This is a genomic window from Enterococcus sp. DIV0546, from assembly GCF_051712785.1.
Lineage (GTDB): Bacteria > Bacillota > Bacilli > Lactobacillales > Enterococcaceae > Enterococcus > Enterococcus faecalis.
Genome location: NZ_JBIOPO010000001.1, coordinates 2,048,601 through 2,106,271, shown reverse-complemented (window position 1 = coordinate 2,106,271; position 57,671 = coordinate 2,048,601). Strand labels below are relative to the sequence as shown.

Genomic DNA, 57,671 nt, shown 5'->3' with positions numbered 1-57,671 from the left:
GCTCTTGATGATTGATGAATATGAACGACGTTATGATGAGCACCAAGGACTAATTTTGGGTTCAGTGACAACAGCCATTCCTTTATCAAAAGAACAACATCAAGCAATGGAAGAAAAAGCTGCCCAATTATTAGGGTATGAACAAGCGCATTTAGTCAATTTAATTGACCCGTCAATTGTCGGCGGAGTGGTTATTGAAGCAAACCATCAAGTAATCGATGGCAGCATCCGCAAACAATTAGAACATATGCAGCAGAAGTTATTAAAATAATCTTTAGGACTACAAAGAGGTGAATTGAATGGCTATCAAAGCAGAAGAAATCAGTGCCTTGATTAAAGAACAAATCGAAAACTATCAACAACAGCTTGCTGTTGAAGAAGTTGGAACAGTCACTTACGTCGGTGACGGAATTGCCCGCGCCCACGGTTTAGAAAATGCCATGAGTGGAGAACTTGTTGAGTTTTCAAACGGTTCATACGGAATGGCGCAAAACTTAGAAACAAATGATGTAGGGATTATTATCCTTGGCGATTTTGAAACCATTCGTGAAGGAGATAAAGTACAACGCACAGGCAAAATCATGGAAGTACCCGTTGGAGAAGCTTTGATTGGCCGTGTTGTTAATCCATTAGGTCAACCATTAGATGGTTTAGGCGAAATTAAAACAGACAAAACACGTCCTGTGGAAGCAACAGCTCCCGGTGTTATGCAACGTCAATCTGTTGCTGAACCAATGCAAACTGGCTTAAAAGCCATTGATGCCCTAGTACCAATTGGTCGTGGACAACGGGAATTAGTTATTGGAGACCGTAAAACAGGGAAAACATCGATTGCAATTGATACAATTATTAACCAAAAAGGACAAGATGTAATTTGTATTTATGTAGCGATTGGTCAAAAAGAATCTACTGTTCGTAACCAAGTAGAAACACTTCGTAAATTTGGTGCCTTAGATTATACAATCGTTGTGACTGCAGGGGCTTCACAACCAGCACCATTACTTTACATTGCACCATATGCAGGAACTGCAATGGGTGAAGAATTCATGTATAACGGCAAACATGTCTTAATTATTTTTGATGACTTATCAAAACAAGCCGTGGCTTATCGTGAACTTTCTCTACTATTACGCCGTCCACCAGGTCGTGAAGCTTATCCAGGGGATGTCTTCTATTTACACTCACGTTTATTAGAACGTGCAGCTAAATTAAGTGATGAATTAGGTGGCGGTTCAATGACAGCCTTACCATTCGTTGAAACACAAGCAGGCGATATTTCTGCTTATATTCCAACAAACGTTATTTCAATCACTGATGGACAAATTTTCTTAGAAAGCGACTTGTTCTATGCAGGCACTCGTCCAGCCGTTGATGCTGGGTTATCTGTTTCTCGTGTCGGAGGATCAGCGCAAATCAAAGCAATGAAAAAAGTTGCCGGAACGCTTCGTTTAGACTTAGCTAGTTACCGTGAGTTAGAAGCCTTTACACAATTTGGCTCTGATTTAGATGCGGCAACACAAGCTAAATTAAACCGTGGTCGTCGTACGGTAGAAATTTTAAAACAAAAACTACATGCGCCACTGCCTGTAGAAAAACAAGTCTTAATTTTATATGCGTTAACACACGGCTTTTTAGATAGCGTGAGCGTGGATAAAATTTTACACTTTGAACAAGATTTATTCGATTATTTTGATGGCAAACATGCAGACTTATTGGAAACCATTCGTACTACGAAAGACTTACCAGATACTGATGCATTAGATGCAGCGATTACAGAGTTTTCTGAAATGTTTGCAGCGGCAAACAATAGCGGAGATTCAGCCAAAGAAGCTTTAGAAAAAATCGATAACGCATAAGAGAGGTGAGCGACATTGGGTGCTTCATTAAACGAAATCAAACAACGCATTGCATCAACAAAAAAGACAAGCCAAATTACCAAAGCGATGCAAATGGTTTCTGCAGCCAAATTGACCAAGTCAGAAGGCGCCTCTAAAAGCTTTCAAGAATATTCTTCAAAAATTCGTAGTGTCGTTACGCATTTAGTAGCTGCTCAGTTAAGTGAATTACGTGAAACAGAACAATCTTCTCTTAGTGAAGGGAACTATCATGTGATGTTAGCACAACGACCTGTCAAAAAAACAGGCTATATCGTTATCACTTCTGACAAAGGGTTAGTTGGTGGCTACAATAGCTCAATCTTAAAACAAACCATGAGTATGATTCAAGAAGACCATGATTCTAATAAAGAATATGCCTTAATCGCCATTGGTGGTACAGGGGCGGATTTCTTTAAAGCACGCGGAATCGATGTTTCCTATGAGCTCAGAGGCTTAACGGATCAACCAACGTTTGAAGAAGTCCGTAAGATTGTGACAACGGCAACGACTATGTACCAAAACGAAGTGTTTGATGAATTGTATGTTTGTTATAATCACCACGTTAACTCACTAACGAGTCAGTTTCGTGTGGAAAAAATGTTGCCAATTACTGATTTAGATCCATCAGAGGCGACCTCTTACGAACAAGAATATCTTTTAGAGCCTTCACCTGAAGCAATCTTGGATCAATTATTACCACAATATGCAGAAAGCTTAATTTATGGGGCGATCATTGATGCGAAAACAGCAGAACATGCTGCTGGGATGACCGCCATGAAAACAGCCACTGACAATGCGCAAAATATTATTAGCGATTTAACAATTTCTTATAACCGTGCTCGTCAAGGGGCGATTACCCAAGAAATTACAGAAATTGTTGCTGGTGCAGCTGCACTAGAATAATCTAGTCTTACGTTTGAACGTTTATAAAAACGTTCAAAGCGTGTGACTTTATGAAGACTGGAGGAAAGAAATTATGAGTTCAGGAAAGATTGTTCAAGTAATCGGTCCCGTTGTTGACGTGGAATTTTCATTAGATCAATCCTTACCCGATATTAACAACGCTTTAGTCGTTTATAAAAATGGCGAAGCAAAACAAAAAGTAGTACTTGAAGTCGCTTTAGAACTAGGTGATGGAGTGATTCGTTCTATCGCCATGGAATCGACAGATGGTTTACAACGTGGAATGGAAGTTATCGATACAGGAAAATCAATTTCAGTTCCTGTTGGTAAAGATACATTGGGTCGTGTGTTTAACGTTTTAGGAGACACAATTGACTTAGAAGCGCCATTCCCTGCAGATGCTGAACGTAGTGGGATTCATAAAAAAGCGCCAGCATTTGATGAATTAAGTACCAGTAATGAAATTTTAGAAACAGGGATTAAAGTTATTGACTTATTAGCACCTTATCTAAAAGGTGGTAAAGTCGGACTTTTCGGTGGTGCCGGTGTTGGTAAAACCGTCTTAATTCAAGAATTAATTCATAATATTGCCCAAGAACATGGAGGGATTTCCGTCTTTACTGGTGTTGGTGAACGGACACGTGAAGGGAACGACCTGTACTATGAAATGAAAGATTCAGGCGTTATTGAAAAAACAGCCATGGTTTTTGGTCAAATGAACGAACCACCAGGTGCACGGATGCGTGTGGCCTTAACTGGGTTAACGATTGCTGAATATTTCCGTGATGTGGAAGGACAAGACGTGCTATTATTTATTGATAACATTTTCCGTTTCACCCAAGCCGGTTCAGAAGTTTCTGCCCTTTTAGGTCGGATGCCGTCAGCCGTTGGTTACCAACCAACCTTAGCGACTGAAATGGGACAATTACAAGAACGGATTACTTCAACGAAAAAAGGATCAATTACCTCTATTCAAGCAATCTATGTTCCAGCCGATGACTATACCGATCCAGCGCCAGCAACAGCGTTTGCCCATTTGGATGCAACAACTAACTTGGAACGTAAATTAACCGAACAAGGGATTTATCCAGCGGTAGATCCGTTAGCTTCATCTTCTAGTGCCTTGGCTCCTGAAATTGTTGGAGAAGAACACTACGAAGTGGCTACCGAAGTGCAACATATTTTACAACGTTACCGTGAATTACAAGATATCATCGCTATTTTAGGGATGGACGAATTATCAGATGACGAAAAAGTACTTGTTGGTCGCGCACGCCGTGTTCAATTCTTCTTATCTCAAAACTTTAACGTTGCTGAACAATTTACAGGTCAACCTGGTTCTTATGTACCAGTTGCGGAAACAGTTCGTGGCTTTAAAGAAATTCTTGAAGGTAAACATGATAATCTGCCAGAAGAAGCCTTCCGTAGTGTCGGTAAAATTGAAGATGCCATCGAAAAAGCGAAACAATTAAACTACTAGAAAGGCGGCAAACACAATGGATAGTCTTACTGTGAATGTAGTAACGCCTAATGGTCTAGTTTATGACCACCATGCAAAAATCGTTGTGGCGAAAACAACAGATGGTGAAATTGGTATTTTACCAAAACATGCGCCAATCATCGTTCCGCTAGCGATTGATGAAGTCCGCATCAAACGGACCGATTCAGATACACATGTTGACTGGGTAGCTGTAAATGGTGGTATCATGGAAGTCCGTGATAATGTCGTTTCTATTATTGCCGATAGTGCCGAACGTGAACGAGATATCGATGTACCTCGTGCTGAACGAGCAAAACAACGAGCAGAACGTTTAATTGAAGAAGCCAAAGCAAAAGATGACCGCGATCAACTACGTCGTGCGACTGTTGCTTTGCATCGTGCAATCAACCGGATCAACGTATCGAAACATGGGTAAAAAAGGCTGAAGGATTCAGTCACTTTTGTAGAGTTTAAGGCGCTTGCTATTGAGTCAGTTGCCTTAAACTCTATTTCTTCGTATTTTTTAATAAATAGTGTCAAATTTTGGCATTTCAAGTGGATTAATTATCGGTTTTTATTATTTTGTGATAAAATGTTCCTACGTTAGAAAAAAGGAGGCTCCTTATGCAATACTATGGAGTAGATGCTATTGTTCGAATCGTTAGTCATCTTATGTTCATTTACATAAGTTTTTGGGCGTTGCAATCATTGCGTATTGAGCAATTTTTCAAAACCCAATTTACACCGCAAATTAGAATGCTGATGGTATTTTTAGCCATCGCTATCGGATACACAGTTAGCTCGTTTGCTTTAGAATTGATTGCGCTTTGTCGAAATCTTTTCATTGTGTATTTTCCTTAAAAATTGAAAAATAAAAAAAGGTACAATTTTTAGTTGAATAATGGTATAATAGTAAAGATTTTGAATAGGAATACCTATTCTCATTTTTTTGGGGGGAACAAAATGGAACAAATTATTGTTCATGGTGGTAATACAAAATTAGAAGGAACTGTAAAAATTGAAGGCGCCAAAAACGCTGTCTTACCAATTTTAGCAGCTACTCTTTTAGCTGAAGAAGGCGTTACTACTTTAAAAAATGTACCAATTTTATCTGATGTATTTACAATGAATCAAGTAATTAAGCATTTGAATGTAGCCATTGATTTTGATGAAGACGCGAATGAAGTAACAATAGACGCAACACAACCTTTAGGGATTGAAGCAAACTATGAGTACGTTAGTAAAATGCGTGCTTCTATCGTTGTAATGGGACCTTTATTGGCTCGTAATGGCCATGCCAAAGTGGCAATGCCAGGTGGCTGTGCCATTGGCAAACGACCAATTGATTTACACTTAAAAGGCTTCCAAGCATTAGGTGCAAAAATCATCCAAAAAAATGGTTATATTGAAGCAATTGCGGATGAACTAATCGGTAACACTATTTACTTAGACTTCCCAAGTGTCGGCGCTACGCAAAACATTATGATGGCTGCTGTTCGTGCGAAAGGAACAACCATCATTGAAAACGTTGCTCGTGAACCTGAAATCGTTGACTTAGCAAACATTTTAAACAAAATGGGTGCCAATGTTATCGGTGCTGGGACAGAAACGATGCGTATCGAAGGCGTCGATAAATTACATGCCGTAGAGCATTCAATCGTTCAAGATCGAATTGAAGCAGGTACGTTCATGGTAGCTGCAGCAATGACTGAGGGCAATGTTTTAATTGAAGAAGCAATTTCTGAACATAATCGTCCGCTGATTTCTAAATTAACTGAAATGGGTGCAATCATTGAAGAAGAAGAAAATGGCATCCGTGTAATTGGACCAAAACATCTAAAACCAACAGATGTTAAGACAATGCCGCATCCTGGTTTCCCAACAGACATGCAAGCGCAAATGACAGCAATCCAAATGTTTGCTGAAGGAACAAGCATCGTGACAGAAACAGTCTTTGAAAATCGTTACCAACACTTAGAGGAAATGCGTCGAATGAACGCTGACTTAAAAATTGACGGCAACATTGCCGTTATTAATGGTGGCAACGAGTTACAAGGAGCAGCAGTGGAAGCCACTGATTTACGGGCAGCTGCCGCATTGATTTTAGTAGGGTTACGTGCAAATGGCATTACACGTGTCTCTAATTTGAAATATTTAGATCGTGGCTATTATGAGTTCCATAAAAAACTTCAAAAATTAGGCGCGAACGTTGAACGTGTCAATGATGAAAAAATTGAAGAAAAACAAGCAACGACAGTAATCTAAAGGAGTCAAACGTATGAGTTCATTTCGCTATATTTTAGTAACATTATTGAAAATTCTAGTGGTCATTTCGTTAGTCATTATCTTATTTGTTGTGGGAACAATGATTGGTTATGGATTGATTGGAAATGGGAATCCAATGGATGTCTTTGATGAAAAAATTTGGACTCATATTATGAACTTCTTTAAATAAAAACTTATTTTAAGGCGGTGAACAAAAGTCAATTGACGATTGTTCACCGCCTTTTCTTTTTCCTGAATATCTATTTTATTCTATGCTATAATAATAGAAGTAAGATAATGAAGGAGTGGGATGGAAGATGCAAGCAACCGTAACAGAAATAGGCAAACATGCAATCGATGATTCAGAAAAAATGATTATTCTTTTTGGAGAAACTGCGACCGATACCTTGAAGCAACATGCAGTTATTCAATCATTCCCAGAAAAAGACCAAGTTACCTTGGCAGAAGGAGATCATCTGAAAATTGGCGATACAAATTATACAATCACAAAAGTGGGTTCTTTTGCCAATAGTAACTTGCAAAGTATCGCTCATAGCACTTTAATCTTTGCTGATGCACCAACCGATGAGGATGATGTTATCCGAAATGGTGTTTATTTAACGCCCCATCAGTTACCAAAGATAACTATTGGAACAACAATTGATTATTTAGTAAATGGAGCGTGAATCAATGGATAAAAAACAAACGACTGATAAACGCCTGTCTTGGTTTTGGCGTTGGTTTTTAAATAATCAAGTAGTAACAGCCTTACTGATTGTCTTATTGGTGCTGTTAATTATTCTAACTTTTACGAAAGTTTCTTATTTATTTAAGCCCGTCTGGCAGTTTTTTGGCGTTGTCGGCTTACCAGTAATTATGGCGGGGATTTTATATTATTTATTAAATCCGATTGTCGATTATTTAGAGAAAAAACAAATCTCACGTGTATGGAGTATTATCGGCCTATTTATTTTAATTGTGGCACTACTCATTTGGGGTGGTATTGTAATCGTTCCTAAAATTCGTGAGCAATCTGTCAGCTTTGTAAATCATTTTCCTCAATATATTGATACAATTGATCAAAAATCGCAGGAAATATTAAGTGATCCACTTTTCGCGCAATTTAGAGAACAACTTGAAGCGGCAGGCGATAAAGTTGTCAGTTCGTTAGGTACCATCATTAAAAACGTCTCAACGTTCACAGTACAAGGAATTGGTAATTTCTTTGGGGCGGTGGCTACGATCTTTGTCGCCATCATTACGATGCCGTTTATTCTATTTTATTTACTGAAAGATGGCAAAAACTTAGCGCCATATTTAATGAAGTTTTTACCAGTGAAGATGCGTAAACCAACCTTAAAAGTTCTTGCAGAAGTCAATGATCAAGTCTCTTCTTATATTAGAGGACAGTTAACTGTCGCTTTCGCAGTGGCAATTATGTTTATGATTGGTTTTTCTGTCATTGGCTTAGATTATGCAGTCACTTTAGGTATTGCAGCAGGCTTTTTAAATTTAATCCCTTATTTAGGGTCATTTTTAGCCATGATTCCAGCAGTCTTTTTAGGAATTGTCAGTGGGCCAGCTTTGTTAATTAAAGTCTTGATTGTTTTTGCCATTGAGCAAACGGTCGAAGGTCGGTTTATTTCACCACTTGTCCTAGGCAGTCAGTTATCCATTCATCCAGTCACCATTTTGGTTGTTTTATTAACGTCTGGTAAACTATTTGGGATTTTCGGGGTGATTTTAGGAATTCCTGTTTATGCCGCAGCTAAGGTGATAATTACACACATTTTTGAGTGGTACCAAATTGTTTCCGGTTTGTATGATGAAGATAAGCCGGATCAACAAGAATCTACGTAACAAAAGAGACAAGCAGTGAACGAACTGCTTGTCTCTTTTTGCTGTAAATCACTCGGAAAATTTAGAATGTTTTACCGTATTCAGTTGCTTTGGTCATGGCAGTATTTAAAAGTTCTTCCGCGCGATCAGGGAAATGATCGATTCCTTCGATGAATAATCCGTCGACTTGATCAACACCAATAAAGTTTAGAATCGCTTTAATGTATTGAGAAGCAAAATCTTTTCCTTCGTAGAAGCCGCCATTTGATTGGATGTGTAAGGCTTTTTTACCACTTGTTAGAGGTTTTGGTCCTTCTGCAGTATATTGGAATGTTTTTCCAGCAACGTTGATTGTATCTACCCAAGCTTTTAAGCGTGTTGGTACGTTTAAGTTCCACATTGGATTAGCAATTACTACTTTGTCTGCAGATAAAAATTGATCAGTTAATTCATTAAAACGAGCCACTTTTTGTTGTTGGTTTTCGCTTAATGTTTCAAATGCTGCGCCAGCGCGAAGTGCACCCCAAGCAGATAATAATTCTTCATCGATTTCCGGCATGTTTGTTTCTGGTGCATAAACATCTAAAATTTCGATTTCGTCTGATGGATTTGTTTCACGGTATGAAGCTAAAAATGTTTCTAACGCACGAACTGAGCGTGATTCTTCTTTTGTTAATGGATGTGCTTTAACAACTAATAATTTTGACATTGTGTAATCTCCTTAAAATAAATAGTTTAAAAATTCAACATCTCTATTTTACTAATAAAAAGTAAGAGAAAGCAAGTCTTTTTTTTACTTTTAGTAAACTTTTTTTTAAAATGGATCAACAGAGTAAAAAATAAATAAAAATATTTTTTTGGAAAGGCTTGCATATTAAAAAAAAGCATGCTATTATTACTTTGTAAATAAGGATTGTTACTGCTTTGCAGGCAAAACCAGAGTCTTCCATTAACACAATCAGTGGAGGGATTCTGGGCTTTTTTTATAAAAAAGTGAGGTTGCATTCATCATGAGGATTGAAAAAGTTTTAAATAATAATGTCGTGCTTTCAAGAAATGAGCAAGGCGAAGAAATTGTTTATATGGGACGCGGCTTAGCCTTTCAAAAGAAGATTGGAGACACGATCAATCCAGATTATGTTGAAAAGGAATTCGTGTTAAAGGACTCCGCTATGGCAGGGCAATTCCAGCAGCTGTTTGAAGACGTCCCCACCAAAGAAGTAGAAGTCGTCAAACAAATCGTTGATTTAGCAGAAACAACGCTAGCGATTGAGCTTTCATCAAATATTTATTTAACTTTAACGGATCATATTCACTATGCGTTACTTCGAGCCAAAGAAGGAATTGATATTCCGAATCCTCTTGTATTCGAAACACGCAAATTTTATCCTAAAGAATTTGAAATCGCAAAGCAAGCATTAGCGATTATTGCTGAAAAGCTAGGAGTTCAATTTTCAGAAAATGAAGCGGGCTTCATTGCTTTTCATATTGTGAATGCTGAACAAGGAAATGGCAATATGGAAGTTACCATGGAAGCAACCAAGATGGTTCGTGATATTTTAACGATTATTAGTCGCTACTTTGGACAGGTGTTTGATGAAGATTCATTGAACTATCAACGAATTGTTACACATCTTCAATATTTTGCGCAACGTTATTTAAAACAAGAAGCGCATGATGAGGAGGACGAATTTCTTTTTGCATTGGTCCAAGGAAAGTATCCTAAGGCGTTTCAAGCGGTCCAACGTATTAATGAGTATTTATTAAAAAGCTATGATCGACCAATTGATCAAGCGGAAATGATTTATTTAACCATTCATATCCAAAGAGTGGTCAATGATAAAAAAGCATAACAACCAATAATCGCGGATTGTTACTGATAATGCAGGCAAAACCTAGATTGAAAAAACCGATAACGATTTTCGCAGACTGCGCAGCTGTGAAGAGAAGGATCTGGCTCTTTTTCAATGTAGGTTTTTTTGATATTAAAAATTAATGGAAATGAGGATCTAGAGATGAGTAAAAATCAAGAAATTGCAGCACGTGTGTTAAAAGCTGTTGGGGGCGAAGGCAACGTTAATAGTGTTGTTCACTGTGCTACACGCTTACGTTTTAAATTAAAAGATGAAAATAAAGCAGATACAGCTGCATTGAATGCTGACCCAGATGTTATTCAGGTAGTTCAAAGTGCAGGACAATATCAAGTGGTTATTGGCAGTCACGTTAGTGATGTGTATAAGGATTTGATGGCCAACAGTGGACTAGGTAATGATTCTGATAATAGAGAAAAAGAAAGTGGCGGAAATATCTTTAACCGTTTAATTGATATTATTTCTTCTATTTTTACACCGTTTTTAGGTGCAATGGCCGGCGCTGGGGTTCTAAAAGGCTTCTTAACATTGGCTGTAACTATGGGCTGGTTAGCTGACACTTCAGGCGTATATCTTGTTCTCTTTTCGATTGCAGATGGTTTATTTACTTTCTTACCAATTATGTTAGCGTTTACGGCTGCTAAAAAATTCAATACTAATCCCTTTTTAGCGGTTGCTTTGGCGATGGCCTTAGTTCATCCCAGCATTACTGCTTTAGCAGGCAAAACAATTAGCTTTGCTGGTCTTCCAGTGATTATTGGGCCAAGTGGCTATACTTCTTCGGTTTTACCAATTATTTTGGCTGTTTTTGCACAAAGTTATGTGGAACGTTTCTTCAAAAAAGTAATTCCGAGTTTTCTACAAATTATCTGCGTTCCGTTAGCTGTGTTCCTTATTATGGCACCTGTTACCTTCTTAGCTATTGGTCCTATTGGGACGGTCATCGGCGATTGGTTGGGACAAGGATACAACGCAATTTACGCTTTTAGTCCAATTATCGCAGGGTTATTAATGGGTTCGTTGTGGCAAGTCTTGGTAATGTTTGGTATGCATTGGGGCTTTGTACCAATTATGATGTTAAACTTAACACAAGGTGGCGATACGATGGTACCAATGTTATTACCAGCCGTTATTGCACAAGGCGGGGCTGCTTTAGCTGTCTTTTTCCTAACAAAAAATGTGAAACTAAAAGGTTTGGCTTTGTCTTCAAGCATTACAACTATTTTTGGAATTACTGAACCAACTGTATATGGCGTGACTTTACCATTGAAAAAACCATTTATTGCAGCTTGTATTGGTGGCGGTATCGGTGGTGCATTTGTGGCTATGAATCACGTGAAAAACTTTACGTTTGGCTTGGTTAGTATGTTGAGCTTACCTGGGTTTATTCCTGCAGAGACAAAAGATACTGCACCGATGATTACTGGTGCAATTGGTGCCGGAATTGCCTTTATCATTGCGTTTGTCTTAACGTTTGTCTTACGTTTTGAAGATCAACCTAATTCAGAAACAGTAACTGAAAAAACAGAAACTGATAAGATGGTGGCACCTGTAAAAACGAATCAAGAAGACAAAATTATTTTAGCAAGTCCACTTCAAGGTGAAATTTTACCGCTAGAAAAAGTACAAGACCCTGTTTTTGCGTCAGGTGCTTTAGGAAAAGGTGTTGCAATTGAGCCGACTGAAGGCAAACTGTATGCACCCGCAGATGGTGAAATCACCACATTATTTCCGACAGGACATGCTGTTGGCTTGACGACAACAGAGGGCGTTGAATTATTAATGCATATTGGCATGGATACAGTCGAATTAGATGGTAAAGGATTTGAATTATCAGTGAAACAAGGTGATTCTGTTAAAAAAGGAGATTTGCTGGTTACTTTTGATATTGCTGCCATTAAAGAAGCTGGTTATCCAGTAGTTACACCGATTGTGGTAACGAATACGAATGATTATTTAGATGTTTTGGATATGAACCAAACAGACGTGTTACATGGTGAAGACTTTTTAGCCATTATTAAATAAAAGACAATTGGAGGAGGAACAAGTATGACAACAACGACAAAATTTCCAAAAGGATTTTTATGGGGCGGTGCGACCGCAGCCAATCAATTAGAAGGGGCTTACTTAGCCGATGGTAAAGGGTTATCTGTGGCAGATGCGATGCCGGGAGGAAAACAACGTTTCGCTATTTTAGGAGATGAAGCGTTTGATTGGACGATTGACGAAACGAAATATCGCTACCCTAATCATACAGGAATTGATCACTATGATCGCTTTAAAGAGGACATTGCGTTGTTTGCTAAAATGGGCTTCAAATGTTATCGATTTTCAATTGCGTGGTCGCGTATTTTTCCACAAGGAGATGAAACACAGCCGAATGAAGCCGGCTTGAAATTTTATGATGCGGTTATCGATGAATGCTTAAGCTATAACATTGAACCAGTAATTACGATTTCTCATTATGAAATGCCACTGCATTTAGCGAAAGAATACGGCGGGTGGAAAAATCGTCAATTAGTTGACTTTTATGAACGTTTTGCGGAAACTGTTTTAACACGTTACCACCAAAAAGTTAACTATTGGATGACATTCAATGAAATTAATTCAGCTTTTCATTTCCCAGCACTTAGTCAAGGATTGGTAAAAAGCAATGGAGCCAATGATTATCAAAACATTTTCCAAGCATGGCATAATCAATTTGTTGCAAGTAGTAAAGCTGTAAAAATTGGCCATGAATTAAATCCAGAATTACAAATTGGATGTATGATTATTTATGCCACAACGTATGGCATTGATTCGAATCCAGTCAATCAAGTTGCTACAATGATTGAAAACCAAGAGTTTAATTATTATTGTACAGATGTTCAAGTTCGTGGTGAATATCCAGCATACGCAGAACGCATGTATCAAAAATATGCTGTGAAAGACTTAGTTATTGAAGAAGGAGATTTAGAATTATTAAAAGAATACCCAGTGGATTACATTGGCTTTAGTTATTATATGTCGACTGCTGTCGATGTTACTGGTACTACCAACGATACAGCAAATGGGAATCTTTTAGGCGGCGTTAAAAATCCCTTCTTAGAAGCAAGTGAATGGGGTTGGCAAATTGATCCCGAAGGCTTACGAATCGCCCTAAATGAATTATATAATCGTTATCAAAAACCTTTATTTATTGTGGAAAACGGCTTAGGTGCAATTGATAAAGTAGACGAAAATTTCTATGTGGCAGACGACTATCGGATTGATTATTTACGTCGTCATATTGAAGCAATGGCAGAAGCAGTTGCAGATGGCGTCGATTTAATGGGCTATACGCCGTGGGGCTGTATTGATTTAGTCAGTGCTTCCACAGGTGAAATGAGTAAACGGTATGGGTTTATTTACGTTGATTTAGACGATGAAGGAAATGGTACTAAAAACCGTTATGAAAAAAAATCGTTTAATTGGTACAAACAAGTTATTGAAACTAATGGACAAAACTTAGACTAGTTATTGTAATTAAACAAAACAAGATAAGCGTAGTAGGTTGTTGCTTCTGTTCCCGCCGTTTATTAATTTTTAAGCTTGGGCCAAAAATCCAAAGTGATTTTTGGCCCAAGCTCTTTTTTGTCAATTTTTCAAAATAGTGCACAATACGTTATAATAGAAACAACTGAGAGGAGCGTTTCTAATGATTAAGCAATTACAACATCCATTTTTTGTTATTATGGGTCCTAGTGGTTCTGGCAAGACCGCAATTACAAGTAAGGTTTTTCCGAAAAACTATAAAGTTATCTCGCATACTACGAGGAAAAAACGATTGGATGAAGTGGATGGTGTGGATTACTATTTTGAAACAAAAGCAAGTTTTCAAACCTTGATTGAAACCAATCAGTTAGTGGAGTATGATTTTTACCATGGAAACTATTACGGTGTCGGTGTAGCTGCCATCGTTGAAACAACGAAAGAGCATCCAGCCTATAATGCGTTAACTTTTCCAGGCTTTCAAGCGGTCTTTGAGCGTTTCGGCGAGTCCGTCATTCCAGTTTTTTTTGACGTTTCAAAAGAAAATATTTATCAACGTTTAAAGCAACGAGAATCTGATCCTAAAATTATTGAAGAACGTTTAAACCTTTATGATCAAGAAATTCTTATCAAAAACCAATTGAAACAATATCCTAATTATCAACGAATAGATGCCAATGGACCTATAAAAGAGGTCGCTGACTTGTTACAAGAATGCATCAAACACTATTATTAATCAAGCAACTGGTGAGACAGAATCTAACATCAATTTTGTCTTGCTAGGTGCTTGATTTTTTTTTGTAAAAAACTTGCATTCTGAATAGAGAGTGCTATAATGACATGGTGTCATATGACAATGTGTCATAAAAGGGAGGAACACAAATATGCCTACGAATACGTTTTTTCATTTGCCAGAAGAAAAGCAACAACGCTTATTAGATGCTGCGCAAATTGAATTTTCGCGCCATTCTTTACAAGAAGCGTCAATTGCAAATATTGTTAAATTAGCGGAAATTCCGCGCGGTAGCTTTTATCAATATTTTGAGAACAAAGAAGATTTGTATTTTTATTACTTTGCGACATTAAGAAAAAATAGTGAACGAGATTTAGAGAAACAAATTATTGCGGAAAATGGTGATTTAATCGAAGCCATGGATGTCTATTTCTCCAAAATGATTGTCGAAGTACTAACTGGAGAGAATGCTTCTTTCTATCGGAATTTATTTGTCAACATGGACTATCGTGCTTCACGTCGGGTGACGGATAATTTAGCGACTGGAGAAGAGGAAAAAAATAGGAAACAGCACTGTCATAAGCATAGAGGAAGAAAAGGCCATGCTGCCTATGCAGAACATCTTTATCAAATAATCGATCGTTCGAAATTAACCATTGAAACGCCAAAAGAATTCACATGGTTCATGCAGACGGCGATGCATGCCGTTTTCTCAACAATTGTTGACGGGTATCGTCAACAAAGAGAAAATACCGCCTATGATTCAACTGAAGCAGTCAAACAATTAAAAATGAAATTAAATTGGTTGAAAAATGGCGCTTATAAGTAGCAAAAAGGAGGAGAAGTTAGTTGATTAAACTAGTCAAACGGATGTCATTATGGTCGGTCTTTGCAGCGGTTTTATTTATGATCGTACAAATTATCGCAGATTTATATCTGCCCACATTAACATCTAATATCATTAATGACGGTGTCGCTAAAGGAGATATTAACTATATTTGGAGTACAGGAGTTGTCATGTTAGGCTTTTCTTTGATTAGCATTGTCGCTTCTATTGGAAATACCTTTTTTGCCACCAAAGAATCACAAAGTTTAGGTAAAAAATTACGGACTGATATTTATCGAAAAGTTGAAAATTTTTCTAATAATGAATTTGACAAATTTGGGACAGCTTCGCTAATTACACGAACAACCAATGATGTCAATCAGATTCAAATGGTTATACAAATGTTTTTACGTTTAATGATTAATGCACCTTTAACGTTAATTGGTGCAAGTTTTATGGCGTATAACAAGGACCCACAATTAACGAAAATTTTTCTATATGTTTTACCAATTATGGCTGTTTTAGTGGGAGGTATCATGTTTTTAGCGGTTCCGTTATTTAAAAGCATGCAAAAGAAAACCGACCGTTTAAATTTAGTTTTTCGTGAAGGACTAACAGGGGTTCGTGTGATTCGGGCCTTTGGCAAAGCAAACTATGAAGAACAACGTTTTGATGAAGCCAATAAGGATTATACACAAACGGCGATTAAAGTGAATACGATTGTCGCTTTGATGATTCCTTTAATGACACTCATTATGAGTGGTACCAATATTGCAATCACTTGGTTTGGCGGTCATTATATTGCGGAAATGCAACTAGAGGTAGGGAACTTAATTGCCTTTATGACTTATGCCATGCAAATTCTGATGAGTTTCATGATGTTATCCATGATTTTTGTCATGGTACCGCGGGCGCAAGCCTCTGCTGATCGGATTAATGAGGTGCTAAATACTGATTCAGAAATCAAAGATGTACCCAATCCAGAACTACTCTCTCTAAAAGGTGACAAAGCAACATTGGCGTTTGAACATGTTAATTATCGTTACCAGCATGCTGAAAACTTAGCACTGGAAGATATAGATTTTTCAGCAAAATCTGGGGAGACGGTCGCGATTATTGGTGGGACAGGTTCTGGGAAAACAACGCTGGTTAATCTTTTGCCACGTTTTTATGATGTTGAATCTGGCAAAATTTTGCTAAATGGTAAAAACATTAAAGATACGTCACAGCATAATTTACGAGAAATGATTGGCTTTGTACCGCAAAAGGCTGTTTTATTTACAGGAACGATTCGTGAAAATATGCAATACGGCGCCCCAAATGCGACCGATGAAGAAATTTGGCAAGCCTTAGAAATTGCGCAGGCGAAGGCGTTTGTTTCAGAATTGGCAGAAGGTTTGGATAGTCATGTCGAACAAGGCGGCGGTAATTTCTCTGGCGGACAACGCCAGCGGTTGGCTATTGCTCGTGCTTTAGTAAAACCAGCAGATGTCTATGTTTTTGATGATTCCTTTTCTGCATTGGATTTCAAAACAGATGCTAATTTAAGAAAAGCCTTAAAAGAGCAGATGACGGATGCAATTGTCGTTTTAGTAGCCCAACGTGTAAGTACGGTTATGGAAGCATCGACAATTTTAGTATTAGACGAAGGGAAATTAGTTGGTAAAGGAACGCATGAAGAGTTATTAGCGAATAACCAAACGTATCAAGAAATTGTACATTCTCAATTGAGAGAGGAGGACCTTGCATGAGTAGTCGACCAAAAGGCGGACCAATGGGCGGGGGACCAGGACGCAACATTGGCGCAAAAGGGCCAAAACCAAAAAATTTCTGGAAAACAGTGAAACGTTTATTTCGGTACATGTCTAAACGAATGCTGTCAATTATTGCTGTCTTAGTGTTAGCAATCGCAGCCGTCGTTTTCCAAATTCAAACACCAAAAGTATTAGGACAGGCAACAACTGAAATTTTTAAAGGCGTCATGAAAGGCGCTGCTGAAATGAAACAAGGCTTAAAAATAACATCTTTTCCAATTGATTTTGACAAAATCGGTCAAATTTTATTAATTGTTATTGCCATGTACCTTATTTCTGCTGTCTTTAATTTCTTGCAGCAAGTAATTATGACACGTGTTTCACAGCGAACAGTTTATGAATTACGTCAAGAATTAGAAGCGAAAATGAACAAAGTTCCAATTTCCTATTATGATACTCATAGTAATGGGGACATCATGTCGCGGGCAATTAACGACATGGATAATATTGCGAGTACTTTACAACAAAACTTAACCCAATTAATTACCAGTATCGTGACATTTGTGGGCGTACTTTGGATGATGCTGACCATTAGCTGGCAGTTAACACTAATTGCCTTAGCAACAGTGCCATTAAGTTTAATTGTTGTGATGGTTGTGGCGCCTCGCTCGCAAAAACATTTTGCGGCTCAACAAAAAAGCTTAGGATTATTGAATAACCAAGTCGAAGAAACCTACGGTGGTCACGTAGTAGTAAAAAGTTTCAACCACGAAGAAAGTGATCAAGAAGTATTTGAAAAAGAAAATGAAAAATTATATCATGCTGGTCGCAAAGCACAATTTATTTCAGCGATCATTATGCCTTTAATGAACTTTATCAAAAATCTAGGCTACGTGTTTGTTGCAGTCCTTGGTGGCGTAAAAGTAGCGAATGGTATGATGGATTTAGGGGATGTCCAAGCATTTCTTCAATATACCAATCAATTTTCACAACCGATTACTCAAATCGCTAATTTAATGAATACAATCCAAGCTACGGTTGCTTCGGCAGAACGTGTCTTTGAAGTATTAGATGAAGAAGAAATGGTGGATGAACCTTCTGGCATACCAGTGGAAACAGATAGTCCTTATCGTGTTTCTTTTGAACATGTTGCTTTTGGCTATTCACCAGAGAAATTATTAATGAAAGATTTCAATTTAAATGTTAAACCTGGGGAAATGGTCGCAATCGTGGGCCCAACAGGTGCTGGGAAAACAACCCTAATTAACTTATTGGAACGCTTCTATGATATTAGTAGTGGCAGCATCAAATATGATGGCGTTGATACGCGCGATTTATCTCGCGAAGAGTTGCGAGCACACTTTTCAATGGTTCTTCAAGATACTTGGTTGTTCACTGGAAGTATCTATGACAATATTCATTATGGTAATGAGCAAGCGAGCGAAGAAGAAGTGATCCGTGCGGCGAAAGCAGCCCATGTGGATGATTTTGTCAGAAAATTACCAGAAGGCTATCAAACGATTTTAAATGAAGAAGCCAGCAATATTTCTCAAGGTCAACGACAATTAATTACAATTGCTCGAGCATTCTTAGCAAATCCAGACGTTTTAATTTTGGATGAAGCCACCTCAAGTGTGGACACTCGAACAGAAATACTGATTCAAGCAGCAATGAATCGTTTATTGGAAAATCGGACCAGCTTTGTAGTTGCTCATCGCTTGTCGACTATCCGTGATGCTGATACGATTATCGTTATGGCAGAAGGTTCAATTGTGGAAACAGGAACCCACGATGAATTAATGGCAAAAAATGGTTTTTATGCTGATTTATATAACAGTCAGTTTTCAGAAGAAGTAGCCTAAAAGGCGAAGCAAAAAAATAGTAATTCATGATAAGGCTTCAGGAACCATAGTCGTAAAGACTGGTTCCTGAAGCCTTATTTTTTTGACAAAAAGTTAGCGAAATTGAAAAATTTCTATTTTCTTTTGAGAAAAACAGGATATTACTTGATGAAATAGCAAGAGATGTATAAAATGGGAGAGAAGAAAATGGAGGTAACAAAAAAAATGACTGAATTTCAATTAGAAAAAGCTGCGACATTAAAAACAATTGCCATTCGTGCGAAAAAAGTTGGCGAAATGGTCGACTTTTATAAAAAAGTAATGGGTTTTGTTTTAAAGTCAGAAGAAAATAACCTGTCTATCTGGGGTACACGTGAAGCAGGAACGCAATTATTAATTTTAGAAGAAACTAGAAAAGCCGAAGATTTTCATAATGAAGAAAAGCAAATGGCTTATTTTTCAATTAAAGTTCCTACGGAAAAAGAATTTTTACAAATTGCTCAACGAGTGCTTGAGCAAGACTACCCAATTGATGAAAGTTTCCAAATTGGCACACGACAAAGCATGTTCATTACTGATCTTGAAGGCAATCAATTTGAGATTTTTCACGATGAGGCAACAGCAAATTCGACTTCTGAAAAGCAACCAATTGTGCTTAAAGATCTTATCAGTGAGGACTTAGAGCCACATCAAGGGTTAGCCGCTGGCTCATATTTAGCGCATGTGCAATTAAAAACAAACAATCAAAAAGAAATAAAAGCATACTATGAGGAAGTTCTGGGTTTAAAACGCAATGAAAAAGATCAATTTGTTTTAGAAGATGGCAAAGCAACTATTGGATTCCAAAAACCTGAAACAAGTGAAGTGGATCAATTACCTGATCCACACTTAGGTTTAGATTTCTTTACCATTAAGCTCTCTGATCAAGACCATATTTTAGCAATGGAGCAACAATTAACGGCAAAAAATCAAGAGTTCTTTATTGACCAGAAAAAAGCGATTGTCACTGTGTTTGATCCAATTGGCTTGGAATGGTGGTTTGTCTTAAAATAAACGCTTAGACAGACAAAATAAGCTTGTTTTAGCAAGTCTGGAATAAAGTCGGAATAAAAGTTTAACGCTGCTTTTGTTCGGGACTTATTCTAGACTTTTCCTTTAATATTAAAAATAGAAGGTGAAAAAATGTACGAAAAAACAAAGTGGAAAATTCAAAAAATGATGAAAAAAGGTGTTTTTTCGGGCGCTAGTTTTTGTTTCATTGAAGGTGAAAAAGAGGAGAGCAATTGTTGGGGACTCGCACAAGTAAAACCCACCAAAGAACAATTAACCTCGGCCATGCTGTTTGATGTGGCTTCTTTAACCAAAGTAGTCGGCACTACCACCGTTATTTTGCAATTAGTGGAAGAAGGAAAAATTATTCTAGATCAATCATTACAAACTTATTATCCCTCTTTTCAAGATTCTAATATTACAATCCGGCATTTGTTGACACATACGGCAGATTTACAAGGCTATATTCCTAATCGTGATCAGCTGAATGCCCAAGAATTAAAAGACGCCTACAATCATTCCTTTCACGCAGGCAAAGCAATAGGTGAAAAAGTCGTCTATACAGATGCAGGGACTATTTTATTAGGCTTTATGTTAGAAGAAATGTTCCAACAATCAATGATAGAAATTTTATCTGAGCGAGTATTGCTTCCTTTAGGGATGAACGAAAGTACGTTTCTACCAAAGAATCCTTTAAACTGTGTGCCAACAGAATTACATGAACAAAGAGGGTTGATTCGAGGTGCAACCCATGATCCTAAGGCATTCGTTTTACGGGAACATGCAGGGAATGCTGGTTTGTTTAGCAATGTCTATGATTTAACAAAATTTGTTCGAATGTATTTAAATCGAGGCAGTTATCACAATCACCAATTCTTGAAAAAAGAGACAATTGATTTGTTACTAGTTAACCAAGTGCCAGCTGCAGATAAACCACGTTCTCTAGGCTGGGATTTTAAATATGATGTAGCTACGCAACGGCCATTATTATTCCATACAGGCTATACAGGCACTTTTTTGCTAATTGATGTGCGACAACAATCAGCGTTTATCTTTTTATCTAATCGAGTCCATCCAGAGGACCACCGGAACACTTATATCGAAGAAAGAGATCAGTTGTTGGCAACCTATTTAAAAGAGAAATCATCAGTTTCAGATGAAATGACTAGTTTTTAGTGATATAATGAGAGCGAATTCAATTTGGGAGGTCACAGTCAATGCAAGAACCATTATTTTTACAACCTGTTTTTCAAGAAAAAATTTGGGGTGGCAATCGTCTACACACGCTATTTGGTTTCGATTTACCGAACGATAAAATTGGTGAAGATTGGGCAATCAGTGCACATCCACATGGCGTTAGTACTGTTTTAAATGGCGAATTTAAAGGAAAAAAATTAGATGAATTGTGGGCAGACCATCAAGAGTTATTCGGCCATGCAGGTGGCGCTGTCTTTCCATTATTAACGAAAATTTTAGATGCTGAAGATGATTTATCCGTGCAAGTTCATCCTGATGATGCATATGGTCAAAAACATGAAGGCGAGCTAGGCAAAACTGAATGTTGGTACATTATTGATGCAGAACCTGGCGCTGAAATCATTTATGGACATCACGCGAAAACAAAAGAAGAACTTGCAGAAATGATTGAAGAAGGTCGCTGGGACGATCTTTTAAGAAAAGTACCAGTGAAAAAAGGCGATTTTTATTATGTACCAAGCGGCACTATTCATGCCATCGGCTCGGGTATTTTAATTTTAGAAACGCAACAAAGCAGTGATACTACGTATCGGGTTTATGATTATGATCGAACAGATGATCAAGGAAAGACCCGGGAATTGCATATTCAACAATCCATTGATGTGACAACCGTTCCGGCAAAGGATCCTGACCTCTCTATTCAACAAGAAAATCAAGGACAATCAAGCATTGTTACTTATGTAAAAACAGATTTCTTTAATGTTTATGAGTGGCGTGTCAGTGGGATTCTAAAAGTTAAAAAACAAGCACCTTATACATTAGCAACAGTTATTGAAGGTGTGGGTCGATTGATTACAGAAGATGCTGCAAAAGCAGATGTGGCTACTTTTGATTTGAAAAAAGGCGATAGCTTTATCTTTCCAACAGATATTCCGAGCTGGCGTTTTGAAGGTGATCTAACGATTATAGCTTCAGAACCTGGCAGTCGCTAAAAAAATGAGGAGATCATCAACAGATGATTTCCTCATTTTTTGGCATTAAAACAGTTTATTTTGTTATAAAGGAACGTTTAGGTAAGGCAGCGATAACAGCTGTGACGATGATGACTGATAGCAGACGATCCCCGTAATCTGTTATCAATTGAACCAACAGGACGCTTGCTAACTGATTTAAGCCTAAACCATATAAAAATTGGACAATTATGCTGGAGCCAGCAGAAGTAATTCCACCAAATAAACAAACTGTGATTAAGGAAGAAATCACTGTTCCTGGCATCGTTAACCACAACGTTTTAAATGGTAATTTGGTTACTTTTAACTGCTGATGAAGGAGCAAACCTGCTAAAATTCCTGTGCAGAGTTGGACAGGTGAATAATACAGAGAAAAGATATCCGTTGTCAATCCAGTTAGTAGACTTGTTAAAATACCTGTCAGTGCGCCAAAGAGTGGGCCTAATAACGCACCTGTAAAAATAGTTCCCGCACTATCAAGATAGATTGGTAAGCGAAGGAGCAATGCAATGGTACTGCCAAGGTAATTTAAAGCAACACTAAAAGCGATAATTGTAATGATTCGTGGTGTTATTTTTTTCATGGTTATCCCATCCTTAAATTTTTGAAATCTCTTTCGATCTCATCTATTTGTACATTTAAAAGAATGGATAGAAACTTCACGAAAAACTGTTGACTATCAACCGTAGTCAAGACATGACAATTGGCTGGTTGCTGCTGGAAATGATACTGATCGATCATTGATTGCCCCATAGCAATGCCGTCAGGAACAATTTGTCCGTAACTGGAAAAGCCTTGGCAGAGCGTAGGATCAATAAAATAAGCAACCGCTAAGGGATCGTTGATAACACACCCTAAAATACGTTCATATTTCCAATGAAAATCAAAATAAAATTGAGTAATCTCAGCGAGGTAATTCCCCATTTTGGGGTTGAGTCGTTGACAATAATTGAGAATTGTTGGTGTAAAAACAATTTCTCGTGTGACATCTAAGCCGACCATTTCGATTTTTGCACCTAATTTCTCAAAAACCCAAGCTGCTGCATCAGGATCACACCAATAATTAAATTCTGCAACAGGAGAGCAATTGCCGTGGCTTTTAAAGGTACCACCCATTGAGACAAAACGTTGAAGATTTCGCCCCAGAAGAGGTTCTTTTTTTAAAGCCAACGCAATGTTTGTTAAAGGACCAAGGGCAATGATTGAACAATCGGTGGCTTGTTGAAAGGTTTGTGCTAAATAGTCGGCAGCGGAAAGCGCTTGTGCTTGGATTTTGCTAGTTCTGGGGAAATATGTTTCACCTAAACCATCCATGCCATGTGTATCTTGTGCACTAACAAATGGCCGTTTTAAAGGGCTAGCAGCCCCTTGGTAGACAGGAATATCTAAGCGATTAACTTTTTCTAAACATTTAAAAACATTTCCCACGCCAATCTCCACAGGGACATTTCCACAAACAACTGTAATCGCTTGGACATCTAGCTCTGGTGAAGCAAGTGCATACAAGAGAGCAAGCGTGTCATCAATTCCAGGATCACAATCAATAATTACTTTTTGCATTTTTTCCAATCCTCCTTTTTCGTTAACTGCAAATGATAACTCTTGTTAAAAAAGCTATGACTTGAGTTAGTATTGAGAGATACTTAGTTTTTTATTCTGGGAAGTTTCCGAACCAGTCCGAGAAATTCTCGATTTTAAATGCACCTCTTTATCTTACTATATTTTGTAAAGATGTAAATAGTTGTCGGAGAAATGAAAAAGAATCTAGTCCTATATGTAGGAACTAGATTCTTCTTTTATTTATAAAGCGTTTCAGGAATAGCGATCGGTTCACCATATTTTTTCTCTAAAGCGGTCCGAATTAACCGAATCCCTAGATTTTTGTTGCGTGCTAAGATTGGACCGTGAAAGTAGGAGCCAAACACATTTTTATAGACAACGCCTTCGCCATTATCTTGACCGTTATTGCCTTTGCCTTGTTTGACTGTTCCTAAAGGTCGTTCACCTTCGCCTAAAAAAGTCATGCCGTTATGATTCTCAAAACCATAATACGTTTCATCAAATTCTTCATTATAAATTTCAATATCACCAATGAAACGATTGTTGTCTTGGCTCAAAGTGTAATGATCTAACGCACCGATTCCTTTAATTTTTTCGCCTTGTGCGCCGACATAGTAATGTCCTAGAAGTTGATAACCACCACAGATAGCTAACAAGACGCCGTCATTTTCAATATAAGAAGTCAAAGCTTCTTTTTTATTCTGAATGTCTTCTGAGATGATCAGTTGCTCGAAGTCTTGACCGCCACCAACAAAGACTAAATCATATTTTTCGGGATCAAACGGTTCGTAGATACTGATAATTTCTGATCGGAAGGTAACGCCCATTTTTTCGGTTAAATATTTAAGCATCAATAAATTTCCGTTATCTCCGTAAGTATTTAATAAGTTGCCATATAAATGACAAACGACTAATTCTTTAGACACCATTCATTCCCCCTTGAATATACCCTTGGGCTGTTAATGATTTTCTTAATTGCAAAACAGCAGTATAGGTTGCCAAAATATAGACATGATCTGTCGGCAACGTTTTAATTTCTGAAATTACTTGCTCCAAATCAGGAATTTCTAGTAATTTTTCTTCAGGAATACCCGCAACTTTTAAACGCAAGGCCATATCTTCATGGCGATCACCGCCAGCAATTACTTTTGGAATGTCCATATCAGCAAAGGCTTCATGATTACCATCCCAAATCCAACTGACATCAATTCCATCTGCATAATTGGCATTTAATAATGAAACCAGCGAGAAAGAGTAAGGGGCTAAGCCCATCATATCAATGACCTGATTTAAACCAACGGGATTTTTTACTAAAACTAACGTACATTCTTTATCGCCAACTTTAATAGTTTCTTGACGCCCAAAAACTTTTTCATCATAAGCTAAACCTGCTCGGATTTTATCTGGTGCCACCTGATAATATTCTGCTACCGCTGTGGCTGCTAGCGCATTATAAACATTATACATCCCACCAACAGCAATGCCGTATTCTTCGCCATCAATCACAAAATCAGCAGATGTGTTATCCATCCGGACCATTTCCGTTAACTGCACATCCAATTCAGGGCGTTTGAAGCCACAATTTGGGCAATAGTAATCACCTAAATTAGCATACGTAATCATTTTATAATGAAGAATATGATTACATTTTGGACATAAAACCCCATCTGTATTGTAATGAGCCAATTGCTCTTTCGGTGGTAAATGATTAAATCCATAGTATTTGCGAGGATTTACAGTTTCTTTTGAATTAAAAATTGGCGAATCACCGTTGCACAAAATAGTTGCTTCAGGAGCAGCGGCGGCGCCTTCCATAATTAAGCGATACGTCGTATAAATTTCACCATAGCGATCCATTTGGTCGCGGAAAATATTCGTAAAAACAAATAATTTTGGTTGAATATATTTAGTGACGCGGCTTAAACTTGCTTCATCAATTTCTAACACCGCAAATTTCTTTTGTCCTTTTTTCGCCTTGGCATTTAAAAAAGTAGAGACAATTCCTTGCTCCATGTTAGCACCCGTTGGATTTGTTAATACCTCATCAAATTCTTGGCGTAAAATGTTAACAGTTAAAGCAGTTGTCAATGTTTTGCCGTTCGTTCCAGTGACTACGACAATTTCATAGTCTTTTGCCAATGTATCTAAAATTTTAGGATCGATTTTTAGGGCTAATTTCCCTGGGTAGCTACTGCCGCCTTTAAAAAATGTTTGTAAAACCCATTGCGAAGTTTTTCCTGCAGCAATTGCTAAATGACTTCGAATCCCCATTTGTTGTCCCCCAATTTCTATATCTTTAATTTTTCGTTATTTTAAATTAAACTCAATCTATCATACCATAACTAAAATAAAAAATTAATTCCTTTTACTTTTTCTTACTATTATTTAAAAAGTCTTTTAGAAAAAGTAGAATAGTGAAGGAAAAAAGAGAATAGACGACTTGTCTTAACAACAAATCGTCCATTGATTTCCATTTTTATTTCGCATCAATATAACTGTATAGCGTATATTTAGAAATATTGAAGAAGTTAGAAACTTTGTCCCCAGATTTAGTGACTAAGAAGGCGCCTTTATTATTTAAAAATTGAATACACTTGATTTTATCGTCCTTCGTCATTAATGGGACCGGCTTACCAACTAATTTGACTGATTCGTGAATTAAATCGTCTAACAACTCATTAACATCCTGAGGAATGTAATCAGGGTCTTTATCTTCTTCAGGTTCTGCAGTGGAAATCAAAGATTTTAAGTTCGACTCTGCAGCAATCAATGTAGTGATGTCGTAGTTAATAGCAAAAATACCATCGAGTTGACCATTCTCATCTTTAAAATACATTGTACTAGATTTTAAAATACGACCATCATGGGTGCGGGTCAGATAGTTAATATGATCATTCAACTCACTAGGGTCTTTTTTTAAGGCTTCTAAGACTACTTGAGAAGGTCCATCGCCCAGATGACGAGAAGAGACATGACCATTTTCAATGGAAACAATAGAGTTGTTAATATTGTCTTCATTGATTTGGTGGATAACGACTTCGCAGTTTTCCCCAAATTGACCAGCTAAACCTTTAGCAATTTGTGTTAAAAAAGTAAGTTTTTCGTCGGATAACATAAATAAGCTCCTTTCTAATGTGCCTGGCACAAACAGTTTTTATAAGATTGTGTCAAATTTAACATAATATTTTTAAATGGAATAGGCAGGGCTAAATCCTTTAATGTCGCGTACTACCTGTTCTGAAAAATAATGATAGCATGATAAAAATAATAATACAAGATAACGGCTGTCAAAATTCTAAAAAATATTTTTTAGGCAGCATTGTTTTTTTTAAGGCAAGGTGATATACTTTAATCAAGTTAATGAGTTCGTTAGTAAAAAAATGCAAGCGCTTCAAATACTTTTCGTAGAAATATAGATTAGAAAAGCTAGACAAGCTATATTCGTGAATGATTGAGCGATTGATTTGTAAACGTTTGCTACATGTGGGGAATAGGTTGGAAAATAGGAGGAGAATACATGTTATTAATTGGAAATGGGCGTTTAATCACTCGGGATGCGCAGAATCATTTTTTTGAAAATGGGTGTGTGGCGATTGATGGTCAAGTTGTGAAACAAGTCGGAACGACAGAAGAATTAAAACAAGCTTATCCAGAAGCGACATTTATTGATGCTAAAGGTGGAGTGATTATGCCAGGCTTTATTAACATGCACAATCATATTTATAGTACCTTTGCACGTGGGTTAAGTTTAACGAATTATCATCCTAAAAATTTCATGGATATTTTGGTAGATCAATGGTGGCGAATTGATCGTGCCTTGACATTAGAAGACACTTATCAAAGTGGTAAGGTTGCTTATTTAGATAGTATTCGCAACGGCGTTACAACTGTCTTTGATCATCATGCTAGTTACGGAGAAATTACAGGGAGTTTAACCCAATTATCTAATGCAGCGGACGAGTTAGGGATTCGAACCTGCCTTTGTTATGAAGTTTCTGATCGCGATGGTGAGCAGAAAATGCGGGAAGCAGTTCAAGAAAATGCCGCCTTTATTAAAGCCAGTTCCTTAAGAAATGATGATATGCAAAAAGCGATGATGGGTATGCATGCAGCATTTACTTTATCAGATGCTTCTTTAGAATTATGTGCAGCCAATACGCCAGATGGGATTGGTTATCATATTCATATTGCAGAGGATTTAGCCGATGTTCATGATTCTTTGAAAAAATATGGGAAGCCGATTGTGAACCGATTATTTGATTTAGGAATTTTAGGAAAACAGACAATGGCAGGCCATTGCATCCATATTGGACCTCATGAGATGGAATTACTAAGAGATACAGACACAATGGTGGTCACGAATCCAGAGTCGAATATGGGGAATGCGGTCGGTTGCCCACCTGCGATGCGCATGTTTAATGAGTATGGTATTTTGATGGGTCTTGGCACAGATGGTTATACGAATGATGTGACGGAATCTTATAAGGTAGGAAATGTTATCCACAAACATCATTTAGCTGATCCAAATGCGGCTTGGGCAGAAATTCCCACAATGCTGTTTGATAATAATCCGCAAATGGCTAATCGCTATTTTAAAACAAAGCTAGGCGTTTTAGAACCTGATGCAGCAGCAGACGTCATTATTGTTGATTATCATGGCCCGACACCAATGACAAAAGAGAATTATAACATGCACATTTTATTCGGCATGAATGGTGGGATGGTTACTGACACGGTGATTAATGGAGAAATTCGGATGCGTAATCGTGAAGTTCAAGGAATTGATGAAGAGAAAATTTGGCATGATGCGCAAACGCAAGCACAATCTTTCTGGAAACGAGTAAATCAATAGCTTTCATTATAAATAAAAGGAGTGACGTTAATGAGTGATATTATGCATCCCATCTCAATTGAGGCTTTATTAAATTGGATTTTTAGTGAGTATCAACAAGATGGCACAATTTTTGGCATTCGTAAATTTTATCATGCGGATCCTACAAAAACGATTTCCTTATTTGGAGAAAAAATGGAAACCCCTTGTGGTCCAGCAGCAGGTCCTCATACACAATTAGCACAAAATATTATTGCGGCCTATTTAACAGGTTCTCGTTTTTTTGAAGTTAAGACAGTCCAGATACTGGATGGAGAAGATTTACCGGTGAGTAAACCATGTATCGCAGCAGCGGATGAATGTTACAACGTTGAGTGGTCCACAGAATTGCGCGTTCCCCAAGCTTATGATGAATACGTCAAAGCATGGTTCGTTTTGAAGTTACTGAGTAAAGAGTTCGAGCTAGGTGACCCGAATGGTTTCATTTTTAACATGAGTGTTGGCTATGATTTGGCAGGGATTCAATCACCAAAAATTGATCGTTATATTAACGAAATGCAGAACGCAGAAGGAACGCCGATTTGGGCGGAATGCCAAGCAGCTGCCAAAAAATATCTATCTTATTTTAAAAAAGTAGATGACTTATATATCGAAGCAATTAGTCCTAAAGTCTGTCATTCTATTACGCTGTCGACTTTACACGGCTGTCCATCAGATGAAATTGAACGAATTGCGGCCTATTTATTAAGTGAAAAAGGGCTCCATTCCTTTATTAAATGTAATCCAACCATGTTAGGTTATGAATATGCGCGTCAAACGATGGATGAGCTAGGGTTTGATTATATGGTTTTTGACGATCACCATTTTAAAGAAGATTTACAATTTGAAGAAGCAGTACCGATGTTACAACGTCTGCAATTATTAGCTAATAGTAAAAATCTAAGCTTCGGAGTTAAAATTACGAACACTTTCCCAGTAACGATTGCAGCAAATGAATTACCTGGTGATGAAATGTACATGTCAGGACGTTCGCTATTTCCTCTTAGTATTTCATTGGCACAAAAATTATCAGAAGCATTTGATGGGAAACTACAAATTTCTTATTCTGGCGGTGCAGATATTTTCAATAGTAAAGAAATATTTGATGCTGGGATTTGGCCAATCACTATGGCAACGACTCTGTTGAAACCCGGTGGCTATCAACGAATGAATCAAGTTGCTAATGTATTGGGCGCAGCAAAATATCCTCAGATGGTTCATGTCAACTTGGATAAATTAGCCCAAGTTGTTGAGAAAGCTAAAACACAAGCGCGTTACCAAAAATCAATTAAATTACCAGAAAGTACCAAACTAAGAAAAACAGTTCCGTTAACAGATTGTTATATTGCTCCTTGTCGAAGTGACGGTGGTTGTCCAATCAATCAGGATATTCCTGCTTACCTTCGTTATGTAAGTGAAGGTAATTATTTAAAGGCCTTGCAAGTAATTGTCGATAAAAATCCATTGCCTTTTATTACTGGAACCATTTGTGCACATCCTTGTATGACTAAATGTACACGTCAATTTTATGAAGAATCTATTCATATTCGGGAAGTGAAGTTAGAAGCAGCTGAACATGCCTATGATGAATTATTGACGACACTAGAAAAGCCACAGCCAAAAGAAAATGCACCTAAAACAGCTGTTGTGGGTGGAGGCCCTGCAGGGATCTCTGCTGGGTATTTATTAGCACGTGAAGGCATGCCTGTTACTGTGTTTGAAAAATCCGAGACAATTGGGGGCGTTTGTAGCCAGATTGTACCAGAATTTCGAATTTCTATGGAATCTGTTCAAAAAGACGTTCAGTTAGCGGAACTTATGGGAGCTGAATTCCGTACAGGACAAGAGGCGCCATCATTGGCAGAATTGAAAAACCAAGGCTATACGAATGTTATTTATGCCATTGGTGCATGGAAACATGGGGTCCTTCGTTTAGAATCTGGGCGAGCATTGAACTCGTTAGAATTTTTAAAAGCAAACCGAGAAAATCCAACAATTAATCCTTATGGAGAACAGATTGTCGTCGTTGGTGGCGGAAATACAGCTATGGACTGTGCTCGTGCAGCCACAACATTACCTGGTGTTAAAAAAGTCTCAGTGGTTTATCGTCGGAATAAACGCAATATGCCAGCAGATGAAGAAGAACTTTATTTAGCCTTAGAAGATGGCGTTGACTTTTTAGAATTACTTTCGCCAATTAAACATGAAAATCAACAATTAACTTGTGAAAAAATGGTCCTAGGTGAACGAGATGCCTCTGGACGCCGTCGACCAATTGGTACAGGAGAAATGATTGATATTCCTGCTGATACAGTGATTGCCGCTGTTGGTGAAAAAGTAGATACAGAATTTTACCAAGCATTAGGCATTCACACAGACAACTATGGGAAAGTCGTTTCAAATCAAGAAACATTGGAAACAAATATACCAGGCGTCTATGTCATTGGTGACGCTAATTTAGGACCAGCCACAATAGTTGAAGCAATCGCTGATGCAACCAAAGCGGCCAATAATATTTGTCTTGTCCACAATCATCACTATGAAAAAGATAATTTAAATAGTGATGTTGCATTTGTTAGAAACAAACGGGGTATCCTTGTGACAGACGAGATGTCTTGTAGTCAAGCTAGTCGTTGCTTAGAATGCTCCACAATTTGTGAATCTTGTATGGATGTCTGTCCAAACCGAGCAAATATTGTTGTGTACGTCGAAGGAAAACCACAAATTGTCCATGTTGATCGGATGTGTAACGAATGTGGTAACTGTGAAACATTTTGCCCTTATGCAAGTGCCCCTTACAAAGACAAATTTACCTTATTTAACAGTGAATCTGATTTTTATGACAGTACTAATTCAGGTTTCTATGTTCAAAATCCTGTGGATAAAATTTGTTTACTGCGTTTATGGGGAACGGTGTCAACAATTCAATTAACGGATCAAGGATTAGATGTACCAGAAGATTTAATCGCATTAATGGTAACTATGATTGAAGAATATGCTTATTGTATGCAAGCATAAAAGGAAATTTACGACTGGGGGATAAATAGATGTCTATTCTGCTCAAAGGTGGAACCGTCGTATCTGCATATAATCGTCGTCAATTGGATATTCGAATTGACGGCGAGCAAATTGTAGAGATGGGGGCAAATTTACCAGTAGAAAATTCTCAGATTGAGGATGTTACGGGGTGTTATGTATTACCAGGCTTTATTGATGCGCACACGCATCTGGAATTAAATAATGGCAAAGGTTCGTTAAGTACGGCGGATAACTTTACTACTGGCAGCCAAGCGGCGGTGGCCAAAGGTACGACTACGGTTATTGATATGGCTACACCTAATAAAGGCGGCTCATTGAAAGACTGTTTAGCTACTTGGAATCAATTGGCTGAAGGCAAGAGTTCATGTGATTATACTTACCATATGTCCATGATTGAATGGAAACCAACGATAGCTGCTGAAATTCAGGAAATGATTGCTGCAGGTATTACTTCCTTCAAAATGTATATGGCTTATGATAATTTGCGAACCACAGATGCGGAAATTTTTGAAGCGATGAAGGAAATAAAAAAAGTTAATGGAATGTTAGGCGTTCATTGTGAAAATGGTGATTTAGTAGATGAATTAATCCAATCATATGTTTCTCAAGGAAAGCTAACCCCGCACTATCATCCGTTATCAAGACCGGCGGCTGTTGAAGCAGAAGCGGTAGCAAGATATTTGATGATAGCGGAAATGGCTGATTTGCCGGTTAATATTGTGCATTTAAGCACAAAACGATCATTAGAAGCAGTGGAACGGGCTCGTCAAAGAGGACAATCAGTCTATGTAGAAACTTGCCCTCAATATCTTTTACTAGATGATCACTTGTACGATGCGCCTAATTTTGAAGCAGCAAAATATGTCTGCTCACCGCCACTACGCAAACGAGAGGATCAACAGGCTTTGTGGCAAGGGATTAAAGAGGGGGCAATCAATACAATATCGACAGATCACTGCAGCTTTAATTTTCACGGACAAAAAACAGTTGGCAAAGATGATTTTAGTAAAATTCCCAATGGGATGCCAGGTGTTGAAACGAGACCAGAATTAATTTACACGGAAGGTGTGGCAAAGGGCCAAATCACCTTGGAAAAAATGGTTGCTCTGCTTTCTGAAAATATTGCTAAACAATTCTCGATGTATCCACAAAAAGGTGTGGTGCAAGAAGGCAGTGATGCCGATTTAGTTGTTTGGGATCCTAGAACAACCGGCGTGATTGCTGCGAGAACGCAGTTACAAAATGTCGACTATACGCCGTATGAAGGATTTGAAACACAAGGACAGGCTCGAATGGTTTATTTAAGAGGTCAAAAAGTTGCTGAAGCTGGGCAAGTCATCTTGGCAAATCAAGGAAAATTTGTTTTTCGTAAAGCAACTTAAAAATAGAAGGAGGAGAAGTATTTTTGGAAAAAATTAAATGGACAGCAAATGAAATGCCGAAGACGGAGGATAAGTACTTACCTCTGATGTCTAAAGAAAAAATTGAGAAAGCTTTGGCTTTTCACAAAAGTTTTCCACAGTATTCAGAAACACCATTAGCAGAATTGAATCATATGGCCGCGTATCTGGGGTTAAATGATTTCTTTGTTAAAGATGAATCTTATCGCTTTGGTTTAAATGCTTTTAAAGTATTAGGTGGTTCATTTGCCATGGCTAACTATATTGCCGAAAAATTAAAGAAAGATGTTTCGGAACTAACATATGATGAATTAACTTCTGATCAATTACGATCAGCTTTTGGACAAGCTACGTTTTTTACAGCAACTGATGGCAACCATGGACGAGGAGTCGCTTGGGCTGCGAATAAATTAGGCCAAAAATCAGTTGTACTCATGCCGAAGGGTTCAACACAGACGAGAAAAGAAAATATTGAAAAAGAAGGCGCAACCGTCACAATCGAAGAAGTTAATTACGATGAATGTGTGCGAATGGCTAATAAAATGGCCGAAGAAACTGAAAACGGTGTCATGGTTCAAGACACCGCTTGGGACGGATATGAAAAAATTCCGACTTGGATTATGCAAGGATACGGAACGATGGCGTTAGAAGCCTCTCAACAATTAAGAAAATTTGGCTCTGAACGACCTAGTCATGTTTTTGTTCAAGCTGGTGTCGGCAGTTTAGCTGGTGCAGTGATTGGTTATTTTGCTAATGCTTTTCCAGAAAACCCACCGATTATGGTCGTTGTTGAGGCACAGGCGGCTGATTGTTTATATCAATCAGCAATTAAAAAAGACGGAGAAATTCGCTTTGTCGATGGTGATTTACAGACAATTATGGCTGGCCTAGCATGTGGAGAACCTAATACGATTTCTTTTGATATTCTAAAAAATCATACATCCTTCTTTGTTTCAGCGCCAGATTGGGTTTCTGAAAAAGGAATGCGTATGTTGGGCGCGCCATTAAAAGGGGATCCGCAAGTTGTATCAGGCGAATCTGGGGCAGTAGCAATGGGCTTAGTAGCTACAGTGATGCAAGATCCCGACTATCAAGAATTACGTGAGGCATTGCAACTGGATGAGACGTCAAACGTTTTAATGTTTTCTACCGAAGGGGACACTGATCCAGACAATTATAAAAAAATTTTATGGAGGTAAAAGGAATGGATTTTAATGCAGTAAATGCAGCAGCAGAAGGTTACAGAGAAGATATGGTCAAATTTTTAAGAGACCTTGTCAAAATTCCAGGAGAAAGTGCAGAAGAAGGCAACAAAATTGCGCGAGCAAAAGCCGAAATGGAAAAATTAGGTTTCGATAAAATTGACATTGATCCTCAAGGAAATTTACTTGGTTATATGGGGTCTGGTGAAAAATTAATTGCTTTTGATGGGCACATGGATACTGTCGGAATTGGTGAAATGAGTAACTGGAAATTTGATCCTTACGATGGCTATGAAACAGAAACTGAGATCGGTGGTCGCGGTACGTCTGACCAAGAAGGCGGGATTGTTTCGGCTATTTATGGCGCTAAAATCATGAAAGATTTAGGTCTATTATCAGAAAAATACACTGCTTTAGTAACAGTTACTGTCCAAGAAGAAGACTGTGATGGTTTATGCTGGCAATACATTATCAAAGAAGACGGTATCCGTCCAGAATTTGTTGTTTCAACAGAGCCAACAGATGGTGGGATTTATCGTGGTCAACGAGGCCGAATGGAAATTAAAGTTGATGTCAAAGGCGTTTCGTGTCATGGCTCAGCACCAGAACGTGGAGATAATGCCATTTACAAAATGGCGGATATCTTACAAGATGTTCGTGCCTTAAACAACAATGGAGATACAGAAAGTACAGCGATTCGTGGTTTAGTTCGTATGTTAGATCCTAAGTACAATCCAGAGTGGCAAGAAGCCCGTTTCTTAGGACGTGGTACGGTGACTGTTTCGCAAATTTTCCATTCTTCACCAAGTCGGTGTGCTGTTGCGGATGGCTGTACCGTTTCACTAGACCGTCGAATGACTGCTGGAGAAACTTGGGAAAGTTGTTTAGAAGAAATTCGCAATTTACCAGCTGTTAAAAAAATATGGAGATGATGTGACGGTTTCAATGTACAACTATAATCGTCCTTCTTATACTGATTTAACTTATGAAATTGAATGTTATTTCCCAACGTGGGTAATTCCAGAAAATCATGATGTAACAAAAGCCTTGATGGAAACGCATAAAAATCTCTATGGAGAAACACGGAAAGGCTCTGTAGAAACAGTGGAAATGCGTGAAGAACGCCCATTGCTAGATAAGTGGACCTTCTCAACAAATGGCGTTTCAATTATGGGACGTAATGGCATTCCTTGTATTGGTTTCAGGCCAGGGGCGGAAGCACAAGCACATGCACCAAATGAAAAAACTTGGAAAGATGATTTGGTTCGTTGTGCAGCCGTTTATGCGGCATTACCAACGGTTTATTGTGGTTAAGTAAAGGATTATTAGACAAGAAAAAAGGAGCAGATGGAATGGAAACGTTTAAAGAATATATTGAGAAATTAGATAAATTAGAATTTGAAAAAATGTACGAAAATGACTTTTTCCTAACTTGGGAAAAAACAAGAGATGAATTAGAAGCTGTTTTCACAGTTGCCGATACATTACGCTATTTAAGAGAAAATAATATTTCAACTAAAATTTTTGATAGTGGCTTGGGGATTTCTTTATTCCGCGACAACTCTACAAGAACACGTTTTAGTTTCGCTTCAGCGTGTAATCTTTTGGGCTTAGAAGTTCAAGATTTAGACGAAGGAAAAAGTCAAATTTCTCACGGAGAAACTGTTCGTGAGACAGCAAACATGATTTCTTTTATGGCTGATATCATTGGTATTCGTGATGACATGTACATTGGTAAAGGCAATGCTTACATGCACGAAGTATCAGAATCTGTCCAAGAAGGATATAAAGATGGGGTATTAGAACAACGCCCAACGTTAGTGAATTTACAATGTGATATTGACCATCCGACGCAAGCAATGGCGGATGCGTTGCATTTAATTCATGAATTTGGTGGTATTGAAAACCTGAAAGGGAAAAAAGTTGCCATGACTTGGGCGTATTCACCATCTTATGGAAAACCATTATCTGTTCCTCAAGGAATTGTTGGTCTAATGACCCGTTTAGGAATGGATGTCGTCTTAGCACATCCAGAAGGTTATGAAATTATGCCAGAAGTAGAAGAAGTTGCGAAGAAAAATGCGGCAGAATTTGGTGGAAACTTTACTAAAACGAATAGTATGGCAGAAGCATTCAAAGATGCGGATGTTGTTTATCCGAAAAGCTGGGCACCTTTTGCGGCAATGGAAAAGCGAACTGAATTATATGGCAATGGTGACCAAGCAGGAATTGATCAATTAGAACAAGAATTACTTTCTCAAAATAAAAGGCACAAAGATTGGGAATGTACAGAAGAATTGATGAAAACAACAAAAGACGGCAAAGCTTTGTATATGCTTAATATTCTTCAGTCGACTCAATTATCTAGTAATACATTTGATTTTTGGCTGGAAGCGCCAAGAATAGCGACACATGCCCAGGCTGGCTAGTTTGTTATTTTAAGAATTGACGAAAAAGGAGAGCGGATCCCTTTAACGATTGCGGAGACAAATCCACAAGCAGGCAGTATTCGAATTATTTTCCAAGTAATCGGTAAGACAACAGCTGCACTTTCCCAACTTAAAACTTCAGACTCTTTGTTGGATATCACTGGACCTTTAGGTATGCCCACAAAAGTGAAGCAATATGGAACGGTGATGGTTGTCGGTGGCGGGGTTGGTATCGCGGCTATTTATCCAATTATCAAGGCTTTAAAAGAAGCAGGCAACCGAGTGATTACGATTTTGGGAGCACGAACAGCTGAGTTAGTTCTGTTACAAGAAGAATGCCGTCGTTATTCAGATGAGCTAATCATTACAACGGATGATGGTTCATTAGGTAAAAAGGGCTTAGTAACAGAAGCGATGGAAGAAGTTATTGCACGTGAATCTGTAGCGTGCAGTTGGGCGATTGGGCCCAGCATCATGATGAAATTTTGTACCTTGACAGCTGAAAAACATCAATTACCAATTTATGTTTCCTTGAATCCTATTATGATTGACGGAACAGGCATGTGTGGCGGTTGTCGGGTCACTGTTGATGGCACCATGAAATTTGCCTGTGTTGATGGACCTGAGTTTAAAGGCAATGAAGTAAATTGGGATGAATTCATTAATCGAATGAAGCAATATCAGGAAGAAGAAGCAGTTTGCTTTACAGATCGTTTGAAAGAGCAGGTGGAGAAAAATGGCTAGAAAAAGTCGTATAAAAACACCGATTGCGGAACAAGCACCTACTATCAGAAAGAATAATTTTGAAGAGGTTTGCTTAGGCTATACATTAGCAGAAGGGCAAGAAGAAGCGATTCGCTGTTTACAATGTAAAAATGCACCTTGTATTGCTAAATGCCCCGTGATGATTGATATTCCTGGATTTATTTTAGCTATTCGTGAAGGAAACATGGAACAAGCAGCCAATATTTTAAGTAAATATACGAATTTACCTGCTATTTGTGGACGCGTTTGTCCGCAAGAGAAACAATGTGAACAAGTTTGTAAATTAGGGAAAGCCAAAAACTTTGAACCAGTGGCAATTGGCAAATTAGAACGTTTAGTTGCCGATTGGGCATTAGAAAATCACATGTTTCCAAAAAAAACAGCGGAACCAACAAAAGGGAAAATCGCAGTGGTCGGTTCTGGTCCTTCTGGGTTAACAGTTGCGGGGGATTTGGCAAAGCTCGGCTACGAAGTAATTATTTTTGAAGCGCTTCATGAAGCTGGTGGCGTATTAACCTATGGCATACCTGAATTTCGATTACCGAAAAAAATTGTTAAACAAGAAATTGCGAGTATTGAAGCCTTAGGTGTAACAATAGAAACCAATGTGGTAGTAGGTAAAACGATTACGATGGAAGAAATAATGTCAGAGTTTGATGCCTGTTATCTATCGGTTGGTGCAGGGGCACCAAATTTTATGGGAATCCCAGGAACTAGTTTAAATGGGGTTTATTCTTCTAGTGAATTTTTAACACGAATCAATTTAATGCATAGCTATGAGTTTCCAGAATATGATACACCGATTAAACGTGCTAAAAATGTTGTTGTGATTGGCGGCGGGAATGTTGCAATGGATGCCGCTCGTTCAGCCAAACGATTAGGCGCTGAAAATGTGAACATTGTGTATCGTCGTTCGTTAGAAGAATTACCAGCAAGAATTGAAGAATACCACCATTCCCTTGAAGAAGGAATTAACTATTATTGGTTAACGAATCCAATTGCTTATTTAGATGACCAACAAGGAAATCTAGCCGGTGTTGAATGTATCAAAATGGTTTTAGGTGAACCAGATGTGTCTGGAAGACGACGGCCAGAACCGGTTCCAGACAGCACGTTTACCATTCCTGCTGATGCAGTAATCGAGGCAATTGGCCAAGGGGCAAATCGAGTTTTGTTATCAACATATCCAGAAATAGAACTAAACCAATGGGGTTACATTCAAGCTGATCCTAAAACAGGAGCAACCTCAATACCTGGCGTTTTTGCCGGGGGCGATATAGTCACAGGTGCTGCCACCGTTATTTTAGCGATGGGCGCTGGGAAAATCGCAGCTAATGCAATTGATCAGTATGTCAAAACACAAAAAACAACAGTCACAAGCAATGTTTAGGAAAGATAAAAGGTGAAAAAATGAAAAAAACAATGGATGGAAACACCGCAGCGGCTTATATTTCATATGCGTTTACAGAAGTTGCCGCTATTTATCCTATCACACCAAGTTCAACAATGGCTGAGTTGGTAGATGAATGGGCGGAAAGTGGTTTAAAAAATATTTATGGTCAAAAAGTTCAAGTTATTGAAATGCAATCAGAAGCTGGGGCAGCGGGAGTAGTTCATGGTTCGTTAAAAACAGGTGCGTTAACCACTACTTATACTGCTTCACAAGGTTTACTGTTGATGATTCCCAATATGTATAAAATCGCAGGAGAATTGCTACCTTCTGTGTTCCACGTGGCGGCTCGGGCAGTAACGACAAGTGCATTGAGTATTTTTGGTGACCATGGCGATGTGATGGCTACCCGCCAAACAGGTTTTTGTATGTTAGCAGAATCGAGTGTCCAAGAAGTAATGGATTTGTCGGCAGTTGCTCATTTAGCTAGCTTAGAAGGTAGTTTACCTTTTGTAAACTTTTTTGATGGTTTTAGAACGAGCCATGAACTACAAAAAATCGAAGTGATTGATTATGATGACCTGAAAGAAATGGTGAATCAGGAAGCTGTAACTCGTTTTAGAATGGGAGGCATGAATCCTAATCATCCCACTGTTTCAGGGACCGCTCAAAATCCTGACATTCATTTTCAACAAAGAGAAACAGTCAATAAAAATTACGAAGAAATGCCAAAAATTGTTCAAAAATACATGAAAAAAATTAACAATCTTCGTGGAACAACGTATGATTTAACCGATTATTATGGGGTTGAAGATGCAACAGAAGTCATTATTTCAATGGGGTCGGCTTCACCAGTAATCAAACAAACAGTCGATTATCTCAATCAACAAGGACGCAAAGTTGGTTTTATCAATATTCATTTATATCGTCCATTTCCTACCGAAAACCTTCTTGAAAAATTACCAGCTACAGTAGAAAAGGTTGCGGTTTTAGATCGAACAAAAGAATCAGGAGCCGAAGGGGAACCGTTATTGCTAGATGTTCAAAGCGCTCTCTATCAACATGAAAATCGTCCAATTGTGATTGGTGGACGTTATGGGTTAGGTTCTAAAGACGTAGCGCCTAATCAAATTAAAGCGATCTATGACCATTTGTTATTGCCATTTAAAGAATTAAAACAACGCTTTACGGTAGGGATCGTTGATGATGTAACCTATCAATCATTGCCAGAAGAACCTACTTTAGATTTAACGCCAGATACTACCTTCCAAGCAAAATTTTGGGGCTTTGGTTCTGACGGAACTGTGGGAGCAAACAAGCAAGCGATTAAAATTATCGGAGATCATACCGACCTTTATGCACAAGCTTACTTTAGTTATGATTCTAAAAAATCAGGCGGTTTAACCGTTTCGCATCTGCGTTTTGGTAAAGAGCCAATTACTTCCACGTATTTAATTGAACAAGCAGATTTCATCGCTTGTCATAATGCTTCCTATTTGCATAAATACGACCTGTTAAAAGGTTTAAAAGATGGCGGAACGTTTTTACTGAATACTATTTGGGATCAAGAAAAGGTTCATCGTTTATTACCGGCTAAGTTAAAAAAATATATTGGGGAGCACCAAATCAAATTTTATATTATCAATGCGGTTGAGTTAGCTCGCAAAGTAGGCTTAGGCCGTCGGATCAATACAGTGATGTCTACTGCCTTTTTTGAAGTAACAGATATTTTAACGAAAGAGCAATATTTACCGTTACTTAAAGAAGAAGTGAAAAAGACTTATGGAAAAAAATCAATGGAAATTGTTGAAAAAAATTACCAAGCGATTGATGCTACCTTTGAATCGCTGCAAGAAATCGTAGTTCCAGAAGATTGGGCAACCATTGTTTTAGAGCCAGAAAATCAAGAGTCGGAAGCTCCAGCTTTTGTGACAAATATTTTAGAACCAATCAATCGTCAAGAAGGGGATCAGCTGACCGTTTCAGATTTGATTGAAAACGGAATGAAGGGCGGTGCCATTCCTATGGGCACTGCGGCTTATGAAAAACGTGGCATTGCGTTAGAAGTACCTGAGTGGCAAATGGATAAGTGTACGATGTGTAATGAATGTGCCTTTGTTTGTCCACATGCGGCTATTCGACCGTTTTTAGCGGATGAAGAAGAACTGAAAGAAGCACCTGCAGGTTTTGCCATGCGCGAAATGCGTGGCACAGATGGGTTGATGTATCGTATCCAAGTTTCTTTAGAAGACTGTACAGGTTGTGGTCTTTGTGTTCAGGCATGTCCCGTGAAAGACAAGGCGATTTTAATGAAACCTTATGAAACTCAGAAAGAGCAAGCAATGAATTGGGCCTTTGCGATGACTCTTAAACAAAAAGCCAACCCAGTCAAAAAACTTTCTGTTAAAGGTTCCCAATTTAACCAGCCATTGATGGAATTTTCAGGTGCTTGTGAAGGCTGTGGCGAAACACCTTATATTAAGTTGTTGACGCAACTATTTGGTGATCGAATGATGATTGCTAACGCAACAGGCTGTTCATCAATTTGGGGTGGTTCGTCACCGGTGACGCCTTATACAACGAACGAATGTGGCCAAGGACCAGCTTGGAGTAATTCGCTGTTTGAAGATAATGCGGAATATGGTTATGGTATGTATATTGCCAATCGAACGAAACGTCAACATTTAGCTAGTCTGGTTGAAGAAAGTCTTGCTAAAAACGTCGGATCAGATTCACTTCAAGCCTTGTTAAATGATTGGTTGGAACACATGGCTGAAGGGGAAGGAACACAACAGCGAGCAACCAAACTAGCGGCAGCATTAAGTGAAGAAGCCGATGAAGATCCACTTTTAACAAAAATTTACGAACAAAAAGATTTATTAGTGAAAACGAGTCAATGGATTGTCGGCGGCGATGGTTGGGCCTATGATATCGGGTTTAGCGGCATTGATCATGTTCTTGCTAGTGGGGAAGATGTTAATATTTTTGTTATGGATAACGAAGTGTATGCCAATACAGGCGGACAAACATCTAAAGCTACACCAGCTTCAGCCATTGCCAAATTCTCAGCGGGTGGGAAACATACCTCTAAAAAAGATTTAGGGATGATGGCAATCACTTATGGGAATGTCTATGTTGCACAAGTGGCTTTAGGCGCAAACTCAATGCAAACGATTAAAGCAATTGACGAAGCGGAGCGGTACCCAGGCCCATCAATTATCATTGGTTATACCCCATGTATTAATCACGGGGTCAAAGGTGGAATGGTTCGGACGTTAGATCAAGCCAAAGAAGCCGTTGAATCTGGCTATTGGCCACTTTATCGCTATAATCCAGAGTTAGTTAAGAAAGGCAAAGATCCGATGGTCATTGACTACAAGAAAACAGATTTTGACAAAATGCGTGATTTCCTTGAAAAACAAACACGTTACTCTGCGTTGCATACAATTAAACAGAATCAAGAAGTAGTCGAACATTTACTTGATAAAACTAAAGAAGATGCAATTGAACGCTCTGAAAGTTATAACAAACTAGTCACACACATGAAAAAATAAAAAAACAAAGCCTCTTACTTGAGAGGCTTTGTTTTTTTATCCAATAATAATTTTTTCTGAAGGGTATTCGTAGCCTAAGTCACGTGTTTCTTTTGGTACAAAAATCATTAAGGTATAAAGCATACCAATACGTCCAATAAACATTAATAAGGCAATCATTAATTTACCTACTGTTGTTAAATCGTCTGTAATGCCCAAAGAAAGACCGGTTGTCCCAAAGGCAGAAGCGACTTCCACAATGATTGAAATCAAGGGCAGATTTTCAGTGGCTGACAAAAAGACGACAGCGAAAAAGCACATAATCAAAGATAACATGAAGACGACAATCGATTTTTTGACATCATCGTCATCTATTTTACGGCTAAAGACGCTAATATCATCTTCACTTTTTAAAAAGGCTAACAAATACAAGCCAATAATCGCAACAGTCGTTGTTCGAACACCACCACCAACAGAGCTAGGACTACAACCAATAAACATTAACACAGAGAAAATAATCAACGTTGTAATTTGGAAGTCTCCTAAATCATTAATTTGGAGGCCAGCGTTTCGTGTAGTCATCGAATAAAACATCGAACTTACCCAACGGCCACTTTCATTCATTGTCAAAAATAGGTGATCTTTTTCTAATAAGTAAATCAAAATAGTCCCACCAATAAACAGAACAATAAACGCTAGCAAAGCAATTTTACTAAACAATGAGAAGCGGAAAGGCAAGTCTCGTTTCTTCTTACGAAAGTTCTTTTTCTTAAAATGTAACCACTCATGAATTTCCAGTAAAACGGGAAATCCAATTCCGCCGATAAAAATTAAGAACATAATTGCCAGTAAAAAGAGATAATCATGAGCAAAAGGAATAATTGAATCACCTGAAATATCAAAGCCTGAATTAGTCACTGCAGAAATAGCTTGATAAAAGCCATAGAATATCGCATCTCGCCAGTTTGTATAATAACCACTTATATAAAAATAAAGCGAAAAGAGCGAGCCGAAGATTACTTGGAACCAAATTAAAATCAAAAAAGTGGTGCGGATCAGTCGAACAATTCCGCTCAGCCGCGGCTGATTCATGTCAGTCATAATTAACTGACGTTGCTTTAATGTGATTCGCCGTTTTGATAAAATAAAAAAGACCGTTGAAATCATCATAATCCCTAAGCCACCAACTTGGAAAAGAACCTCCAATAAGACGATCCCACGATCATTAAAAACCGAATTAATATCGACTGTGGTGAGTCCAGTAACACTGACTGTACTGATTGCTAAGAAAAATAAATCAATAAAAGGAACATGCGAGTCAGGTTCTCTGAAAATAGGGAGGCAAAACAATAAATAAGAAATAACCGTCATTAATATGTAATAAGCGACGATGATTTGAATAGATGAAAAATTTTTGCGAATAAATCGATCGCTTTTTCGCTGTGCCAGCCACAGCAAACGTGTATGGTTCACTAGATAACCTCCCAATTCTAATTAAACTAAGTATACCAAAACTTTTCGCCTCAAACGAATAATTCTGCCAGAAAATCCTTGAAATGACAAATAAAAATAAGAAATTCGTTAGAAATAATTGGAAAACATCCACAAACAAGCGAGAACATGATATTTTATGAAAGAATAGAAAAATAGGTTGTTCCCCAAACAACTTATTGCTAATTGGTCAGTTTGTCTAACGATACAACTTTAAAAAGTAGTGGTAGCTTTTTTATTTCGGTTGATATGTGAATGTGTTCACTTTATGTAACAAACTGTTATTTTTATTCAAATGAAAAATAAGAAATTGTGTTGGTAGAAATCAATAGTTTATAAGGTGGGAAAACAATGAAAAAAGTGTTAATGGGAGTTCTTTCCCTAGGGTTATTATTAGGTGCAGCAACAGGTTGTACAAGCGATCAAGAAAAAGCTGCTGGTAAAACAAAAGCATCTTCTGAAAAAACAGAAGCAACATCTGGTGCCTCTGCTAATGGTTATACAGATCCAAGTGAACTAAAAGACAGTTATGATGTTGTTATTGTTGGTTCAGGTGGTGCGGGGATGACCGCTGCATTACAAGCCAAAGAAGCTGGCATGAATCCAGTTATTTTAGAAAAAATGCCTGTTGCAGGTGGGAATACAATTAAATCTTCTTCAGGAATGAATGCTTCACAAACAAAATTCCAAGAAAAAGAAGGCATTAAAGATAGCAACGATAAATTCTTTGAAGAAACACTAAAAGGCGGTAAAGGAACCAACGATCAAGAATTACTACGTTATTTTGTTGATCATTCAGCTGAAGCAATTGATTGGTTAGATACAAAAGGAATTACATTGAGCAATTTAACGATTACAGGTGGAATGAGCGAAAAACGCACACACCGACCTGCTGACGGATCAGCAATTGGGGGCTATCTAGTTGACGGTTTAGTACGTAACGTTCGCGAAGAAAAAATTCCATTGTTTGTTGATGCTGACGTGACAGACTTAGTTGAAGAAAACGGTCAAATTGATGGCGTAAAAGTGAAAATGAAAGATGATAAAGAAAAAACAGTTAAAGCAAAAGCAGTCGTTGTCACAACAGGTGGTTTCGGTGCCAACGAAAAATTAATTACACAATACAAACCAGAATTGAAAAACTATGTTACAACGAACCAAGAAGGAACAACAGGTGACGGTATCCAAATGATTCAAAAAGTTGGCGGTGCGTTAGTGGATATGAAAGAAATTCAAATTCACCCAACTGTTCAACAAAGCGATGCTTTCTTAATTGGTGAAGCAGTTCGTGGAGAAGGCGCAATCTTGGCTTCTCAAAAAGGAGAACGTTTTGTTAATGAGTTAGATACACGTGACAAAGTTTCTGCAGCAATCAATGCCTTACCAGAAAAATCAGCTTATTTAGTCTTTGACCAAGGCGTTCGCGACCGTGCAAAAGCCATTGATTTCTATGATCAAAAAGGTTTCGTGGAAAAAGGTGAAACGATTGAAGAATTAGCTGAAAAAATTGGCATGCCTGCCGATACATTGAAAGCAACGATTGATACTTGGAACCAAGATGTTAATGCCAAAAATGACAAACAATTTGGCCGGACAACTGGAATGGAAGCTGACTTAAGCACAGCGCCTTACTATGCAATTAAAATTGCACCAGGGATTCACCACACAATGGGTGGCGTGAAAATCAACACGAAAACAGAAGTTTTACGTGAAGATGGCACACCAATTAAAGGTCTATATGCTGCTGGTGAATTAACAGGTGGCTTACATGGTCAAAACCGTATCGGAGGCAATGCCATCGCCGATATTATCATTTATGGTCGTCAAGCAGGTACGCAATCAGCAGAATTTGCCTCTGCTCAAAAATAACTAGTTTAAAAAGTCTGAAATTGTAGTCAAATAACTACAATTTCGGGCTTTTTTATTGCATACTAGCAGGATCATTAGTTGGAGTATAAATAGCCCTGCTAAAATGACTTTGGCGTAGATTCTGTTTTTTTCAGAAAAATGCACGACCATTTTAGCTAAAAATACTGCTTTTTTGCTAAAAATATAGTAAAATACGTAAGGAACTAACGGAAAGGTGTAGTGAACATGGCTCAATTATTTTTCAAGTATGGCGCAATGAACAGTGGTAAAACCATTGAAATCTTAAAAGTAGCACACAATTACGAAGAACAAGACAAACCAGTTGTTTTGATGACCAGTGGACTAGATACACGTGATGGTGTCGGGAAAGTATCCAGTCGCATCGGATTACGCAGAGATGCTATTCCAATTTTTGAAGAAACCAATGTCTTTGACTTGATTAATGATTTGTCTTACAAACCTTTTTGCGTATTAGTCGATGAATGTCAATTTTTAAACAAGCATCATGTCATTGAATTTGCACGAATTGTTGACGAATTAGATATTCCAGTAATGGCATTTGGGCTAAAGAATGATTTTAGAAATGAATTATTTGAAGGCTCAAAGTATTTACTTTTATATGCAGACAAATTAGAAGAATTAAAAACGATTTGCTGGTTCTGTCATAAAAAAGCAACTATGAACTTGCACTATATTGATGGCAAACCCGTTTATGAAGGGGATCAAGTCCAAATTGGTGGGAATGAAGCCTACTATCCTGTTTGTCGCAAACATTATTTTCATCCAAAAACAGTGAATGAAGAACAGTAAGGAGAGACACTATGTACGATCAATTACAATCTATTGAAGATCGCTATGAGGAATTGGGCGAATTATTAAGTGACCCAGCAGTCATTAGTGATACAAAACGTTTCATGGAATTATCGAAGGAAGAAGCTAATACACGTGAGACGGTTGAGGTTTATCGCCGATATAAACAAGTTGTTGAAGGGATTAGCGATGCCGAAGAACTTTTAAGTGAAAACTTAGATGCGGAAATGGCCGAAATGGCGAAAGAAGAACTTTCTGATTTGAAAAAAGAAAAAGAAGTGTTAGAAGACCGCATTAAAATTTTATTATTACCAAAAGACCCAAATGATGATAAAAATATCATCATGGAAATCCGTGGTGCAGCCGGTGGTGATGAAGCCGCACTTTTTGCTGGCGACTTATTTAATATGTACCAAAAATATGCAGAAGCACAAGGGTGGAAAGCGGAAGTTTTAGAAGCGAACGTCACTGGAATCGGTGGATATAAAGAAGTAATTATGATGATTTCAGGAGATAACGTCTTTTCAAAATTAAAATACGAAAGTGGCGCTCACCGCGTGCAACGAGTTCCTTCAACAGAATCACAAGGACGGATTCATACATCGACAGCAACCGTTGTAGTTATGCCGGAAGCGGAAGAAGTCGAAATCGAATTAGCTGATAAAGATATCCGTGTCGATATTTATCATGCAAGTGGCGCTGGTGGACAGCACGTCAATAAAACCGCTTCGGCTGTTCGTTTAACCCATTTACCAACAGGAATCGTGGTCGCAATGCAAGATGAACGTTCACAGCTAAAAAACCGTGAAAAAGCAATGAAAGTTTTGCGTGCTCGTGTGTATGACCAAATTCAACAAGAAGCACAAAGTGAATATGATGCTAACCGTAAATCGGCGGTGGGGACCGGAGATCGTTCAGAACGAATCAGAACGTATAACTTCCCACAAAATCGAGTAACGGATCATCGTATTGGTTTAACCATCCAAAAACTAGACCAGATTCTTGCTGGTAAATTAGACGAAATCATTGATGCATTAGTCTTATATGATCAAACGTCGAAATTAGAAGAGATGCAAAATGGCTAAACGTTACTTTGAAGTCCTTAACTGGGCTTCTTCTTTTTTAGAGGCGCAAGGCAAAGAAGGCTATGCTATTCACTATGTTTTTTTAGAACGTAAAGGTTGGGATAAAACGCAGTGGCTCCTGCATATGCAAGAAGAAATGCCCCAAGAAGAAGAGAAACAATTAAAAACGGATTTAGCCCAATTATTGACAGATTACCCAGCACAATATTTACTAGGACAAGCTGAATTTTATGGACATTCCTTTATTGTTAATGAACATACTTTGATTCCTAGGCCAGAAACAGAAGAATTAGTCGAGCGTTGCTTAAAAGCCAATCCAGATACTCCTTTGACGGTCGTGGATGTCGGAACAGGGACAGGTGCCATTGCGATTAGCTTGAAACTGGCACGGCCCAACTGGCGAGTTATTGCCATTGATCTTTCAGAGGAAGCGTTGACTGTCGCTAAACAAAACGCGCAAGTATTAGGTGCTGACATCGAATTTTATCATGGGAATGGCTTACAGACAGTTGCTTCTGAAAAAATCGATCTGCTTATTTCTAATCCGCCCTATATTAGTGAACAAGAATGGCATTTAATGGATGCAAGTGTCCGAACGTATGAACCTAAAACCGCTTTATTCGCTGAAAATAACGGTTTGGCCTTATACCAACAATTAATTCATGAAAGTCAAACGATGCTTAAAGCAGACGGTAAAATTTATTTTGAAATAGGGTTTCAACAAGGCGCAGCCCTCCAAGAATTATTGAGTGCCGCCTATCCACAAAAAACAATTAAAATTGAAAAAGATTTATCTGGCAACGATCGCCTCGCGATAGCCGAGTAACTAAGGTTCTTCGTCGCCACTTTTCTAGAAGGAGCGATTTGCAATGGAAACAAAAAAATTAACCAAACAAGAAATAGCCCAAGCAGCAGCAGCCATTCAAGCAGGCGAGCTAGTGGCTTTTCCAACAGAAACTGTTTATGGCTTAGGTGCCGATGCCTTAAATGAAGCGGCAGTAAAAAAAGTTTACCAAGTAAAAGGCCGCCCCAGTGATAATCCATTGATTGTTCATGTGAACAACGTTGAAATGGTCAAAAAATACGTGGCGACCTTACCAGAAGTCGCTACAAAATTGGTGTCTGCCTTTTGGCCGGGACCATTAACTTTAATTTTTAATGTGCCTAGCGATACATTTTCTAAAACAGTAACAGGTGGTTTAGAGACAGTCGCTTTTCGTATGCCAGATAACCAAGCGACCTTAGCTTTGATTGAACAAGCCAATGTTCCATTGGTCGGACCAAGTGCGAACACTTCTGGCAAGCCTAGTCCAACATCTGCAGAGCATGTTTATCATGATTTGCAGGGGAAAATTGCTGCCATATTAGATGATGGCCCAACGCAGATTGGGGTGGAGTCAACGGTCTTAGATTTAACGGCGGAAGATGGTGTGCCAGTTATTTTACGACCAGGAGCAATTACCAAAGAGCAGTTGGAAAGCATTATTCCTCAAGTGAAAATCGATACACATTTGATTAGTGAAACTGCAGCACCCAAAGCGCCAGGGATGAAATACAAACACTATTCTCCTGATGCGGAAGTTTGGATTATAAGCGGTCAAACAGCAGAATGGCAAGCGGCGATTCAGCAAGCAAAAGAACAACAGGAAAAAATCGGCTTATTTTTAAGTGATGAACAGGCAGCACAACTAGATACAGAAAATGCGTTTGTTTATTCTTATGGTGCAGAAACGGTTGAAAATGCCACAAAAGAACTATTTGCAGGGTTAAGAGCGTTAGATGAGCAAGGAGCTACCACGATTTTTGCACAAGGATTTGCAGAAACTGGTTTAGGCACTGCTTACATGAATCGCTTGAAAAAATCAGCCAATCAAAAATTTTTTGAAAAATAAGAGGTATTTGTAACGAAGCTGACACAGAAGTATGATACAATCAGACAAAAGAAAACAAAATGGAGTGTTGTTTGAATGGATTACAAAACGTATGACCCAGATTTATGGAATGCAATTGCAAGAGAAGAAGAGCGCCAAGAAAATAACTTGGAACTAATCGCATCTGAGAATGTCGTGTCAAAAGCAGTTATGGCTGCCCAAGGAAGTATTTTAACGAATAAGTACGCAGAAGGTTACCCTGGCAAACGGTACTATGGTGGTTGTGAATTTATCGATATCGTAGAAAATTTAGCTATTGATCGTGCCAAAGAATTATTTGGTGCAAAATTCGCGAATGTACAAGCCCATTCAGGTTCTCAAGCCAATACAGCGGCATACCTTTCATTGGTTGAACCAGGTGATACCATTTTGGGGATGGATTTATCAGCTGGTGGTCACTTAACACATGGTTCGCCCGTTAACTTTAGTGGAAAAACCTATAATTTTGTCAGTTATGGAGTGGATCCTTCAACAGAAGTAATCGATTACGATGTCGTGCGAATTTTAGCAAGAGAACATCGTCCAAAACTAATCGTTGCAGGCGCAAGTGCGTATTCACGAACGATTGACTTCAAACGTTTCCGTGAAATCGCTGATGAAGTAGATGCAAAGTTAATGGTTGATATGGCGCATATTGCAGGCTTGGTAGCTTCAGGTTTGCACCCAAATCCAGTTCCGTATGCTGATATCGTAACAAGTACGACCCATAAAACATTGCGTGGTCCTCGTGGCGGTTTAATTTTGACAAATAGCGAAGAATTGGCGAAAAAAGTAAATAGTAGTATTTTCCCAGGCATTCAAGGTGGCCCGTTGGAACATGTGATTGCCGGAAAAGCCGCAGCTTTTAAAGAAGCTTTGGATCCAAGTTTTGCTGAATATAGTCAGCAAGTGATTGCAAATGCACAAGCGATGACGAAAGTTTTCAATCAAGCGCCAGAAGCTCGTTTAATTAGTGGGGCAACAGACAACCACTTATTACTGATCGAAGTGACAGGTTTTGGTTTAAATGGAAAAGAAGCAGAAGCTATTTTAGATAGTGTAAATATTACTGTCAATAAAAATTCAATTCCGTTTGAACAATTAAGTCCATTTAAAACAAGTGGTATCCGTATTGGAACGCCTGCGATTACTTCACGTGGTTTTAAAGAAGAAGATGCGGTAGAAGTTGCTAAATTAATCGTTCAAGTCTTAAAAGATCCAGAAAATACAGCAGTTCATGATGAAGTCAAAGCAGCTGTAGCAGCGCTAACTAAAAAATATCCATTATATAACTAACATCAGGGATAGCTGAAGCGCGATTCTCTGTACAAATAAGAGTCGGAGCTTAGGATTTAAGGAATTCAACTTGTGTCCTAGGCTCTTTTGTTTTACAATAAGAAAGAATAAAATAATGAAGGAGAATAGATATGGGAAAATTTCAAGTAATTGATCATCCGCTAATTCAACACAAACTAACAATGATTCGCGAAAAGAACTGTGGGACAAAGGTTTTCCGCGAAGTTGTCAACGAAATTGCTATGTTAATGGCTTATGAAGTATCACGGGATATGCCTTTAGAGGATGTTGTCATCGAAACACCGATGGGTAAATCAACACAAAAAACACTTTCAGGGAAAAAAGTAGCAATCATTCCTATTTTACGTGCCGGCATTGGCATGGTTGATGGGATTTTAGAATTAATTCCAGCAGCGAAAGTTGGACACGTTGGACTTTACCGTGATGAAGAAACATTGCAACCACATGAATACTTCGTGAAATTACCTGAAGACATTGCAAGTCGTCAATTATTTGTTGTTGACCCAATGCTAGCAACAGGTGGTTCCGCAATTATGGCCATCGATTCATTAAAAGAACGTGGTGCTAGCAACATTAAATTTGTATGTCTAGTGGCCGTTCCAGAAGGTGTGAAAGCTTTACAAGAAGCGCACCCAGATGTAGATATTTATACAGCAGCTTTAGATGAGCGCTTAAACGAAGACGGCTATATCGTTCCTGGTTTAGGGGATGCTGGTGACCGTTTATTCGGAACAAAATAATAACAAAAAACCGTTAGATAACCGATTATGGTTACTAACGGTTTTCTTTTGCTTAAAGAACTTTTCTAGGTGTATAATAAAAAATAAAAAAACAAAGGAGGAGCTATGAAAAAGAATAAAAAAGTCTTACACGCTATCGCTGTGATTGCTAGTGTGATGTCAGTTTTGATGTATGTTTCATATATTCCACAAATTTATGGAAATTTACATGGGGAAAAAGGCAATCCGACGCAACCATTAGTGGCAATGATTAATTGTATTTTTTGGACGATTCATGGGTTATATGGAGACGATGGAGAAACACGAGATAAGTCCATTATTTTTGCTAATGTTCCTGGAATTATTTTTGGTTTTTTTGCGTTTATTACAGCATTATAGTTTCCGACGAATTGGAAAGTATTCCAATTCTGTACATAAAAAAGAGCGGGGGAAATTTCCCACGCTTGAAGAATTAAATCTTTTTCAATTGTTTGTAATTAATAACAATCACACCATTGCTGTGCACCATTAAGTGATTGTTTTTTTGCGTTTCGTCAATTTCGACGACAGCGGCATTTTTTAATTGTTTCGTAACAACGCCTGTTTGTGGCTGTCCGTGAACAAGAAAAGTAACATGGGTGTCAACGGCGAAATCCTTACCAGCATCCGATGGAACAACAGGAGTAACCATACCATTAAAATTTGACATACAAAAAACCATCCTTTCTTGATATCTCTATTATACCACATTTTCAGAAAAAAGTTTGTAAAGTCGCTATTTGGCTTATTTTAAAGAGATTTTGCATAAATAAATAACAAACAGACTTTACAAATAAAGTAGAAAGTCCTATAATAGATTTGTTTCAGGCCAGCTTAGCTCAGTTGGTAGAGCAACGCACTCGTAACGCGTAGGTCACAGGTTCGATCCCTGCAGCTGGCATCTAAAAAACAGACAGGCACTACCATCTGGTAGTGCCTGTCTGTTTTTTTAGATGAAATTTTGGATTAGTGCAAATGAAGCAATGCCTACCAGTACAATAATCAATAAGTTTTTAGAGAGTATTGCGGCTAAAATGGTAGGAAATGAAGCGAATAAATAAGGAAGATTGAGGCTTGGTAAATGCCCTATTCTTTGTTCAAATAAGCTACTAAACCATAAGGCGGACATAATCACAATGGGAACAAAACTTAGATATTCTAATAATTTCTGCGGCAGACTGATTTTTTTTAAAAGTAAAAATGGCAGTATTCTTGAAAGCCAGGTTGCAACGGTACAGCCTAAAATTGTTAAAAAGAGATACTCAGAAGAAGGCATGTTTTATCATCACTCCTATTCCACAACCGATTAACGTGACAACTAAGACAATTAAATTACTGGGAATAAAAATTAGACCAATAGACATCAACCCAAAAGTAATCAGGACCATGATGAGTTGTAAAGCAATTTTCATGGAACGATCACTAATTATCTGCAGATAGAGTAAACCAATGAACATAGCCACGACCGCAAACTCAAGACCTAATGCTTGAGGATTTGCAATAAAGCGCCCTAGATAGGCACCGATGATCGTCGAAAAAACCCAAGTCGCATAGGAAATCAAATTGGCAGCATTAAACCACTCAAAACTTAAACGTCCTTTGGTGTGGTTTAATTTATTCATTCCTAGTGCAAAACTTTCATCCGTCAGTAAGGTTCCCAACCAGAGATTTTTACCGAGAGATTCGGCTTTAAAGTAAGGCGCAATGGTCATTCCCATAAGAATCATACGCGCATTTACTAAGAAAGTCGCTAACACAATGGATAAAATAGGGCTGCCACCAGTCAACATACTAACTGTTACAAACTGAGCAGATCCTGCAAAAATAAAAAACGACATCGCACTAACAATAAGAGGGGAAAAACCTGCTGCTTGTCCTACGATACCAAAAGCAATGCCAATACCAATATAGCCAAAAACCGTTGGCAAGGCTTCACGAATGCCAGTGCGTGCATCTAATTGGTGGTTCATTCTCTTTTTTTCCTTCTTTCTCTATAAAATTTAAACACGTGTGTATGAAAATCTAGACCTTCGATAATGAGACACAACGAGCGAATGAGCGTTTTCATTATTAACCACTCCTTTTGAACAACTAAGATATATATTGTATAATACAATAAAGAATACTTTTGTTCAATATATTAAACTTTTGGATGATAAAAAGAAACAGAAGGAGCAACTATTTTGGAGATTAATACAATTATTGGCAATAATTTAAAAAAAATTAGACAAGAAAAAAAACTTACGTTAGATGAACTAGCTGGGATAACCGGAGTGAGTAAAGGGATGCTTTCGCAGATTGAAAAAGGAACCACCAATCCTACCATAAATACAATTTGGAAAATAAGTAATGGACTCAATGTTCCGTATACGTATTTATTAGAAGATGACTATGTTAAAGAAAATCCCGTGGTAAAAAAAACTGAGACGGTAACACAACATTCTGAAGATCACTCCTATCGAGTCTTTAATTACTACTCAGACAACCAGGAAAGAAATTTTGAACTCTTTCAGTTTGAATTAGATCCAGGGAAAAAGTATCAAGCTGTTGGGCATTCAAAACGTTCGACAGAATATGTCATGGTTATTCAAGGAACATTAGCTATTGAAGTGGGCGGTCAGAGATATCTTCTTCCAAAAGACGCTGCTATGTATTTTGGTGCTAATCAAGTACACACGTATATAAATGACGGAACAGAGAAAGTCCAAGCAGTCGTCATTAACTATTATACGTAACAGTGGAAAATAGACATTAGGAAATTGCTACATCTGTTATTTTATGGACAAAAAAAGTAAACAATGCTACCCTAAAAATAATAGAAAATGAAAGATAAAAGAAGAGGTCAAAATGAATAAAAAAATTGAAAGTCTTGGTAATACAGCATTAAGTTTACTAAGTAATACGATTATTGTTGTGCCTTATTTACTTTACATTCAATTGAGTGATGGACACAACCTTCTAACAATTTTACCATTTGTCTTATTTTATACATTGCGTATGACAGGCATTTTTCTGGTTCGAGGAATTAATTTGTCTTTGACTAGTCTAGGTCTACTAAAGATTTCTCTATTGTTAGGCTTGGCAGGCTCCTTAATTGGGATCGCCGGCGCTTTTTCTTTCCCACTTTATAGTATTTCAGGAATGTTGTTAGGACTTAGTGGGGCGTTGTTGCCACCAAGTAATCAATCAATTCGCTTTTTCTTGAAAGAAGAAGGTCAAAAAATCAGTCATAGCAATCTTTTAACGACAGTCTTATTGACCGCTGTTTTATTTGGCGCTTTATTTTTTAAAGCGACTGAGATTGGACTGGCGTTATTGGTGTACGCGCTCTATTTTCTGGTTGCTTTAGTAGCAATCAAGAGCTATCCTGTTTCATTAAACGAGCTAGAAGAAGAATCAGCAGAAGTTTCACGAAAAGAATTAATTCTGTTTGTTATCTTTTTTGTGTTATTACTTTTATTAAGAAGTGGTCGCTTATTAACGAATGCGGTGGAATTTGATTATGCGATTGTTGGCGCCTGCTGTTTCTTTGTGGTGGCTGTCCTTTTCGTTAGTCATTATGGCAAACGGGGCGCATATAAAGTATCATTAGAAATGAATCTTGCGACCTTGATTAACGGGATTGTCGGGAACTATTTATTTTTATTTGGTTCCATTTATGTTGCAGGGGTTTATGGCAGAGCTCATATGGGCATCTATCTCTATTTACCTTATGTTTTAGGGATGATTTTTGCAATGATTGCAGCTAGTAAAACGAAACAATGGTCAAACAACATACCAATGGTTGGTCTGGCGGGAAGTTTGGGAATATTACTTCTTACCTCGTGGACTATTTTAGGCCTGTTTCTCTTGAGTTTTTTCAAAAGCACATTGAACAGCTTTTTAGCTAGGCGATATTATCAAGAGACAGATTTGCCAAAAGATAGCCGCATCCTTATCAAATATACAACACAAACAAAAGGGAGTTTATTCCATCAATTTATTTTGATGGCGCTTATGTTAGTCACTGTAGTAGGCAAAGGTGGCACGACACAATTTTTATTAGAATTGACTGGCGGCAAAGGCATTTCAATGCAAACAAGTCAATTTTTAACTTTCATTAAAAATAGTAACTCGCTCTTAGTGTTATTGTTTATTGCAGTTTATTTCGTGGTCGTTTTTCGCCAAAAGAAACGATAATTTACAAATATTCATAAAAAAATACTTGGAAAAACAGTGATTGTGGCTGATTTTCCAAGTATTTTTTTATGAAAAGCTGTTTTTTTTTTTCGAAGATTCAAAAAAAATTAATCAATTGTTTCATTTTTAACAAGCTATTATTAGGTTATATGAATTTTATTGAAAGGGGATTAGTATGAAGAAAAAAACTTTTTCTTTTGTGATGTTGAGTATACTTCTCGCACAAAATTTCGGGTTTGCCGTAAATGCCTATGCTGTAACAACGACAGAAGCACAAACAGAGACCACTGATACAGCAAAAAAAGAGGCAGAGTTATCGAACTCAACACCATCTTTACCTTTAGCAACAACGACTACTTCAGAAATGAATCAACCAACTGCAACAACTGAATCGCAAACCACAGAGGCGAGCACAACAGCTTCCAGTGGTGCTACACCATCTGAACAACAAACAACGGAGGACAAGGACACCTCACTTAATGAAAAAGCCCTACCAGATGTTCAAGCGCCAATTACAGATGAACTACTTGACAGTATGAGTCTTGCGCCGATTGGTGGAACAGAATACAGCCAAACAGAGGTTCACCGCGAATTAAATACAACACCGGTAACCGCTACGTTCCAATTTGCTGTTGGAAACACAGGTTATGCACCTGGATCAGTTTATACAGTTCAATTACCAGAACATTTAGGTTATTCAACTGTTAGCGGAGATGTGACGGGCATTGGCGCAACTTGGGCAGTCGATGCGGCAACCAAAACATTAAGTATTACGTTTAATCAACGAGTTTCAGATACTTCCTTTAAAGTAGAACTAAAAAGTTATCTAACAACAGAGGCGGAACCATTAATCAAAATTGAAACTCCAGGAAAAAATAAAAAAACCTACTCGTTTGATTTATATGAACAAGTGGAACCAATTCAATATAACGAACGAACCAGAACGACAGGGTTAGATGGCGAAATTTTTTATAATTTAGACCGGACATTAACTGGCAATCAAACATTAGAATTATTAACAACAGAGACGCCAGGCGCTGTCTTTGGAAAACAAGATAACTTGGAACCTCAAGTTTTCAGTTACGATGTCGACATTAATGGTCAAATTTTACCAGAAACGCAAACCTTGTTAACACCTGGCAAAGATTATACATTAAGCGATAATTCACTCGGGCGGATTGCTGTAACTGTTCCAAACATGAATCAACAAAAAGCCTATTCCTTATCGATTAATCGGACAATTTATTTAGAGAGTGCTTCGGACTATAACTACTTATATTCACAGCAGTATCCAACAACAAAAATTGGGTCAATTTCTTTGAAAAGTACGACAGGAACTAAACAAACAACCGATTTTACTGCTAAGACGAGTCAAACAAGTAAAGTAATTGCTGATCGTGAAATGCGTAGTATGTCCTATATCAGTTTTCAAAGCAAAGGGAAATATTATGTAACAATTTATGGCACATTAACAGAAACAAAAGTGGGTCAACAAATCGTATTAGAGAGTACAAATGGTCAAGAAATTAAGAATCCTAAATTTACGGCGTATGGTCCTTTATATGAAAATGTAAAATTGGAAGACTATTTTGATATTAAAACTGAAGGTGGCAAGCTTACCTTGACGGCCACAAAAGATAGCTATTTAAGAATAAATATTTCTGATTTAACAATGGATTTTGACAAGAAGGACATTAATCTATCATTAAGTACACCTGTAATTGGTCCCAATAAAGCCATTCAATTAGTATCCGATCAATATATTGAACCAATTAGTGTTGTTAATCCTTTGAATGCTGAAACTGCTTGGGGTAATTATGATCAAAATGGTGCCTATTCATCAAGAACAACTGTCTCAGTTATGGGAAGCAAAGAGACACCGATTCAAAATTTAGAAATTAAAGTAAA

At 37.9% G+C, this 57,671-nt stretch carries 47 protein-coding genes, 1 tRNA gene, 3 pseudogenes and 1 riboswitch (2 of these 52 cut by a window edge); of the genes and pseudogenes, 41 read left to right on the top strand and 10 right to left on the bottom strand.

Annotated elements, in window-relative coordinates; translation table 11 throughout:
• The 10 genes from atpH to IGJ24_RS10125 all read left to right on the top strand — a co-directional run.
• Nucleotides 1-271 carry the 3' portion of an ATP synthase F1 subunit delta gene (gene atpH, locus IGJ24_RS10170; protein ID WP_002356554.1) on the top strand. 272 nt of this gene lie to the left of the window's left edge, so 271 of the gene's 543 nt are visible here — the last part of the coding sequence; its start codon lies off the left edge, out of view; the stop codon is at nucleotides 269-271.
• Between the two features lie 28 nt (nucleotides 272-299).
• Complete coding sequence (gene atpA / locus IGJ24_RS10165; RefSeq protein ID WP_002356555.1) at nucleotides 300-1,856, top strand: F0F1 ATP synthase subunit alpha; 1,557 nt, start codon at nucleotides 300-302, stop codon at nucleotides 1,854-1,856.
• A gap of 15 nt (nucleotides 1,857-1,871) precedes the next feature.
• Entirely contained in the window at nucleotides 1,872-2,780 is a 909-nt protein-coding gene (locus IGJ24_RS10160; RefSeq protein ID WP_002359606.1) for a F0F1 ATP synthase subunit gamma, read from the top strand.
• A gap of 73 nt (nucleotides 2,781-2,853) precedes the next feature.
• Complete coding sequence (gene atpD, locus IGJ24_RS10155; RefSeq protein WP_002356558.1) at nucleotides 2,854-4,260, top strand: F0F1 ATP synthase subunit beta; 1,407 nt, start codon at nucleotides 2,854-2,856, stop codon at nucleotides 4,258-4,260.
• A 16-nt stretch (nucleotides 4,261-4,276) separates the two neighbouring features.
• Nucleotides 4,277-4,696, top strand: a complete 420-nt coding sequence (locus tag IGJ24_RS10150; RefSeq protein WP_002356559.1) for a F0F1 ATP synthase subunit epsilon — start codon at nucleotides 4,277-4,279, stop codon at nucleotides 4,694-4,696.
• 188 nt (nucleotides 4,697-4,884) lie between these two features.
• Nucleotides 4,885-5,121, top strand: a complete 237-nt coding sequence (locus tag IGJ24_RS10145; RefSeq protein ID WP_002367155.1) for a DUF1146 family protein — start codon at nucleotides 4,885-4,887, stop codon at nucleotides 5,119-5,121.
• Nucleotides 5,122-5,223: 102 nt separating this feature from the next.
• Nucleotides 5,224-6,525, top strand: coding sequence for a UDP-N-acetylglucosamine 1-carboxyvinyltransferase (gene murA / locus IGJ24_RS10140; protein WP_002356562.1), 1,302 nt, complete (start codon nucleotides 5,224-5,226; stop codon nucleotides 6,523-6,525).
• 13 nt (nucleotides 6,526-6,538) lie between these two features.
• Complete coding sequence (locus IGJ24_RS10135) at nucleotides 6,539-6,715, top strand: DNA-directed RNA polymerase subunit beta (RefSeq protein WP_002356564.1); 177 nt, start codon at nucleotides 6,539-6,541, stop codon at nucleotides 6,713-6,715.
• Nucleotides 6,716-6,842: 127 nt separating this feature from the next.
• Nucleotides 6,843-7,211: a PTS glucitol/sorbitol transporter subunit IIA gene (locus tag IGJ24_RS10130; RefSeq protein ID WP_002356567.1), complete on the top strand. Its 369-nt coding sequence runs from the start codon at nucleotides 6,843-6,845 to the stop codon at nucleotides 7,209-7,211.
• Nucleotides 7,212-7,215: 4 nt separating this feature from the next.
• Nucleotides 7,216-8,385, top strand: a complete 1,170-nt coding sequence (locus IGJ24_RS10125; protein WP_129193738.1) for an AI-2E family transporter — start codon at nucleotides 7,216-7,218, stop codon at nucleotides 8,383-8,385.
• 61 nt (nucleotides 8,386-8,446) lie between these two features.
• On the opposite strand, the gene IGJ24_RS10120 is transcribed toward IGJ24_RS10125, so the two are convergent.
• The gene (locus IGJ24_RS10120; RefSeq protein ID WP_002367152.1) at nucleotides 8,447-9,073 is read right to left on the bottom strand and encodes an FMN-dependent NADH-azoreductase; all 627 of its coding nucleotides are present in this window, start codon (nucleotides 9,071-9,073) and stop codon (nucleotides 8,447-8,449) included.
• A 301-nt stretch (nucleotides 9,074-9,374) separates the two neighbouring features.
• Here IGJ24_RS10120 and licT point away from each other — a divergent pair, with 301 nt between their 5' ends.
• The 10 genes from licT to manA all read left to right on the top strand — a co-directional run bounded on the left by licT (nucleotide 9,375) and on the right by manA (nucleotide 22,138).
• Nucleotides 9,375-10,217, top strand: a complete 843-nt coding sequence (gene licT / locus IGJ24_RS10115) for a BglG family transcription antiterminator LicT (protein ID WP_002359608.1) — start codon at nucleotides 9,375-9,377, stop codon at nucleotides 10,215-10,217.
• 162 nt (nucleotides 10,218-10,379) lie between these two features.
• Complete coding sequence (locus IGJ24_RS10110; protein WP_048737933.1) at nucleotides 10,380-12,260, top strand: beta-glucoside-specific PTS transporter subunit IIABC; 1,881 nt, start codon at nucleotides 10,380-10,382, stop codon at nucleotides 12,258-12,260.
• Between the two features lie 24 nt (nucleotides 12,261-12,284).
• Nucleotides 12,285-13,730: a glycoside hydrolase family 1 protein gene (locus IGJ24_RS10105; RefSeq protein ID WP_002362575.1), complete on the top strand. Its 1,446-nt coding sequence runs from the start codon at nucleotides 12,285-12,287 to the stop codon at nucleotides 13,728-13,730.
• 181 nt (nucleotides 13,731-13,911) lie between these two features.
• A complete protein-coding gene (locus tag IGJ24_RS10100) occupies nucleotides 13,912-14,481 on the top strand; it encodes a guanylate kinase (RefSeq protein ID WP_104845872.1) in 570 nt (189 codons plus the stop codon).
• 148 nt (nucleotides 14,482-14,629) lie between these two features.
• Nucleotides 14,630-15,307 carry a TetR/AcrR family transcriptional regulator gene (locus IGJ24_RS10095; RefSeq protein ID WP_002367146.1) on the top strand — a complete coding sequence of 226 codons (678 nt, stop codon included), beginning with the start codon at nucleotides 14,630-14,632 and terminating at the stop codon, nucleotides 15,305-15,307.
• Between the two features lie 20 nt (nucleotides 15,308-15,327).
• Entirely contained in the window at nucleotides 15,328-17,055 is a 1,728-nt protein-coding gene (locus IGJ24_RS10090) for an ABC transporter ATP-binding protein (protein WP_289865633.1), read from the top strand.
• Nucleotides 17,052-18,920, top strand: a complete 1,869-nt coding sequence (locus IGJ24_RS10085) for an ABC transporter ATP-binding protein (RefSeq protein WP_002359616.1) — start codon at nucleotides 17,052-17,054, stop codon at nucleotides 18,918-18,920. The genes IGJ24_RS10090 and IGJ24_RS10085 overlap by 4 nt, the downstream gene beginning before the upstream one ends.
• 162 nt (nucleotides 18,921-19,082) lie before the next feature.
• Complete coding sequence (locus IGJ24_RS10080; RefSeq protein ID WP_025191864.1) at nucleotides 19,083-19,952, top strand: VOC family protein; 870 nt, start codon at nucleotides 19,083-19,085, stop codon at nucleotides 19,950-19,952.
• 129 nt (nucleotides 19,953-20,081) lie between these two features.
• Nucleotides 20,082-21,125, top strand: coding sequence for a serine hydrolase domain-containing protein (locus IGJ24_RS10075; protein ID WP_016626744.1), 1,044 nt, complete (start codon nucleotides 20,082-20,084; stop codon nucleotides 21,123-21,125).
• 41 nt (nucleotides 21,126-21,166) lie between these two features.
• Nucleotides 21,167-22,138 carry a mannose-6-phosphate isomerase, class I gene (gene manA / locus IGJ24_RS10070; protein ID WP_289865635.1) on the top strand — a complete coding sequence of 324 codons (972 nt, stop codon included), beginning with the start codon at nucleotides 21,167-21,169 and terminating at the stop codon, nucleotides 22,136-22,138.
• Between the two features lie 55 nt (nucleotides 22,139-22,193).
• Here manA and IGJ24_RS10065 read toward each other — a convergent pair whose 3' ends face one another.
• From IGJ24_RS10065 to IGJ24_RS10045, 5 genes are all read right to left on the bottom strand, one after another.
• Nucleotides 22,194-22,739 (bottom strand): ECF transporter S component, encoded by a 546-nt coding sequence (locus IGJ24_RS10065; protein WP_129193734.1) that lies wholly within the window; start codon nucleotides 22,737-22,739, stop codon nucleotides 22,194-22,196.
• Between the two features lie 2 nt (nucleotides 22,740-22,741).
• Nucleotides 22,742-23,716, bottom strand: coding sequence for a nucleoside hydrolase (locus tag IGJ24_RS10060; protein ID WP_129193733.1), 975 nt, complete (start codon nucleotides 23,714-23,716; stop codon nucleotides 22,742-22,744).
• A 77-nt stretch (nucleotides 23,717-23,793) separates the two neighbouring features.
• Nucleotides 23,794-23,838, bottom strand: a riboswitch (PreQ1 riboswitch).
• A gap of 114 nt (nucleotides 23,839-23,952) precedes the next feature.
• Nucleotides 23,953-24,645, bottom strand: a complete 693-nt coding sequence (locus IGJ24_RS10055) for a type 1 glutamine amidotransferase (protein ID WP_002356583.1) — start codon at nucleotides 24,643-24,645, stop codon at nucleotides 23,953-23,955.
• The gene (locus IGJ24_RS10050) at nucleotides 24,635-25,987 is read right to left on the bottom strand and encodes a Mur ligase family protein (RefSeq protein ID WP_002362254.1); all 1,353 of its coding nucleotides are present in this window, start codon (nucleotides 25,985-25,987) and stop codon (nucleotides 24,635-24,637) included. The genes IGJ24_RS10055 and IGJ24_RS10050 overlap by 11 nt, the downstream gene beginning before the upstream one ends.
• Nucleotides 25,988-26,192: 205 nt before the next feature.
• Nucleotides 26,193-26,831 carry a helix-turn-helix transcriptional regulator gene (locus IGJ24_RS10045; RefSeq protein ID WP_002381503.1) on the bottom strand — a complete coding sequence of 213 codons (639 nt, stop codon included), beginning with the start codon at nucleotides 26,829-26,831 and terminating at the stop codon, nucleotides 26,193-26,195.
• Between the two features lie 402 nt (nucleotides 26,832-27,233).
• On the opposite strand from IGJ24_RS10045, the gene ssnA reads away from it, so the two are divergent.
• The 9 genes and pseudogenes from ssnA to nifJ all read left to right on the top strand — a co-directional run bounded on the left by ssnA (nucleotide 27,234) and on the right by nifJ (nucleotide 42,365).
• Entirely contained in the window at nucleotides 27,234-28,568 is a 1,335-nt protein-coding gene (ssnA, locus tag IGJ24_RS10040; protein WP_129193732.1) for a putative aminohydrolase SsnA, read from the top strand.
• A gap of 30 nt (nucleotides 28,569-28,598) precedes the next feature.
• The gene (ygfK, locus tag IGJ24_RS10035) at nucleotides 28,599-31,604 is read left to right on the top strand and encodes a putative selenate reductase subunit YgfK (RefSeq protein ID WP_438775401.1); all 3,006 of its coding nucleotides are present in this window, start codon (nucleotides 28,599-28,601) and stop codon (nucleotides 31,602-31,604) included.
• A 29-nt stretch (nucleotides 31,605-31,633) separates the two neighbouring features.
• Nucleotides 31,634-33,007, top strand: coding sequence for a dihydropyrimidinase (gene hydA, locus IGJ24_RS10030; protein ID WP_010821037.1), 1,374 nt, complete (start codon nucleotides 31,634-31,636; stop codon nucleotides 33,005-33,007).
• Nucleotides 33,008-33,030: 23 nt separating this feature from the next.
• Nucleotides 33,031-34,224: a diaminopropionate ammonia-lyase gene (gene dpaL / locus IGJ24_RS10025; RefSeq protein WP_002356589.1), complete on the top strand. Its 1,194-nt coding sequence runs from the start codon at nucleotides 33,031-33,033 to the stop codon at nucleotides 34,222-34,224.
• Nucleotides 34,215-35,541, top strand: a pseudogene (locus IGJ24_RS10020) (YgeY family selenium metabolism-linked hydrolase). Before dpaL ends, IGJ24_RS10020 begins: the two are co-directional and overlap by 10 nt.
• Before the next feature lie 38 nt (nucleotides 35,542-35,579).
• Nucleotides 35,580-36,563, top strand: a pseudogene (gene ygeW / locus IGJ24_RS10015) (knotted carbamoyltransferase YgeW); the annotation flags it as partial.
• Nucleotides 36,561-37,400, top strand: a pseudogene (locus IGJ24_RS10010) (sulfide/dihydroorotate dehydrogenase-like FAD/NAD-binding protein). The pseudogenes ygeW and IGJ24_RS10010, both read left to right, overlap by 3 nt.
• Entirely contained in the window at nucleotides 37,393-38,811 is a 1,419-nt protein-coding gene (gltA, locus tag IGJ24_RS10005; RefSeq protein ID WP_002384176.1) for an NADPH-dependent glutamate synthase, read from the top strand. Before IGJ24_RS10010 ends, gltA begins: the two are co-directional and overlap by 8 nt.
• Nucleotides 38,812-38,831: 20 nt before the next feature.
• Entirely contained in the window at nucleotides 38,832-42,365 is a 3,534-nt protein-coding gene (nifJ, locus tag IGJ24_RS10000) for a pyruvate:ferredoxin (flavodoxin) oxidoreductase (protein WP_010707253.1), read from the top strand.
• Between the two features lie 36 nt (nucleotides 42,366-42,401).
• Here the strand turns inward: nifJ and IGJ24_RS09995 are convergent, their stop codons facing one another.
• A complete protein-coding gene (locus IGJ24_RS09995) occupies nucleotides 42,402-43,817 on the bottom strand; it encodes a TrkH family potassium uptake protein (RefSeq protein ID WP_289865637.1) in 1,416 nt (471 codons plus the stop codon).
• A gap of 369 nt (nucleotides 43,818-44,186) precedes the next feature.
• Between IGJ24_RS09995 and IGJ24_RS09990 the strand changes: the two genes are divergently transcribed.
• The 8 genes from IGJ24_RS09990 (at nucleotide 44,187) to IGJ24_RS09955 (ending at nucleotide 51,944) form a co-directional block, all read left to right on the top strand.
• Entirely contained in the window at nucleotides 44,187-45,704 is a 1,518-nt protein-coding gene (locus IGJ24_RS09990) for a flavocytochrome c (RefSeq protein WP_289865638.1), read from the top strand.
• A 225-nt stretch (nucleotides 45,705-45,929) separates the two neighbouring features.
• Nucleotides 45,930-46,514 carry a thymidine kinase gene (locus tag IGJ24_RS09985; RefSeq protein WP_002356618.1) on the top strand — a complete coding sequence of 195 codons (585 nt, stop codon included), beginning with the start codon at nucleotides 45,930-45,932 and terminating at the stop codon, nucleotides 46,512-46,514.
• 11 nt (nucleotides 46,515-46,525) lie between these two features.
• Entirely contained in the window at nucleotides 46,526-47,599 is a 1,074-nt protein-coding gene (gene prfA / locus IGJ24_RS09980) for a peptide chain release factor 1 (RefSeq protein ID WP_002356619.1), read from the top strand.
• Complete coding sequence (prmC, locus tag IGJ24_RS09975; protein ID WP_289865639.1) at nucleotides 47,592-48,425, top strand: peptide chain release factor N(5)-glutamine methyltransferase; 834 nt, start codon at nucleotides 47,592-47,594, stop codon at nucleotides 48,423-48,425. Before prfA ends, prmC begins: the two co-directional genes overlap by 8 nt.
• Before the next feature lie 43 nt (nucleotides 48,426-48,468).
• Entirely contained in the window at nucleotides 48,469-49,491 is a 1,023-nt protein-coding gene (locus tag IGJ24_RS09970) for an L-threonylcarbamoyladenylate synthase (protein WP_002356622.1), read from the top strand.
• A 75-nt stretch (nucleotides 49,492-49,566) separates the two neighbouring features.
• Nucleotides 49,567-50,805, top strand: coding sequence for a serine hydroxymethyltransferase (gene glyA / locus IGJ24_RS09965; RefSeq protein WP_002356623.1), 1,239 nt, complete (start codon nucleotides 49,567-49,569; stop codon nucleotides 50,803-50,805).
• A gap of 131 nt (nucleotides 50,806-50,936) precedes the next feature.
• Complete coding sequence (gene upp, locus IGJ24_RS09960; protein WP_002356624.1) at nucleotides 50,937-51,566, top strand: uracil phosphoribosyltransferase; 630 nt, start codon at nucleotides 50,937-50,939, stop codon at nucleotides 51,564-51,566.
• A 105-nt stretch (nucleotides 51,567-51,671) separates the two neighbouring features.
• On the top strand, nucleotides 51,672-51,944 hold the full coding sequence (locus IGJ24_RS09955; RefSeq protein ID WP_002356625.1) for a membrane protein: 273 nt from the start codon (nucleotides 51,672-51,674) through the stop codon (nucleotides 51,942-51,944).
• Between the two features lie 73 nt (nucleotides 51,945-52,017).
• Here IGJ24_RS09955 and IGJ24_RS09950 read toward each other — a convergent pair whose 3' ends face one another.
• Nucleotides 52,018-52,254 carry a hypothetical protein gene (locus IGJ24_RS09950; RefSeq protein WP_002381528.1) on the bottom strand — a complete coding sequence of 79 codons (237 nt, stop codon included), beginning with the start codon at nucleotides 52,252-52,254 and terminating at the stop codon, nucleotides 52,018-52,020.
• A 158-nt stretch (nucleotides 52,255-52,412) separates the two neighbouring features.
• On the opposite strand from IGJ24_RS09950, the gene IGJ24_RS09945 reads away from it, so the two are divergent.
• Nucleotides 52,413-52,485, top strand: a tRNA-Thr gene (locus IGJ24_RS09945).
• Nucleotides 52,486-52,533: 48 nt separating this feature from the next.
• Here the strand turns inward: IGJ24_RS09945 and IGJ24_RS09940 are convergent.
• Together IGJ24_RS09940 and IGJ24_RS09935 are read right to left on the bottom strand one after the other, a co-directional pair.
• Nucleotides 52,534-52,860: an AzlD domain-containing protein gene (locus IGJ24_RS09940; RefSeq protein ID WP_002398013.1), complete on the bottom strand. Its 327-nt coding sequence runs from the start codon at nucleotides 52,858-52,860 to the stop codon at nucleotides 52,534-52,536.
• A complete protein-coding gene (locus IGJ24_RS09935; protein ID WP_002356628.1) occupies nucleotides 52,847-53,554 on the bottom strand; it encodes an AzlC family ABC transporter permease in 708 nt (235 codons plus the stop codon). The genes IGJ24_RS09940 and IGJ24_RS09935 overlap by 14 nt, the downstream gene beginning before the upstream one ends.
• Before the next feature lie 213 nt (nucleotides 53,555-53,767).
• On the opposite strand from IGJ24_RS09935, the gene IGJ24_RS09930 reads away from it, so the two are divergent.
• The 3 genes from IGJ24_RS09930 to IGJ24_RS09920 form a co-directional block, all read left to right on the top strand.
• Nucleotides 53,768-54,319: a helix-turn-helix domain-containing protein gene (locus IGJ24_RS09930; RefSeq protein WP_289865640.1), complete on the top strand. Its 552-nt coding sequence runs from the start codon at nucleotides 53,768-53,770 to the stop codon at nucleotides 54,317-54,319.
• A 112-nt stretch (nucleotides 54,320-54,431) separates the two neighbouring features.
• Complete coding sequence (locus IGJ24_RS09925; protein WP_002407190.1) at nucleotides 54,432-55,763, top strand: hypothetical protein; 1,332 nt, start codon at nucleotides 54,432-54,434, stop codon at nucleotides 55,761-55,763.
• A gap of 175 nt (nucleotides 55,764-55,938) precedes the next feature.
• Nucleotides 55,939-57,671, top strand: partial view of a bacterial Ig-like domain-containing protein gene (locus IGJ24_RS09920; protein ID WP_289865641.1) — the 5' portion only. The gene runs 2,569 nt beyond the window's last position; only the first 1,733 of its 4,302 coding nucleotides appear in the window; the start codon lies at nucleotides 55,939-55,941; its stop codon lies beyond the right edge, outside the window.

Bases quoted from the DNA above. Each gene is read 5' to 3' on its own strand.
- IGJ24_RS09955 (WP_002356625.1), top strand. From the start codon at position 51,672: ATGAAAAAGAATAAAAAAGTCTTACACGCTATCGCTGTGATTGCTAGT.
- IGJ24_RS09935 (WP_002356628.1), bottom strand. From the start codon at position 53,554: ATGAACCACCAATTAGATGCACGCACTGGCATTCGTGAAGCCTTGCCA.
- IGJ24_RS10085 (WP_002359616.1), top strand. From the start codon at position 17,052: ATGAGTAGTCGACCAAAAGGCGGACCAATGGGCGGGGGACCAGGACGC.
- glyA (WP_002356623.1), top strand. From the start codon at position 49,567: ATGGATTACAAAACGTATGACCCAGATTTATGGAATGCAATTGCAAGA.
- gltA (WP_002384176.1), top strand. From the start codon at position 37,393: ATGGCTAGAAAAAGTCGTATAAAAACACCGATTGCGGAACAAGCACCT.
- IGJ24_RS10110 (WP_048737933.1), top strand. From the start codon at position 10,380: ATGAGTAAAAATCAAGAAATTGCAGCACGTGTGTTAAAAGCTGTTGGG.
- prfA (WP_002356619.1), top strand. From the start codon at position 46,526: ATGTACGATCAATTACAATCTATTGAAGATCGCTATGAGGAATTGGGC.
- IGJ24_RS10105 (WP_002362575.1), top strand. From the start codon at position 12,285: ATGACAACAACGACAAAATTTCCAAAAGGATTTTTATGGGGCGGTGCG.
- IGJ24_RS09940 (WP_002398013.1), bottom strand. From the start codon at position 52,860: ATGCCTTCTTCTGAGTATCTCTTTTTAACAATTTTAGGCTGTACCGTT.
- nifJ (WP_010707253.1), top strand. From the start codon at position 38,832: ATGAAAAAAACAATGGATGGAAACACCGCAGCGGCTTATATTTCATAT.
- IGJ24_RS09970 (WP_002356622.1), top strand. From the start codon at position 48,469: ATGGAAACAAAAAAATTAACCAAACAAGAAATAGCCCAAGCAGCAGCA.
- IGJ24_RS10055 (WP_002356583.1), bottom strand. From the start codon at position 24,645: ATGGTGTCTAAAGAATTAGTCGTTTGTCATTTATATGGCAACTTATTA.
- IGJ24_RS10050 (WP_002362254.1), bottom strand. From the start codon at position 25,987: ATGGGGATTCGAAGTCATTTAGCAATTGCTGCAGGAAAAACTTCGCAA.
- IGJ24_RS10060 (WP_129193733.1), bottom strand. From the start codon at position 23,716: ATGCAAAAAGTAATTATTGATTGTGATCCTGGAATTGATGACACGCTT.
- IGJ24_RS10095 (WP_002367146.1), top strand. From the start codon at position 14,630: ATGCCTACGAATACGTTTTTTCATTTGCCAGAAGAAAAGCAACAACGC.
- IGJ24_RS10130 (WP_002356567.1), top strand. From the start codon at position 6,843: ATGCAAGCAACCGTAACAGAAATAGGCAAACATGCAATCGATGATTCA.
- IGJ24_RS09925 (WP_002407190.1), top strand. From the start codon at position 54,432: ATGAATAAAAAAATTGAAAGTCTTGGTAATACAGCATTAAGTTTACTA.
- ygfK (WP_438775401.1), top strand. From the start codon at position 28,599: ATGAGTGATATTATGCATCCCATCTCAATTGAGGCTTTATTAAATTGG.
- atpA (WP_002356555.1), top strand. From the start codon at position 300: ATGGCTATCAAAGCAGAAGAAATCAGTGCCTTGATTAAAGAACAAATC.
- IGJ24_RS10150 (WP_002356559.1), top strand. From the start codon at position 4,277: ATGGATAGTCTTACTGTGAATGTAGTAACGCCTAATGGTCTAGTTTAT.
- ssnA (WP_129193732.1), top strand. From the start codon at position 27,234: ATGTTATTAATTGGAAATGGGCGTTTAATCACTCGGGATGCGCAGAAT.
- IGJ24_RS09950 (WP_002381528.1), bottom strand. From the start codon at position 52,254: ATGTCAAATTTTAATGGTATGGTTACTCCTGTTGTTCCATCGGATGCT.
- IGJ24_RS10080 (WP_025191864.1), top strand. From the start codon at position 19,083: ATGTATAAAATGGGAGAGAAGAAAATGGAGGTAACAAAAAAAATGACT.
- prmC (WP_289865639.1), top strand. From the start codon at position 47,592: ATGGCTAAACGTTACTTTGAAGTCCTTAACTGGGCTTCTTCTTTTTTA.
- IGJ24_RS10135 (WP_002356564.1), top strand. From the start codon at position 6,539: ATGAGTTCATTTCGCTATATTTTAGTAACATTATTGAAAATTCTAGTG.
- murA (WP_002356562.1), top strand. From the start codon at position 5,224: ATGGAACAAATTATTGTTCATGGTGGTAATACAAAATTAGAAGGAACT.
- IGJ24_RS10125 (WP_129193738.1), top strand. From the start codon at position 7,216: ATGGATAAAAAACAAACGACTGATAAACGCCTGTCTTGGTTTTGGCGT.
- licT (WP_002359608.1), top strand. From the start codon at position 9,375: ATGAGGATTGAAAAAGTTTTAAATAATAATGTCGTGCTTTCAAGAAAT.
- manA (WP_289865635.1), top strand. From the start codon at position 21,167: ATGCAAGAACCATTATTTTTACAACCTGTTTTTCAAGAAAAAATTTGG.
- IGJ24_RS10045 (WP_002381503.1), bottom strand. From the start codon at position 26,831: ATGTTATCCGACGAAAAACTTACTTTTTTAACACAAATTGCTAAAGGT.
- upp (WP_002356624.1), top strand. From the start codon at position 50,937: ATGGGAAAATTTCAAGTAATTGATCATCCGCTAATTCAACACAAACTA.
- IGJ24_RS09990 (WP_289865638.1), top strand. From the start codon at position 44,187: ATGAAAAAAGTGTTAATGGGAGTTCTTTCCCTAGGGTTATTATTAGGT.
- atpD (WP_002356558.1), top strand. From the start codon at position 2,854: ATGAGTTCAGGAAAGATTGTTCAAGTAATCGGTCCCGTTGTTGACGTG.
- IGJ24_RS10100 (WP_104845872.1), top strand. From the start codon at position 13,912: ATGATTAAGCAATTACAACATCCATTTTTTGTTATTATGGGTCCTAGT.
- IGJ24_RS10120 (WP_002367152.1), bottom strand. From the start codon at position 9,073: ATGTCAAAATTATTAGTTGTTAAAGCACATCCATTAACAAAAGAAGAA.
- hydA (WP_010821037.1), top strand. From the start codon at position 31,634: ATGTCTATTCTGCTCAAAGGTGGAACCGTCGTATCTGCATATAATCGT.
- IGJ24_RS10065 (WP_129193734.1), bottom strand. From the start codon at position 22,739: ATGAAAAAAATAACACCACGAATCATTACAATTATCGCTTTTAGTGTT.
- IGJ24_RS09985 (WP_002356618.1), top strand. From the start codon at position 45,930: ATGGCTCAATTATTTTTCAAGTATGGCGCAATGAACAGTGGTAAAACC.
- IGJ24_RS10145 (WP_002367155.1), top strand. From the start codon at position 4,885: ATGCAATACTATGGAGTAGATGCTATTGTTCGAATCGTTAGTCATCTT.
- IGJ24_RS10075 (WP_016626744.1), top strand. From the start codon at position 20,082: ATGTACGAAAAAACAAAGTGGAAAATTCAAAAAATGATGAAAAAAGGT.